This window comes from Rhodococcus sp. NPDC077669, assembly GCF_040686915.1.
Lineage (GTDB): Bacteria > Actinomycetota > Actinomycetes > Mycobacteriales > Mycobacteriaceae > Rhodococcoides > Rhodococcoides fascians.
Genome location: NZ_JBFBMD010000008.1, coordinates 55475 through 111638 on the forward strand (window position 1 = coordinate 55475; position 56164 = coordinate 111638).

At 65.1% G+C, this 56164-nt stretch carries 57 protein-coding genes (2 of these 57 cut by a window edge); 21 read left to right on the forward strand and 36 right to left on the reverse strand.

Translation table 11 applies throughout. The features are described from left to right. Together AB0P23_RS12090 and AB0P23_RS12095 are read left to right on the forward strand one after the other, a co-directional pair. Nucleotides 1–2835: the 3' portion of a Pls/PosA family non-ribosomal peptide synthetase gene (locus tag AB0P23_RS12090; RefSeq protein ID WP_363797784.1), read on the forward strand. Its footprint begins 1110 nt before the window's first position; only the last 2835 of its 3945 coding nucleotides appear in the window; its start codon lies off the left edge, out of view; its stop codon occupies nucleotides 2833–2835. A 6-nt stretch (nucleotides 2836–2841) separates the two neighbouring features. After that, nucleotides 2842–4179 carry a M1 family metallopeptidase gene (locus AB0P23_RS12095; protein ID WP_032373852.1) on the forward strand — a complete coding sequence of 446 codons (1338 nt, stop codon included), beginning with the start codon at nucleotides 2842–2844 and terminating at the stop codon, nucleotides 4177–4179. Between the two features lie 83 nt (nucleotides 4180–4262). Here the strand turns inward: AB0P23_RS12095 and AB0P23_RS12100 are convergent, their stop codons facing one another. The 12 genes from AB0P23_RS12100 to AB0P23_RS12155 form a co-directional block, all read right to left on the reverse strand. Next, nucleotides 4263–4724, reverse strand: a complete 462-nt coding sequence (locus AB0P23_RS12100; protein ID WP_197077458.1) for a hypothetical protein — start codon at nucleotides 4722–4724, stop codon at nucleotides 4263–4265. 229 nt (nucleotides 4725–4953) lie between these two features. Further along, on the reverse strand, nucleotides 4954–6204 hold the full coding sequence (locus AB0P23_RS12105) for an MFS transporter (protein ID WP_032373850.1): 1251 nt from the start codon (nucleotides 6202–6204) through the stop codon (nucleotides 4954–4956). Continuing rightward, on the reverse strand, nucleotides 6201–6857 hold the full coding sequence (locus AB0P23_RS12110) for a GntR family transcriptional regulator (RefSeq protein WP_032369373.1): 657 nt from the start codon (nucleotides 6855–6857) through the stop codon (nucleotides 6201–6203). Before AB0P23_RS12110 ends, AB0P23_RS12105 begins: the two co-directional genes overlap by 4 nt. Nucleotides 6858–6997: 140 nt before the next feature. Continuing rightward, on the reverse strand, nucleotides 6998–7195 hold the full coding sequence (locus AB0P23_RS12115; protein ID WP_032399608.1) for a hypothetical protein: 198 nt from the start codon (nucleotides 7193–7195) through the stop codon (nucleotides 6998–7000). 114 nt (nucleotides 7196–7309) lie between these two features. Then, a complete protein-coding gene (locus AB0P23_RS12120; RefSeq protein ID WP_032399609.1) occupies nucleotides 7310–7714 on the reverse strand; it encodes a DUF2752 domain-containing protein in 405 nt (134 codons plus the stop codon). Nucleotides 7715–7727: 13 nt separating this feature from the next. Further along, nucleotides 7728–8075 (reverse strand): plastocyanin/azurin family copper-binding protein, encoded by a 348-nt coding sequence (locus tag AB0P23_RS12125; RefSeq protein WP_032369371.1) that lies wholly within the window; start codon nucleotides 8073–8075, stop codon nucleotides 7728–7730. Continuing rightward, nucleotides 8072–9073, reverse strand: a complete 1002-nt coding sequence (locus tag AB0P23_RS12130) for a HEAT repeat domain-containing protein (RefSeq protein WP_032399610.1) — start codon at nucleotides 9071–9073, stop codon at nucleotides 8072–8074. The genes AB0P23_RS12125 and AB0P23_RS12130 overlap by 4 nt, the downstream gene beginning before the upstream one ends. 9 nt (nucleotides 9074–9082) lie before the next feature. After that, nucleotides 9083–9709, reverse strand: coding sequence for a HEAT repeat domain-containing protein (locus tag AB0P23_RS12135; RefSeq protein WP_052061342.1), 627 nt, complete (start codon nucleotides 9707–9709; stop codon nucleotides 9083–9085). A 34-nt stretch (nucleotides 9710–9743) separates the two neighbouring features. Beyond that, complete coding sequence (locus AB0P23_RS12140) at nucleotides 9744–11792, reverse strand: FUSC family protein (protein WP_032399612.1); 2049 nt, start codon at nucleotides 11790–11792, stop codon at nucleotides 9744–9746. Nucleotides 11793–11813: 21 nt separating this feature from the next. Then, nucleotides 11814–13142 (reverse strand): GAF domain-containing protein, encoded by a 1329-nt coding sequence (locus tag AB0P23_RS12145; RefSeq protein ID WP_027494399.1) that lies wholly within the window; start codon nucleotides 13140–13142, stop codon nucleotides 11814–11816. Nucleotides 13143–13186: 44 nt separating this feature from the next. Next, a complete protein-coding gene (locus AB0P23_RS12150; RefSeq protein ID WP_032399613.1) occupies nucleotides 13187–13954 on the reverse strand; it encodes an acetoin reductase in 768 nt (255 codons plus the stop codon). Continuing rightward, entirely contained in the window at nucleotides 13951–15009 is a 1059-nt protein-coding gene (locus AB0P23_RS12155; protein ID WP_032364498.1) for a 2,3-butanediol dehydrogenase, read from the reverse strand. Before AB0P23_RS12155 ends, AB0P23_RS12150 begins: the two co-directional genes overlap by 4 nt. Nucleotides 15010–15190: 181 nt before the next feature. On the opposite strand from AB0P23_RS12155, the gene AB0P23_RS12160 reads away from it, so the two are divergent. Beyond that, on the forward strand, nucleotides 15191–16306 hold the full coding sequence (locus AB0P23_RS12160; RefSeq protein WP_032369365.1) for a hypothetical protein: 1116 nt from the start codon (nucleotides 15191–15193) through the stop codon (nucleotides 16304–16306). 92 nt (nucleotides 16307–16398) lie between these two features. Further along, a complete protein-coding gene (locus AB0P23_RS12165; RefSeq protein WP_032369364.1) occupies nucleotides 16399–18240 on the forward strand; it encodes an NAD(P)/FAD-dependent oxidoreductase in 1842 nt (613 codons plus the stop codon). 53 nt (nucleotides 18241–18293) lie between these two features. Here AB0P23_RS12165 and AB0P23_RS12170 read toward each other — a convergent pair whose 3' ends face one another. From AB0P23_RS12170 to AB0P23_RS12190, 5 genes are all read right to left on the reverse strand, one after another. Further along, nucleotides 18294–19655, reverse strand: a complete 1362-nt coding sequence (locus AB0P23_RS12170; protein ID WP_363797709.1) for an NAD(P)/FAD-dependent oxidoreductase — start codon at nucleotides 19653–19655, stop codon at nucleotides 18294–18296. A gap of 63 nt (nucleotides 19656–19718) precedes the next feature. Further along, a complete protein-coding gene (locus AB0P23_RS12175; protein ID WP_363797711.1) occupies nucleotides 19719–20723 on the reverse strand; it encodes an aldo/keto reductase family protein in 1005 nt (334 codons plus the stop codon). Between the two features lie 23 nt (nucleotides 20724–20746). Then, entirely contained in the window at nucleotides 20747–22000 is a 1254-nt protein-coding gene (locus AB0P23_RS12180) for a hypothetical protein (RefSeq protein ID WP_032373838.1), read from the reverse strand. Between the two features lie 7 nt (nucleotides 22001–22007). After that, nucleotides 22008–22472, reverse strand: a complete 465-nt coding sequence (locus AB0P23_RS12185) for a MarR family transcriptional regulator (RefSeq protein ID WP_032386047.1) — start codon at nucleotides 22470–22472, stop codon at nucleotides 22008–22010. Further along, the gene (locus AB0P23_RS12190; RefSeq protein WP_363797712.1) at nucleotides 22469–23068 is read right to left on the reverse strand and encodes a DJ-1/PfpI family protein; all 600 of its coding nucleotides are present in this window, start codon (nucleotides 23066–23068) and stop codon (nucleotides 22469–22471) included. Before AB0P23_RS12190 ends, AB0P23_RS12185 begins: the two co-directional genes overlap by 4 nt. A gap of 149 nt (nucleotides 23069–23217) precedes the next feature. On the opposite strand from AB0P23_RS12190, the gene AB0P23_RS12195 reads away from it, so the two are divergent. Then, a complete protein-coding gene (locus AB0P23_RS12195) occupies nucleotides 23218–23574 on the forward strand; it encodes a metalloregulator ArsR/SmtB family transcription factor (protein ID WP_032364507.1) in 357 nt (118 codons plus the stop codon). Beyond that, nucleotides 23571–24599, forward strand: coding sequence for a TIGR03086 family metal-binding protein (locus AB0P23_RS12200; RefSeq protein WP_363797714.1), 1029 nt, complete (start codon nucleotides 23571–23573; stop codon nucleotides 24597–24599). The genes AB0P23_RS12195 and AB0P23_RS12200 overlap by 4 nt, the downstream gene beginning before the upstream one ends. On the opposite strand, the gene AB0P23_RS12205 is transcribed toward AB0P23_RS12200, so the two are convergent. The 4 genes from AB0P23_RS12205 to AB0P23_RS12220 all read right to left on the reverse strand — a co-directional run bounded on the left by AB0P23_RS12205 (nucleotide 24596) and on the right by AB0P23_RS12220 (nucleotide 28553). Then, nucleotides 24596–25579: an ABC transporter substrate-binding protein gene (locus tag AB0P23_RS12205; RefSeq protein WP_363797716.1), complete on the reverse strand. Its 984-nt coding sequence runs from the start codon at nucleotides 25577–25579 to the stop codon at nucleotides 24596–24598. The genes AB0P23_RS12200 and AB0P23_RS12205 overlap by 4 nt on opposite strands. Nucleotides 25580–25623: 44 nt before the next feature. Then, nucleotides 25624–26829, reverse strand: a complete 1206-nt coding sequence (locus tag AB0P23_RS12210; RefSeq protein ID WP_027494412.1) for an acyl-CoA dehydrogenase family protein — start codon at nucleotides 26827–26829, stop codon at nucleotides 25624–25626. Between the two features lie 2 nt (nucleotides 26830–26831). Beyond that, nucleotides 26832–27659 (reverse strand): SDR family oxidoreductase, encoded by an 828-nt coding sequence (locus AB0P23_RS12215; protein ID WP_032369358.1) that lies wholly within the window; start codon nucleotides 27657–27659, stop codon nucleotides 26832–26834. Between the two features lie 72 nt (nucleotides 27660–27731). Next, nucleotides 27732–28553, reverse strand: coding sequence for a sulfurtransferase (locus tag AB0P23_RS12220; protein WP_204857865.1), 822 nt, complete (start codon nucleotides 28551–28553; stop codon nucleotides 27732–27734). A 65-nt stretch (nucleotides 28554–28618) separates the two neighbouring features. Between AB0P23_RS12220 and AB0P23_RS12225 the strand changes: the two genes are divergently transcribed. Beyond that, complete coding sequence (locus tag AB0P23_RS12225) at nucleotides 28619–29764, forward strand: NADH:flavin oxidoreductase (protein ID WP_204857864.1); 1146 nt, start codon at nucleotides 28619–28621, stop codon at nucleotides 29762–29764. A 55-nt stretch (nucleotides 29765–29819) separates the two neighbouring features. Here AB0P23_RS12225 and AB0P23_RS12230 read toward each other — a convergent pair whose 3' ends face one another. Then, entirely contained in the window at nucleotides 29820–31841 is a 2022-nt protein-coding gene (locus tag AB0P23_RS12230) for a DUF222 domain-containing protein (protein WP_363797719.1), read from the reverse strand. Between the two features lie 211 nt (nucleotides 31842–32052). On the opposite strand from AB0P23_RS12230, the gene AB0P23_RS12235 reads away from it, so the two are divergent. Then, entirely contained in the window at nucleotides 32053–33018 is a 966-nt protein-coding gene (locus tag AB0P23_RS12235; RefSeq protein WP_283542130.1) for a bile acid:sodium symporter, read from the forward strand. Between the two features lie 9 nt (nucleotides 33019–33027). After that, nucleotides 33028–33282: a hypothetical protein gene (locus AB0P23_RS12240; RefSeq protein ID WP_032364511.1), complete on the forward strand. Its 255-nt coding sequence runs from the start codon at nucleotides 33028–33030 to the stop codon at nucleotides 33280–33282. On the opposite strand, the gene AB0P23_RS12245 is transcribed toward AB0P23_RS12240, so the two are convergent. Continuing rightward, entirely contained in the window at nucleotides 33279–34061 is a 783-nt protein-coding gene (locus AB0P23_RS12245; RefSeq protein ID WP_283550639.1) for an IclR family transcriptional regulator, read from the reverse strand. The genes AB0P23_RS12240 and AB0P23_RS12245 overlap by 4 nt on opposite strands. Before the next feature lie 141 nt (nucleotides 34062–34202). On the opposite strand from AB0P23_RS12245, the gene AB0P23_RS12250 reads away from it, so the two are divergent. Further along, the gene (locus tag AB0P23_RS12250) at nucleotides 34203–34964 is read left to right on the forward strand and encodes a CoA transferase subunit A (protein WP_283550640.1); all 762 of its coding nucleotides are present in this window, start codon (nucleotides 34203–34205) and stop codon (nucleotides 34962–34964) included. Further along, entirely contained in the window at nucleotides 34961–35599 is a 639-nt protein-coding gene (locus tag AB0P23_RS12255) for a 3-oxoacid CoA-transferase subunit B (protein WP_027494424.1), read from the forward strand. Before AB0P23_RS12250 ends, AB0P23_RS12255 begins: the two co-directional genes overlap by 4 nt. A 72-nt stretch (nucleotides 35600–35671) precedes the next feature. Here AB0P23_RS12255 and AB0P23_RS12260 read toward each other — a convergent pair whose 3' ends face one another. Then, entirely contained in the window at nucleotides 35672–36520 is an 849-nt protein-coding gene (locus AB0P23_RS12260; protein WP_027494425.1) for an aldo/keto reductase, read from the reverse strand. A gap of 54 nt (nucleotides 36521–36574) precedes the next feature. Here AB0P23_RS12260 and AB0P23_RS12265 point away from each other — a divergent pair, with 54 nt between their 5' ends. The 5 genes from AB0P23_RS12265 (at nucleotide 36575) to AB0P23_RS12285 (ending at nucleotide 41460) form a co-directional block, all read left to right on the forward strand. Then, nucleotides 36575–38248 carry a phospholipase D-like domain-containing protein gene (locus AB0P23_RS12265; protein WP_032399650.1) on the forward strand — a complete coding sequence of 558 codons (1674 nt, stop codon included), beginning with the start codon at nucleotides 36575–36577 and terminating at the stop codon, nucleotides 38246–38248. A 57-nt stretch (nucleotides 38249–38305) separates the two neighbouring features. Then, nucleotides 38306–39259, forward strand: a complete 954-nt coding sequence (locus AB0P23_RS12270) for a PfkB family carbohydrate kinase (RefSeq protein ID WP_363797723.1) — start codon at nucleotides 38306–38308, stop codon at nucleotides 39257–39259. Next, complete coding sequence (locus AB0P23_RS12275; protein WP_363797725.1) at nucleotides 39256–40005, forward strand: 5'/3'-nucleotidase SurE; 750 nt, start codon at nucleotides 39256–39258, stop codon at nucleotides 40003–40005. Before AB0P23_RS12270 ends, AB0P23_RS12275 begins: the two co-directional genes overlap by 4 nt. Before the next feature lie 90 nt (nucleotides 40006–40095). Further along, entirely contained in the window at nucleotides 40096–41169 is a 1074-nt protein-coding gene (locus AB0P23_RS12280; RefSeq protein WP_363797726.1) for a M4 family metallopeptidase, read from the forward strand. 9 nt (nucleotides 41170–41178) lie between these two features. After that, the gene (locus AB0P23_RS12285) at nucleotides 41179–41460 is read left to right on the forward strand and encodes a protealysin inhibitor emfourin (RefSeq protein WP_196249541.1); all 282 of its coding nucleotides are present in this window, start codon (nucleotides 41179–41181) and stop codon (nucleotides 41458–41460) included. 23 nt (nucleotides 41461–41483) lie between these two features. On the opposite strand, the gene AB0P23_RS12290 is transcribed toward AB0P23_RS12285, so the two are convergent. Genes AB0P23_RS12290 through AB0P23_RS12300 form a run of 3 tightly spaced genes read right to left on the reverse strand, consistent with a single transcriptional unit; the run spans nucleotide 41484 to nucleotide 44563 of the window. Continuing rightward, nucleotides 41484–42143: an NAD(P)-binding domain-containing protein gene (locus tag AB0P23_RS12290; RefSeq protein ID WP_094715197.1), complete on the reverse strand. Its 660-nt coding sequence runs from the start codon at nucleotides 42141–42143 to the stop codon at nucleotides 41484–41486. Nucleotides 42144–42180: 37 nt separating this feature from the next. Then, entirely contained in the window at nucleotides 42181–43671 is a 1491-nt protein-coding gene (locus tag AB0P23_RS12295) for an NAD(P)/FAD-dependent oxidoreductase (protein ID WP_310182203.1), read from the reverse strand. A 25-nt stretch (nucleotides 43672–43696) separates the two neighbouring features. Further along, the gene (locus tag AB0P23_RS12300) at nucleotides 43697–44563 is read right to left on the reverse strand and encodes an SDR family oxidoreductase (RefSeq protein ID WP_032364730.1); all 867 of its coding nucleotides are present in this window, start codon (nucleotides 44561–44563) and stop codon (nucleotides 43697–43699) included. Between the two features lie 72 nt (nucleotides 44564–44635). On the opposite strand from AB0P23_RS12300, the gene AB0P23_RS12305 reads away from it, so the two are divergent. Further along, on the forward strand, nucleotides 44636–45280 hold the full coding sequence (locus tag AB0P23_RS12305; protein WP_363797729.1) for a TetR/AcrR family transcriptional regulator: 645 nt from the start codon (nucleotides 44636–44638) through the stop codon (nucleotides 45278–45280). A 7-nt stretch (nucleotides 45281–45287) separates the two neighbouring features. On the opposite strand, the gene AB0P23_RS12310 is transcribed toward AB0P23_RS12305, so the two are convergent. Continuing rightward, entirely contained in the window at nucleotides 45288–46289 is a 1002-nt protein-coding gene (locus AB0P23_RS12310) for a DMT family transporter (RefSeq protein WP_032373824.1), read from the reverse strand. 39 nt (nucleotides 46290–46328) lie between these two features. Between AB0P23_RS12310 and AB0P23_RS12315 the strand changes: the two genes are divergently transcribed. After that, nucleotides 46329–46862 (forward strand): CGNR zinc finger domain-containing protein, encoded by a 534-nt coding sequence (locus AB0P23_RS12315; protein ID WP_363797730.1) that lies wholly within the window; start codon nucleotides 46329–46331, stop codon nucleotides 46860–46862. A gap of 118 nt (nucleotides 46863–46980) precedes the next feature. Beyond that, a complete protein-coding gene (locus AB0P23_RS12320; RefSeq protein ID WP_052053276.1) occupies nucleotides 46981–47241 on the forward strand; it encodes a hypothetical protein in 261 nt (86 codons plus the stop codon). A 28-nt stretch (nucleotides 47242–47269) separates the two neighbouring features. On the opposite strand, the gene AB0P23_RS12325 is transcribed toward AB0P23_RS12320, so the two are convergent. The 5 genes from AB0P23_RS12325 to AB0P23_RS12345 form a co-directional block, all read right to left on the reverse strand. Beyond that, nucleotides 47270–48379: a hypothetical protein gene (locus AB0P23_RS12325; protein WP_363797731.1), complete on the reverse strand. Its 1110-nt coding sequence runs from the start codon at nucleotides 48377–48379 to the stop codon at nucleotides 47270–47272. Beyond that, nucleotides 48376–49731 carry a hypothetical protein gene (locus AB0P23_RS12330; protein WP_032373822.1) on the reverse strand — a complete coding sequence of 452 codons (1356 nt, stop codon included), beginning with the start codon at nucleotides 49729–49731 and terminating at the stop codon, nucleotides 48376–48378. Before AB0P23_RS12330 ends, AB0P23_RS12325 begins: the two co-directional genes overlap by 4 nt. A gap of 48 nt (nucleotides 49732–49779) precedes the next feature. Continuing rightward, nucleotides 49780–51012, reverse strand: coding sequence for an AGE family epimerase/isomerase (locus tag AB0P23_RS12335; RefSeq protein ID WP_032373821.1), 1233 nt, complete (start codon nucleotides 51010–51012; stop codon nucleotides 49780–49782). Between the two features lie 39 nt (nucleotides 51013–51051). Beyond that, nucleotides 51052–51609: a dihydrofolate reductase family protein gene (locus tag AB0P23_RS12340; RefSeq protein WP_027494440.1), complete on the reverse strand. Its 558-nt coding sequence runs from the start codon at nucleotides 51607–51609 to the stop codon at nucleotides 51052–51054. Nucleotides 51610–51684: 75 nt separating this feature from the next. Continuing rightward, nucleotides 51685–52095 carry a RidA family protein gene (locus AB0P23_RS12345; RefSeq protein WP_032399624.1) on the reverse strand — a complete coding sequence of 137 codons (411 nt, stop codon included), beginning with the start codon at nucleotides 52093–52095 and terminating at the stop codon, nucleotides 51685–51687. A 79-nt stretch (nucleotides 52096–52174) separates the two neighbouring features. Between AB0P23_RS12345 and AB0P23_RS12350 the strand changes: the two genes are divergently transcribed. Continuing rightward, nucleotides 52175–52543 (forward strand): helix-turn-helix domain-containing protein, encoded by a 369-nt coding sequence (locus AB0P23_RS12350; RefSeq protein ID WP_032364524.1) that lies wholly within the window; start codon nucleotides 52175–52177, stop codon nucleotides 52541–52543. A 4-nt stretch (nucleotides 52544–52547) separates the two neighbouring features. On the opposite strand, the gene AB0P23_RS12355 is transcribed toward AB0P23_RS12350, so the two are convergent. Continuing rightward, entirely contained in the window at nucleotides 52548–53639 is a 1092-nt protein-coding gene (locus tag AB0P23_RS12355; protein ID WP_032391312.1) for a spore photoproduct lyase family protein, read from the reverse strand. Nucleotides 53640–53689: 50 nt separating this feature from the next. Beyond that, complete coding sequence (locus tag AB0P23_RS12360) at nucleotides 53690–54574, reverse strand: LysR family transcriptional regulator (protein WP_032399625.1); 885 nt, start codon at nucleotides 54572–54574, stop codon at nucleotides 53690–53692. A gap of 112 nt (nucleotides 54575–54686) precedes the next feature. Here AB0P23_RS12360 and AB0P23_RS12365 point away from each other — a divergent pair, with 112 nt between their 5' ends. Next, the gene (locus AB0P23_RS12365) at nucleotides 54687–55934 is read left to right on the forward strand and encodes an MFS transporter (protein ID WP_363797734.1); all 1248 of its coding nucleotides are present in this window, start codon (nucleotides 54687–54689) and stop codon (nucleotides 55932–55934) included. 3 nt (nucleotides 55935–55937) lie between these two features. Here AB0P23_RS12365 and AB0P23_RS12370 read toward each other — a convergent pair whose 3' ends face one another. Then, nucleotides 55938–56164: the final stretch of an EAL domain-containing protein gene (locus AB0P23_RS12370; protein WP_363797736.1), read on the reverse strand. 2026 nt of this gene lie beyond the right edge of the window; only the last 227 of its 2253 coding nucleotides appear in the window; its start codon lies beyond the right edge, outside the window — the gene reads right to left on this strand; it ends in the stop codon at nucleotides 55938–55940.

Here is a 56164-nt window from a genome sequence, read left to right on the forward strand (position 1 = left end):
CTCGATCCGGCCAAGGACGCCGAGAAGTACGCACCCATGCCCTCTCTCGGGTGGGACCGGGCGTATCGCAGCGGCGATCTGGTGAAGCTCGAGCTCGAAGGACTGCTGTTCCAGGGCCGCGCCGACGACCAGGTCAAGCTCGGCGGGCGACGCATCGAGCTGGGCGAGATAGACAATGCGCTGCAAGCACTTCCGGGCGTCGGCGGCGCGGCCGCGGCAGTCCGCAAGACCGCTGCGGGCAACTCGGTTCTGGTGGGATATCTCGCCAGTACCAATCCCGACTTCGACCTGGAGGCCGCGCGCGCCTTGTTGGCCGAGCAGTTGCCGTCGGCGCTCGTACCGCGGCTCGCGCTGGTCGACGAGATGCCCACACGTACCTCGGGCAAGGTCGACCGCAATGCGCTCCCGTGGCCGCTGCCCGGCATGGCGGGCGCGTCGGCGCTCGGAGGTACCGCGGGGTGGGTGGCCGAGTTGTGGACCAACATCCTCGGCGCTCAGGTCAACGACGAGAACGCCGACTTCTTCGCCAACGGTGGCGGATCACTGTCGGCCGCTCAGCTGGTGACGGCACTGCGCGAGCGGTTCCCCGAGATCACCGTCGCGCAGCTCTACGATCACCCGCGGTTGGGTTCTCTGGCACAGTATCTGGACGACCTGAAGCCTGTCGTGGAGGCAATCCCCCGCGACGTGGCACCGACGTCCCGCACCGCGCAGTGGGCGCAGATTCTGGCGACCGTGCCGTTGACGACGCTGACCGGGTTGCAGTGGGTCACCTGGCTCGGCCTGCTGTTCAACGTCATGGCCTGGTTCGACGACGTGCCGTGGGCTCCGACGTCGTCGTGGTGGTGGATTCTTCTCGCGTTCGTCCTGTTCATCACCCCGGTCGGGCGCATGGCCATCTCGGTGATCGGCTCGCGAATACTGCTGGCGGGGTTGAAACCCGGCGCATATCGACGCGGCGGCAGCATGCACATAAGGCTTTGGGCGGCAACGAGATTGACCGATGCCAGTGGCGCGTCCAACCTGTCGGGCGCACCGTGGATGGTCTATTACGCGCGCGCTCTCGGCTCGAAGATCGGCAAGGGCGTCGACCTGCACACCCTGCCGCCCGTCACCGGCATGCTCGAACTCGGCGACGGCTGCTCCATCGAACCCGAGGTCGACCTGTCCGGTCATTGGATCGACGGCGACCTCGTCTACATCGGCGGCATCGAGATCGGAGCGGGTGCCACTGTCGGCGCACGCTCCACGCTGCTGCCCGGCACCAAGGTCGGCAAGAACGCGGTCGTGACGGCCGGCTCCGCCGTCGTCGGACGAGTCAAGGCCGGCCAGATGTGGTCCGGCTCGCCCGCGCAGAAAGTGGGCAAGGCCGATCATCCGTGGCCGGCGGAGACCCCGCCGCGCGCCACCAAGTGGGTTTTCGCCTACGGCGTCGCGTCGCTGTTCCTCTCCGGCATGGCCCTGTTCTCCATCGGCGTCAGCCTGGTGCTGATGGGCTGGTGGATTCACACCGCGGACTCCGTGCTGGGGGCCTTCGAGCGCGGCTTGGTGATGCTGCCCGTCGCCACTCTGGTGTCGCTGGCGGTGTTCGCGCTGATCACCCTCGTCGCGGTCCGGTTGCTCGGCATCGGTCTCGTCGGCGGCTACCACCCCGTGCGCAGCCGCATCGGCTGGCAGGTGTGGGCCACCGAACGGTTGATGGATTCGGCGCGCACCTTCCTGTTCCCGCTCTACGCGTCGCTGCTGACACCGCATTGGCTCCGGTTGCTGGGCGCGAAGATCGGCAAGGACGTCGAGGCGTCGACAGTGCTGATGATTCCCAAGTTCACCACGGTCGCCGACGGCGCGTTCCTCGCCGACGACACCATGGTCGCGAGCTACGAACTCGGCGGCGGCTGGATGCACCTGGGCGACGCCAAGGTGGGCAAGCGGGCGTTCCTCGGAAACTCCGGCATGACGGGACCGGGGCGGACCGTCCCGAAGAACGGTCTCGTTGCGGTGCTGTCGGCAACACCGGACAAGGCGAAGTCGGGCTCGTCGTGGCTCGGTAGTCCACCGGTCCGGTTACGCCGCGCGGCAGGCAGTGCCGACTCGTCGCGGACGTTCGACCCGCCTCGCAAGTTGAAGATCGCCCGTTCACTCGTCGAGACGTGCCGGCTGATTCCCGTCGTCGTGACGTTCGGCATCGGCCTCGGTGTGCTGTTCGGACTGACCGCGATTGCCGACTCGATCGGCTACTGGCTCGCTGCCGCGCTCAGCGGTGTCGTGTTGCTAGTCGCCGGCTTCGTGGCTGCAGCGGTGTCGGCGGCCGCGAAGTGGCTGTGGGTGGGCCGGATCGGCAAGACCGACCATCCGCTGTGGAGTTCGTTCGTCTGGCGCAACGAGGTGGCCGACACGTTCGTCGAGACCGTCGCCGCACCGTGGTTCGCGCGCGCTGCCGAGGGCACCGCGGTGCTCAACATGTGGCTGCGGTGGCTCGGGGCGGACATCGGTCGAGGTGTGTGGTGCGAGACGTACTGGCTCCCGGAGGCAGACCTCGTGACGTTGGCCGACGGTGCGACGGTGAACCGAGGGTGCGTTGTGCAGACGCACCTGTTCCATGATCGGATCATGTCCATGGACACCGTCGATCTCGGCCGAGGCGCAACCCTGGGACCGCACTGTGTCGCTTTGCCTGCATCGGGTATAGGTGATGGTGCGACGGTGGGGCCTGCCTCTCTGGTGATGCGCGGCGATACGGTTCCCGCGCATACTCGTTGGCAGGGCAATCCGATCGCGCCGTGGGCCAAGGGTGATCCCTTTCCGCGGATTCGCGACGACCGAAACGAGGGGTGATCTTCAATGCCGGACAGGCTCGTGGCACCGGTGTTCGACGTCGACTCCAGTGACAATCCGATCGATACGTATCTTCCGCAGAACGGCAATCGCGGCTACCGCGTCTCGCGCTACGAACTCGACCTCGAGTACAAGGTCGAGAGCAACCGATTGACGGGCAAGGCGAAGATCACCGCGGTCACCACGGCGACGGTGTCGAAATTCGCGTTGGATCTCGGCCCGGCGATGAACGTGTCGAAGGTGTCGGTCAACGGGTCACGTTCGGTGAAGTTCAGCCACCAGCGGGGCAAGCTGAAGATCACTCCCGCCAAGCCCATTGCGTCCGGAGCGGCACTGGTGGTCACGGTGGCGTACGGCGGAACACCCAAGCCCATCAACGGTTTCTGGGGTGAGGTCGGCTGGGAGGAGCTCACCGAGGGATCGATCGTCGCGAGTCAGCCGAACGGTGCCGCATCGTGGTTTCCGTGTGACGACCACCCGGTGTCCAAGGCCAGCTACGGCATCACCATCACCACCGACTCGCCGTACTACGCGGTGGCCAACGGCACGTTGGTACGCAAGCAGACTCGGGCCAGCCGGACCACGTGGGTGTACGAGCAGCCCGAGCCGATGGCGAGTTATCTCGCGACCATTCAGATCGGGCCGTACGAGCATCGCGTCGTGAGCCCGGGGCCGGTGCCGATGAACGCGATCACGCCCCCGCGGCTACGAGCTCAGTTCGACCACGACTTCGGCCGTCAACCCCAGATGATGGACACCTTCGTACGGCTCTACGGCCCTTACCCTTTCGCGTCGTACACCGTGGTGGTGACCGACGACGATCTCGAAATCCCGGTCGAGGCGCAGGGCCTGTCCATCTTCGGTGCGAACCACTGTTCGGGTTCCCGATACTACGAGCGTCTGGTTGCACACGAATTGGCGCACCAGTGGTTCGGCAATTCCCTGACCCTCGGCAAGTGGGCAGACATCTGGCTGCACGAAGGATTCGCCTGCTACTCGGAGTGGATCTGGGCCGAGAACTCGGGCGGCGCAACGGCTCACGACAAGGCCAAGCGAGCTCACACCATCCAGCGAGGGCTCGCGATGGATCTGCAGCTCACCGATCCCGGGCCCGCCCGCATCTTCGACGACCGCGTCTACAAGCGGGGCGCGCTGGCCCTGCACGCACTGCGACGCACCATCGGCGACGAACGATTCTTCGGCCTGATCCAGGAATGGACCTCCAAATACCGCTACTCCACCGTGGCGACCGCCGACTTCACCGACCTCGCCTCTCGCTTCGGTTGCCCCCGAACCCTCTGGGACGCATGGCTTGTGGACACGCAATTGCCGTCGTTGCCGTAGATTCAGCGGGCAATCGGCTCCCCGGTTTCGGAAATGTGCCTCCGATCAGAGGCATATTTCCAAGTCTGGGGAGCCGATTGCCGTCAGCGATACGCGAGCGAGACCGCGAGGCCTGCCACGGCGTAGCCGTACAGCGCGACCGTCGCCGATGCCTGTCGCCAGAATCCTTGCGGGAACGTTGCCGCCCATCGTCCCTTGCCGTCCAGTTGCAGATCGCAGGGGAAGTCGCTGATGACCATCGCTGAAGCCGGTTGTTTCGAGTGCGCGAGCACCACACCGGTGGTGAACGGCAGTCCCCGAACGAACAGGTGCCCGCGCACATCCCCCGCTCGATAGCGCACCGTGGATTCCGTCAACGGTCCTGTGTACCGACGCCGTTGGACGTTCCACCCGGTGGCGTGTGCGAGTCGGAGGTTGCGATCGCCGCGTAGTGCCGTGTCCACGGTCTCGACGTGTGCGATCACTCCCCAGCGCAGCATCGACACCCACGAGGCGACCCGTCGGTAGCGAAACACCAGAGCCCCGACCACAACGATCGCGAACATGTACGGCACCAGCGCGGGATACCTCGACCAGCATGCGGCAGGCACGATCACCGCGACGAGAAACCAGTACGCTTCGTGTCGATTCCAAACCGTGACACCAACGATCAAAGCTGTCGGGGGCACCCGATACGGCGGGACCGTGCGCGAGGACTGCACCATGATGGCGCTGATCCTAGCCTCCCTCGTGCGCGTTGTGCGTCCCTCCAGGTACGCACAACGCGCACGACCCCTAGGTCAGGTGAGCGGACGTCTTCGATCGCACCACCAGGCCACACAGTGCCGCCATCACCGCGCCGAATCCGAAGATGATCGGATACGTGACCACCCCTGGCCAGGTCTCGGTCAGTGCCGACAGCACAGCGGGCACCGCGAAGCCGAGATACGTCAGCGAGTAGAACACCGCCGTGAGGCCGGCGAGATCGTCGGGGCCCGCAATGCGTTGCACCTCTTGCAGACCCGAAACCAGCGCCATGCCGTATCCGCACCCGAGCACCGCTGCCGCGATCAATGCCGCGGCGATGGTGAGCACCGACGCCGCCCACGCCGCGACAGCCATACCGACCACCAACAGAGACAGCGCAACCAGAGCGCCGCGCGCATTGGCGGGTGTGTCGATCCGACGCCCGACTGCCTGGATCGCGAAACCGGAGCCGAGGGCGATCACCGCCATCGCCGCGGACAGGGCGACGGGGTAACCGCCACCGGGCTCGTCGGCCAACGCGTCGGCCATCAGAGACGGCAGCACGGCATAGGCGACGCTGGCCGCACCGAAAACCCAGGGGGCCAGGGGCAACACGACGAACAGGAAGCGTCGATGCGACGCCGACGGAATTTTGAGATCGTCGACGAGGCTCTTCCTCCCCGATGATGTTGCGGCGCTCCGTGTCTCGGGGACCGACAGCATGCCGACGAACGCGGCGATGCAGATCAGCACGTGCACGCTGTACGCGAGGTGCGTCGGCCAGGGTGCCCACTGCGCCAGCACACCGGCGACGCCGGCTCCCAGGGCGAAGCCCGCCGTCAACGACATCGCGGCGCGGCGCGCTCCGGCACCGGGCTTGGCGGTGGCGTCGCGACTGGAAAGTTCCTTGACCCAGCTGCCGCCGACGGCCATACCGATTCCGAGCGCGACGCCGCTGAGCACTCGTCCGCCGAAGAGCATGTAGGCGTTGTCGGGTCCGAGGGCGATCAGAATGGACCCGGCCGCGGCAATTGCGGGCGCGGGCAACATGATCGGGCGTCGGCCGAGTCGATCGGACAACGGACCACAAATCAGCATCGCCGGAATGATGCCCAGAACGTACGCGAACAGGAACGTATCGACCACTACGGCAGAGAAGCCGTGGTCGAGTCGATACATCACCAAAAGCGGTGTGAATTCGTTGCCGCCCCAGGCGACGGCGAACATGCCGACGGCAACCAACAGCCAGCGTTTGGCCGTCGTCTCTCGGACGTCGTCGTCGATCATGGCCTCGGTCATCGTGTTCCCCCTCTGTCTGTGCGCAAGCCGTGCACCCTGAGCATGTGTTGTTCGACGGCTCGCTCGAATTCGTCTGCGTCCCCGGCTTCGATCAGGTCGGCGAGTCTGCGGTGGTCGTCGACGATGCGGGAGATCTGACCCGGATCACGGGTCAGGGATGCCGCTGTCATCCGCCGCTGTCGCTCGCGAAGTCCGTCGTAGAACGCGTCGAGCAACGGGTTGTTGCCGGCGCGGACGACGGTCCGATGGAAATCTGCGTCGGCGGCACTGAACTCCGCTGCGGTGCCGTCGACTGCGAGCTTGTCCTGGATTCGCAGGTTGTCGCGTAGCGCCTCGACCACTCGTGCGCGGGCATCCGCATCGCCGACGAAGGCGCGAACACTGCCGGCCTCGACCAATCGCCTCGCGTCGACGACGCTCTCCGCCTCACCCACCGCGATGGGGACGACCAGCGCCCCCCGCTTGGGATAGAGGCGCATCCATCCCTCGACCTGGAGGCGAAGGAACGCCTCGCGGACCGGTGTGCGGCTGATCTCGAGCCGCGTCGCGATCTCCCCTTCACTGACGAGCTCACCACCAGGAAGTTCCCCCGAAATGACGAGCTCCTTGACAGTCAGGTACGCCGTATCGGCTGCGGATCTCGTCTCGGACACAACATAGATACTAGATGCGCCTCAGCAGTCCACCCAACTCGACCTATCCCGACGGTCCACTCAACGTGACATTGACCGTCGAAAAGGCCACCACATGTCACATTGACTCCCCGAGGGGAGTCCAGAGGGGGAGCCAGCGGTCAGGGCACCCAGTGTCTGGCGGCGATGTCGTCGATCACCGGGTCTCCGTCGGGGGCTGCGTCCAATGCTTCGAGGTCGTCGCGCAGTGCGTTCAGGCGTGGGTCGTCCCCCTCGGCCTGCTCGGCTGCCGTGCCTCCGTTGTCGGCGATCTGGGCGAGCAGTTTCGCTCGCACCCGATCTCGCAGTGAGTCGCTCATTCGTCGTCACCCTTCTTGAAGACGCGTCGGGCCGTGGGGATGAGCGCGATGAGTACGCCCAGCAGCACGATGATCGAGAAGATTTGCAGCAGCACAGCAGCCTCCTATGGAGTGTCAGGTCGGGGCGAGTGCGCTGCCCCACGCAGTGTTGCGCACCACGGTGAACAAGACCAGTAGGGCCACGCCGACGACGACGGTCGGGCGACCGAAGCCAGGCAGCGACAGTGGCGTCTGGGTCCATCGTGCTCGAAGCCACGCGGCCCAGACACCGATCGCGACGACACCGAGCAGCACCGCCACGACGTTGCTCGACGCGGCAGCCGCGATGTCTCCGCGAGTGAGGTCGCCGAAAGCCCTGGTCGCACCGCAACCCGGACACCACAATCCGGTCAGGGCGTGGAACGGGCACGGCAGGTACGTCGAGGTTCGGGGATCGCGGACGTGCAGCAGCACAGCACCGCCGACTGCGGCCAGGCCGACGCCGAGAGGAGCGGCGATGCCGCGCGTCCGGGTTGCCATGACTATCGGTCCATCACGGTTCGACGATAATCGTCGCGGTCATATCGGGGTGCGGGGTGCAGTGGTAGGTGTAGGTGCCCGCGGTGTCGAAGGTGTGGGTGAACTGCCCCGACTGCATCAGTTCGCTGCGGAACGACTTGTCGTCGGCGACGACGTTGTGTGCCATCGCGCGGTCGGCGAACACCCAGGTCACGGTCTCGCCCGCCGTGATCGTCAGAGACTGCGGTGTGAACATCCGGTCGGCGACGGTCACCTGGTTCTCGGCAGCGGGCTCGGCGGGTGCGGCCGGGGTGGTCGAGGTGGAGCAGGCAGTCGCGGCCAATGTGATCGACAGTGCCGCGAGCAATCCGAGTGCCTTCATGACTCCGACGGTACCGAAGCGGCTCGTTCTCTCCGATCCAGCAGGTAGGTCGCCGTCAGCGCGATCGAGCGGTCCTCATCCTGAGTGAGCTCGCGCAGAGCCTGCGCCGCCGCCGGACCCGGAATGCTGGCCAGCGCCTGGGTCACACGTAGGCGCGCCGCAATCTCACTCGGGCCGCCCATGAGGGCCGCGACCGTGGAGTCTTCGTGGCCGAGCTCACCGAGCACGTCCGCCGCGTCCACGTCGTTCGTACCCTCGTGGACCATGTCGATCAGCACCGCAATCGCGTCGACGATTCCTCTAGTACCCAGTTCCAGCGCCGCGAGTCGTCGTACCTGCCCGTCCTCGTGGCCCAGCGCCTCCCGCAGCACCTCGGTGGCGTCGGGATGCGGAATTTCGACGACGGTATCGACGGCGCGGCGACGCACCTCGGGATCCGGTGAGTCGAGGCCCTGCCGCAGCGCCGCGACAGCATCGCTCCCGGTCTGCGCGAGTGCCCATCGCAGCGCGCCGGCGACGTTGGTGGCGGGCTCGCGCAGCACCGCCTCGGCCAGAGCCTCGGCCGGGATGGGGCGATCTCCGACGGACGCCAACGCCGCCGACTGCCGCTTCCCCGCGCTCACCGAGTCCAGGTCTCCGAGCATTCCGATGACACCGAGTACGTCCTCCCAATCTTCCGGTCGGGCGCTTCCGATGCGGCGCAACCGCGTCAGCAGCTCGGTATCTCGCGCGATGCGCTCTTCGGCTCGGGTAGCCAGCTCGTCGACGAGTCCCGTCGCCACGAAACTCGGATCGTCCAGCGCGCGTCCGACGTCGTGCAGGGACAACCCGAGCGACCGGAGCGATTCGACGTGGAACAGGCGACGAACGTCGGCCGGGGAGTATTCGCGGTAGCCGGTGCCAGTCCGCGAGGTCGGCTGCACGAGCCCGAGCCGGTCGTAGTGCCGGAGCATGCGCGCGCTGACTCCGGACCGCCGCGCCACCTCACCGATCAACATCTGCCTATCTCACCCCGTCGGGTCGGCTGCGCCAAGTGCATCGACGCGCTGGGCCTCGAACAACGCAAATCCGCTGTCGGGGTCTCGAAGCAGCGACTCCGTCGCCAGCGCGTGCGCGCGAACAGCAACATCCTTGCTCGACGCGGCTTCGCGCACCATCGGCTCGATCACCGACCCGAGTTCCACCAGTGCGCGGCTGAGGCTGCGCTGCATTTCCCGTCCGCCTCGTCCCAGCTGAGTGGACAGCGTCGTCGCCAACCACTGCTCGCTGCCCTCGGGGACCAGGACGACCGCCGCCCGCCACGCGCTCCGGGCCACCTCGTCGTCGGAGTCGGAGATGAGCGGCTCGGTGATCACCGGCCAGGCCGCCCGGTCCTTGACCTTGGACAACGTGTGCAACGCCTGGCTGCGAGCCTGCGCGCCGCCGGCACGCACTTCATGCATCAGCCTGGGCACCGTCGATGCAGCGGGGAGACGAATCAACGCCCACGTCAACATCTCTCGCACCTGGAAATCCGGTTCGACGGCGCAGCGCTCGAGCAGTGCGTCGAGAAATTCTGGGTTCTTCGATATTCCGATGTCGAGCGCGGCCCGAAGCCGCACGGAAGAGTTCTGGTGCCGAAGTGAGTCGATCATGGCCGTCAGCCAAGACCTTGTCACCGTGTGAAGGTCAAGCCCGGGTCAGGACGTCCGCGAGCGTCCGGTTCATGATGTTCAGCGCCCGCACCGCGACCCGCACCGGTCCGGGCGAGTTCGCGCTGGTGAGCAACACATCCAACACCGTTGTGTCGGTGACCTTCTCGGGCTGAACCACCCGCTTTCCCGCAATCGCTGCCTCGACCTGCCGAGCGGTGCCCCGCACCAGCGCCGCGGCGTCGCGAAGGGCGTGGGCCGTATCGGCCGAGGGTGCCGACTCCGGTTCGGCACGCGACGCCAGCACTCCGGCTCGCGCGAGTGCGTGGGCGGATCGGCCGCTGACGGTCAGCACCCGCAGTAATCGCTTCGCCCCTCGCCGGCTGCGGGTCGTCGGCCCGAGCACGAGCGGCTTCCCCGCCGTCACGACCTCCTTCAGCGCGTTGTCGAGCGTGCGCGTCGACGCCACGAGGTCGGTGGCGTTTCCTGGGGTGATCACCGATTCGACGCTGGTGTCGATCAGGGCGTCCAATTGGTCGAGATACGTATCGACCTTGTCCACCAATGTCTTTCGCGTCCCGGTCGAGAAGATGAAGTAGGCGGACGCGATACCGACGGCTCCACCGACTGCAGTCTCGATGATTCGTAGTTCGAGAACCTCGATACTGAACGTGCCGAGCAGCCCGTAGAGCATCGCGAGCAGAATGGTGACGAAGAACGACAGCAGCGCATACGCGACGGTCACCAGGTAGAACGCAAAGAACACACAGACGACGATGAGCACCAACTGAACGGATTGGTGATTGCCGACGAGTGCCGCGATCACCACTCCCGCAAGCACTCCCGCCATGGTGCCGAGGATGCGTTGGCCGGCTCTGGTCAGAATCTCACCGCGCGTCGACGCCCCCGTGAACACCAGGAACGCCGTCAGCACGGCCCAGTACCAACGATCCGGTGAGACCAGCTCCCCCAATACCGTTGCCGCGCTGGTCGCGACAGCAACCTGGATTGCCGCCTTGGTGCTGGGGTTCAGGCCGGCAGGCTTGTCCTTGTCCGCCGGAGCCTGTCGAGGACTCGACGTGACAGCCACCGCATTGGTGGTGATGTGATGAATGGCGATGTGTGCCTGCACCGCTCGTTGCGCGGATACCGTCGCGATACCGGCGGGGGTCGACGGGTCGGCGCGCTCGGCCGCCGTGGCGGCCAACCGTCGGGCGGCCTTGAGTTGCTCGGCGGACGGGGCGTTCTGCAGGCACGATCCCAGCGCGGTGGTCGCTTGCCCCAGCGCGGTCGGCCACGGCTTGGCCGGATCGAGAGCCCACAGTGAGCTGACGAGTTGTTCGGTGGCGATCTGGGCGTCGAACACACGAAGCGACAGATCGGTACTCGTCACGCTGAGCAGTTGTCCCGCGTCGTGACGGTCGAGCCAGTCGTCGATCATCAGGGCGGTGTTTCCGAGCCGATCGAGCCTGCGCCGCAACAGTTCCAGATCACGGTCCTCACGCGCCGATGCCGCTGCGAGCACCGATTCCGATACCGCTCGCATGGCGTAGAGCAGCCGCCGCACCTCCACGATCGGTCGGTCCGGAAAGACCACCGCCCGTACGAACAGAGCGATGAGCACTCCGCCGACGATCGCCGCGATCAGCATCGGCACTTGCCCCGGGGTCGCCTGAAGGAACAACGCGAAGAAGTACGAGATGAACGCGACCATGCCGAGCGCGGTGCCACGGGGTCCGAATCTGCGCACCCATACGGCCGCGAACAACACCGCGATGAATCCGACGTCGGCCACCGCGCCGAGCCGCGAGAGCAGCGCCGCGACCGTCACTGCCGCCGAGGCGGGCAGCACCATCAGGGCGGTGGTGACGAGCCGGCTGTGCTGGTCTTTGTCCTTGACCGACGCCGACGCCTGCATCGCCACCACGGTGCCGAGCATCGCCACGGTCACCGGCTGGCCGATGACGCGAGTACCGAGCAGCAGGACCACCATCGCGAGCAACACCGTCAGCGTCGTCGCCGAGGCACCGCGCAGCCGTAACTGCCCGGGATCCGACGCGTCGAGGATGCGGGCGAGGCGGTTCATTCCCCGATTCTGCGCTACGGCTCAGCCCCGTGCGGCCCGGATAGCGGGGGCCGACGAATGCGGTAGCAGCCTGTTCATGTCCGCCGGCGTGATCACGTCGACCGTCGCCGACTCGTCCAGCCGATAGGGCTGGGTGGAGATGATGCCGGCGAGGTGCTTGCGCAGGCGCGACATCTCGGCCCGCACGGTGATCGCGCGGCCGTCGTCGCCGAAGAGGTCGGCAGCCATCTGCGACGCGGTGCGTCCCTGCCGGTGGATGGCCAGCAGGTACAGAATCTCGGCGTGCCGGGGCGTCGGCTCGTGGGTCCACTCCCCCACCTCGCTGCGCACCTCGATACGAGGCTTCTGCGAATCGCGCAGGTCGATGCGAATCGTCGTCGTGTTACCGGACTCCGCGACGAACGAGTCCGCCGACTCGCCAGGAGTGGAGCCGGCGGAACGACCATGAGAAGTGGGTCGCACCAGCCATCCACCGGGCAGGGGTTCGAAGTCGCACACCCCGAGGCTCGGCAGCCAGAAGCGTCCCGTCGCGAGGTCCTCGGGCAGCAGGATGCGATTGCGCAGTGCCACCGATTCGACGGCCGCGACCCACCCGTTCGCGTCGACGGCCAGCGCCGGGGACTGCAGGCGCGCCAGCATCGGTGCGGCCACCGAACGCAGTCGATCCAGGGTGGTTCGGTGAATCTCGCGCAACTGCGATTCCGCCAACCTCGCCACGGCGTCGACCAGGGCGATGGTGGTGGGGTGCACCGTCTTGGCCGGCCCGCTGACGTCGATGGCTCCGAGCACCTGGCCGGTACGCGGATCGCGAATGGGGGCTCCGGCACAGGTCCACGAATGATGGCTGCGCACATAGTGTTCGGCCGAGAAGATCTGCACAGCGCGGCGTGAGACCAATGCTGTCCCGATGGCATTGGTGCCCACCGAATCCTCGGCCCAGTTGGCCCCTTCGACGAACCCGAGACCGTCGGCGCGGTCGAGCACCGACGTCGATCCGCTGCGCCACAGCACTCGACCGTTCCGATCGGCGACGACGAGAATGTTGTCGCCGTCCTGCACCACCGATTCCAGGCCACGGGCGAGGTCGTCCAGAATGTCGAACAACCCCGATTCCCGTCGACTGAACTCGAGATCGGACGCGTCCATCTGTCTCTCGGCAGGATTGCCCAGTTCCGGGTCGATACCGAGGGTCTGCAACCGCCGCCAGGAGTCACCGATGACCTCGCGGGGACGCGCGGGAGACTTCCCGCCGGTCATGGTCGCGTCGTACACGGCAGTGAGAATCTGCGCGTAGCGGCGCGGGTCTTCGCCGGCCGCCAGCGCAGGTTCAGGGCCTGTCGACTGCGTCATCGCTGTCAATTGTGCTCCAGCTCACAAAGCGGATTCATGCGGGGTCACCGGTAGACCAAACCACCATCGATCAACGGTGCCTGTCCGGTCATGTAATCCGAGTCGGGTCCGGCGAGATACGAGACGAACGCGGCGACGTCCTCGGGAGTCTGCGCCCGACCGAGAGCGATACCGCCGACGAACTTGTCGTAGGTCTCCCCCTCGGCGGCACCGGTCAGCTCGGCGAAGCGCTTGTCGATGGTCACCCACATGTCGGTGCCGACAACGCCGGGGCAGTACGCGTTGACGGTGATGCCGTCCGAGGCGTACTCCTTGGCCGCAGCCTGGGTCAATGCCCGGACCGCGAATTTCGTTGCGCTGTAGACCCCGAGCATCGCGAACCCGTCGTGGCCTGCGATCGAGGAAGCGTTGATGATCTTGCCCTTCTGGCCGAGCGCCTTGAATGTGGCTGCCGCAGCTTGAATTCCCCAGAGCACACCGTCGACGTTGACGGCCCAGATCTTCTTCGTGTCTTCCGGGCGGACGTGGTCGAGCGGCGCGACCTGTGCGATACCGGCATTGTTGACGATGACGTCGAAGCCGCCGAGCGCTTGATGGGTATGTTCGACGGCCGCGAACACTTGATCGCGATCACTGACGTCGGCGACGAATGTCGTTGCCTTCGAGCCTGTTCGACGCACCTCGTCGGCCACGTCGGCGATCTTGTCCTCGGCCAGGTCGACCAGCGCGATGTCGTGCCCGTCGTTGGCCAACCGCAATGCGATCGCCCGTCCGATTCCCTGACCGGCTCCCGTCACCAACACCGCGCTCATGCGGGTGCACCCGTCGAGGGGTCGACCAGAACTTTCATCTTGGTGCCTGCATGCAGCGCCTCGAATCCGTCGTCGATGACGCCGTCGAGCGTGATCTTGTCCACCCAGCCCGTCGTGTCGTAGTGGCCCTGGCTCATCAGATCGATGACGGCCTCGTAATCGGCGGAGGTGTAGCAGAGCGATCCCTGGATGCGGGATTCGTTCATGACGAGCTTCTGCAGCGGTGTGGTGAGCGGCTTTTCGTAAATTGCGACGCTGACGAGCGGTTTGCGAGCACCGATGCAGCCCAGCGCGGTCTCGACGGCCGGTTGCACACCGGCCGCGTCGTAGATGGCGTCGGCCCCGTTGCCGTCGGTCAGATCGGCGATGAAGGCGGGCACGTCCACTGCCGTCGGGTCGAGGGTCTTGGCACCGAGCGCTTCGATCGAGGCGCGACGCGTCGGCGACGGTTCGACGACGTAGACGTTGTCGAGTCCCTTACCGCGCAACGCGAACCACAGGCCGATACCGATGGGGCCGGCACCGAACACCATCGCGGTGTCCTCGGGCTTCGGATCACCGAGTGTCGCAGCGTGATAGGCAACCGACATCGGTTCGACGAGGGCACCGAGTTCGAGGGAGACGTTGTCGGGTAGGGCGTGAATCATGTCCGTGGGGACCACGGTGTATTCGGCCATTCCGCCGTCGGACATCAGTCCGTGGAAGCCGATCTGCGCGCAGATGTTGTAGTTACCTGCCCGGCAGGGTCCGCAGTGTCCACAGCGGTAGAGCGGTTCGATGGCAACGCGATCGCCGACCGAGATGCCGGTGACACCCGTGCCGAGCTCGGTGACCGTGCCCGAGAACTCGTGTCCGAGCACCAGGGGCATCTCCTGGCCGGTCAGCGGATGCGGCGAGGTGGGGATGAAGATGGGGCCTGCGTAGTACTCGTGCAGGTCGGTTCCGCAGATTCCGTTGAACCCGACCTTGACCTTGACCTGCCCCGCACCGGGATTCGGCTCGGGTACGTCGGTGATCTCCACCTTGTTCGGGCCGTAATACACAGCTGCACGCATCGGTTCTCACTCCTGACTGAATTGGATGCACACAGGTTTATGTGACGACGACCACTTCCGACAGGGTTGCAGTGCGTTGCATCGAATCGGTCGCACTGCAACCTCCCGCAACCCTGACGGGTGGGCTGTGATTCAGCTCATAGTGACGGCGACCCTGTCGACCCACCGAGAAGAGACCCCCATGACCGCAACCGCAGACCGACCCCTCGACGAGCCGAAAACGGCGTCAGCACAGGGCAACTGGCTCATATTCGGACTGGCCAACCTCGCCGTGGTCATGGCCGTGTCGCTGGCGACCTGGTATGTGCTCGCCGATCCCACCACCAGTCCCTGGAACTTCTATCCGCTGCCGTTCAACGCCGCGCTGTTCTGGGCCATTCTCTTCATCGTGTTCATCGGATTCGATTGTGAATTTGCCGGATTCGACTCTCTGAAACAACCGATGCGCGGGCTCGCGATCCTGACTTCGACGGCGGTGTTCGCCGTTGCCGTCACCTGGATCCTCGGCAGCGGCCTCGGGGCGTTGTACCCGGATTTCGCCGGTTCTCGCGAGGGCGGGCTCGGCTACTTCGCCGGAGCGCTGTTCGTGCTGTTCGGATTCGGCACCTGGGTCATGGTGGTCCTCAACTGGCAGCACTGGCCGTGGACCGTGCTGCGCATGAAGCAACCGCTGATCGGGCTGTGCGAGATCGCATTCGTCGCCGTCCCGACCCTCGCGTTGTACTTCGTGTTCGGACTGCCGTCGGTCTCGCTCTCGGCCACCGATCCACTGATGTCCGTGGACACCGCACTCGGCTGGTTCTACTCGATCGTCGTCTCGGTGATCCTGACCGGCCAGACCCTGGACAACTGGCCCTGGAAATTGGCCGGCGGCGGCGGACGGACCGCACTGGCGGCCACCGTCGGCAACGCGGTGCTCGGCACTGCCATCTACTTCCTGATGGTTCCGCTCGCGAAGCTACTCGTCGGTTCGGAAGCCACCGCAGAACTCGGCACGGTGATCAACCAGTTCCCGGCGCAGATCGGAGTCTGCTGGGCATTCTGGATGATCTTTTGGGCGAACGGCTTCGGCAATCGCTTCCCGGCGGCGGGACGCGCAGTACTGACTTTCGCGCTGGCTATCGGCACGTTCCTGGCCTACTACTACGTTCTTGCCGAGCACGTGCTCCACGAACCCGTCGTCGCGGCCGGCATCTCCGGCAACGCACTGGGCTTCGTCGACTGGCTGGTGCTGTGGACATTGATCTACGTCGTTGGATTCCAGTCGTTGGGGTTGAAGAAGCTGTCACCGGCATGAGCCGCTGCAACGCATTGCAACTCTCGACCCGGCTATCCGAAGAGAGTGTGCTGGGTCACATACACGGCACCTCTTCATCGCAAGGAGTTTTCATGACCCAGACCATCGAGCCCGACTCGATCACCCGCACGCACACCCCGCAGGAACGGGTCGACGCCTGGTTGTCGAAGTTCGAGGACGCCCTGGTCACCCGGGACATTCCTCGTGTTGCCGGCATGTTCGCCGTCAGCAGCTTCTGGCGCGATCTCGTCACGTTCACCTGGAACCTCAAGACGGTCGAGGGCCGGGACGGCGTCGCCGACATGCTCGGTGAAAGGCTCGCCGATACCGACCCGACGGGATTTCACACCACCGAGACCCCCGACGAAGCAGACGGCGTCGTCTCGGCGTGGATCGCATTCGAGACGGCGACGAGCCGTGGCAAGGGACATCTGCGTTTGACGACGGACGCCGAGACCGGTGACGACGTGGCGTGGACGCTGCTGACGACGATGCAAGAACTCAAGGGATACGAGGAGCGGCAGGGCAAGTCCCGCATCAAGGGTGCCGTGCACGGCTCGAATGCCGACACCCAGAACTGGGCCGAGAAGAAGGAGATGGAAGAGACGGAGCTCGGCTACAGCGTGCAGCCGTACGTCCTCGTCGTCGGCGGCGGGCAGGGCGGCATCGCTCTCGGTGCTCGGTTCCGTCAACTCGGCGTCCCGGCGATCGTCGTCGACCGTGCCGAGCGCCCCGGAGATCAGTGGCGTGGCCGATACAAGTCACTGTGCCTGCACGACCCGGTCTGGTACGACCATCTGCCCTACCTGCCGTTCCCGCCGAACTGGCCGGTGTTCGCGCCGAAGGACAAGATCGGCGATTGGCTCGAGATGTACACCAAGGTCATGGAGGTTCCGTACTGGACCAAGACGACCGCGAAGTCCGCGACCTACGACGAGGCCGCGAAGGAGTGGACAGTCGTCGTCGACCGCGACGGCGAGGAAGTGATCCTGCGGCCCAAGCAGTTGGTGATGGCCACCGGGATGTCCGGCAAGAAGAACGTGCCCAACTTCCCCGGCATGGACGAATTCGAGGGCGAGCAGCACCATTCCAGCGAACACCCCGGTCCCGACGCCTATGTCGGCAAGCGCGTGGTGGTCGTCGGTTCCAACAACTCGGCGCACGACATCTGCAAGGCGCTGTACGAGACGGGCGTCGACGTCACGATGCTGCAGCGCTCGTCCACACACATCGTCAAGTCGGACTCGTTGTGCGAGATCGCTCTCGGCGATCTCTACTCGGAGCGCGCGGTGGAGTCCGGAATGACCACGGCCAAGGCCGATCTCACGTTCGCGTCGCTGCCGTACCGGATCATGCACGAGTTCCAGATCCCGGTGTATCAGCAGATCGCAGAGCAGGACAAGGATTTCTACGATCGCCTCGAGAAGGCAGGCTTCCAGCACGACTTCGGTGACGACGGTTCCGGCCTGTTCATGAAGTACCTGCGCCGCGGCTCGGGTTACTACATCGACGTCGGCGCATCCGAGCTCGTCGCGGACGGCAAGATCAAACTCGTTGCCGGGCAGGTGGAGCGGATCAGCAAGACCGGCGTCGTACTCGAGGACGGGACCGAACTACCGGCGGACCTCATCGTCTACGCCACCGGCTACGGCTCGATGAACGGCTGGGTCGCCGATCTCATCGACCAGGAGACCGCCGACAAGGTGGGCAAGTGCTGGGGCCTGGGCTCGGACACCACCAAGGATCCCGGTCCGTGGGAGGGCGAACAGCGGAACATGTGGAAGCCGACGCAGCAGGAGAACTTCTGGTTCCACGGCGGCAATCTGCATCAGTCACGCCACTATTCGCTGTACCTGGCGCTGCAGATCAAGGCGCGTTACGAGGGCATCGACACCCCGGTCTACGGGCTGCAGGAGGTGCATCACCTTCGGTGACGGTCGTGCGCGGAAACTCGTAGTGGGCTACGAGTTTCCGCGCACATGGCTGCCTAGTCGTACACGCCGGTCCCCTGCGCCTTGGCGATCAACGCATCCTCGGAGCGCACCTGATCGAGGTTGACCACGCGGGTGGACAGCACCGTCGAGTACAGCCAATCGGTGGCCACGCGCACCCGGGCGGAGGCGGTGGGCAGGGCATAGAGGTGATAACCGCGGGCGACGAACTTCGCGACGGCTCCGGTGAGGGGCACACCCAAAGGCTTTGCCACACCGTCGAATCCGCCCAGGTCGGCGACCAGTCCCAGATCCTTGTGTCGGTACGGTCGAGCAGTACCGACACCGAGGGACGCGGCGACGTTCTTGGCCACCGCTGTGCCCTGCCGCTGCGCGTGCTGCGCGGTGGGCGGCGTCGGCTTCGACAGGTCGGCGGCGATATCGGGCACCGCGGCCGCGTCACCGATGGCCCAGACGTCGTCCACGCCGGGGACCGTGAGGTCGGGGTTGACCACAAGCCGGCCCTTTTCGGTCGGCAGGTCGAGTTGCGCGATGAGGGGGCTCGCAGCCACGCCCGCTCCCCACACCAGGGTGCGTGTCGGTACGACGTCGCCGTCCGTCAGCGTCACCGCGTTCGCCGTGGCCGATTCCACCGACACCCCGAGACGCACCTCGACGCCGCGAGCGGCGAGGACTTCCATTGCTTCCTTGCCGAGTCGCTCGCCCAGTTCCGGCAGCACCGCCGGCGCGAGGTCGATGAGCAACCACCGGATGTCCGACGGGTCGACCGTCGCCCACCGGGTAGCGATACCGCGAATCCAATTCTGCATCTGCGCAACGAATTCGGTGCCCGTATAACCGGCTCCTACAGCGACGACGGTGAGCCGTTCCTTGCGTTCGGCGCGGCCCTCCGGCGTGTCGGGCAGTTCGTCGGCTGCATCCAACTGCTTCAACACGTGGTTGCGAATGAACACCGCTTCGCTCAGGGTCTTGAGACCGTGTGCGTGCTCGGCGACACCGGGGATGTCGAACTGCCTCGTCACCGAACCCGGGGCCAGAATCAGCTTGTCCCAGGCCAGTTCCGAATCACCGTCGGGACCGGCGACGCGAACGCGTCGATTCTCGAAGTCGACGGACGTGACGTGTCCCAGCACCAACTTGGTGCGCCGCAACGTCTGCCGCGTCGACACCGCGATGTCCCGCGGATCCAGCACGCCGGTCGCCACCTCGGGCAGCAACGGGCTGTAGAGCAGGTAGTCGTTGGGCGCGACCAGGGTGAACGAGGCGCGGTCCGGGCCCAACAGCTTCTGCATCTTGCGCAGTGCGTAGAAGCCGCCGAACCCGCCGCCGACCACCACCACCCAGGCTGGGGATGCGGGAGCCGGGGCGGTGCTGCGATTACGGAGTGGTGAGCGCATGGTCCACATTAACGCCGAGTACCGCAGCTCCGCCCCGTCAAACGTGGACCGGGCGACGAATTTCTAGACCAACCGGGCTTCCGGGGAGCCGGTCTTGCCCGCATCGCGCTCGACCGAATCGCCGAGGGCTTCGTCGATCTTGGCGAGTACATCCGCGTCCAGGGTGAACTCGGACGCCTTGATGTTCTCGGCGATCTGCTCGGGCCGCGATGCCCCGACCAGCGCGGCGGAAATGTTGTCGTTGGCCAGAACCCAGGCAACGGCCAACTGCGCCATGGTGATTCCGAGATCGTCGGCGATCGGCTTGAGTGCCTGCACCCGGGTGAGCGTCTGATCGTCGAGGTAGCGCGCGATCATCTTGTCGCCGCCCTTGTCGTCCTTGGCGCGCGAGCCGTCGGGCAGCGGTTGTCCGGGTAGGTACTTGCCGGTGAGCACTCCCTGAGCGATGGGTGACCACACGATCTGGGAGATGCCCAGTTCCTTGGACGTCGGGATCACCTGATCCTCGATGACGCGCCACAGGGCCGAGTACTGCGGCTGGTTCGAGATGATCGAGAACCCGTTCTGCCGTGCCAGTTCCTGGCCGGCGCGGAGCTGATCGGCCGTCCACTCCGAAACGCCGATGTAGAGGGCCTTGCCCTGACGGACGACGTCGCCGAACGCGGCGATGGTCTCTTCGAGCGGGGTCTCGACGTCGTAGCGGTGGGCCTGGTAAAGATCGACGTAATCGGTACCGAGGCGTCGCAGCGACGCGTCGATGCCTTCAAGGATGTGCTTGCGGGACAGACCGGTGTCGTTGGGGCCCTTGGGTCCGACGGGAAAGTAGACCTTGGTGAAGATCTCCAGCGATTCGCGACGCTCGCCCTTCAACGCGTCACCGAGGACCGTTTCCGCAGCCCCGTTGGCGTAGACATCGGCGGTATCGAATGTGGTGATGCCTGCATCGAGAGCCGCACGCACGCACTGGGTCGCGATGTCGTTCTCCACCTGCGAACCATGGGTCAACCAATTGCCGTACGTGATCTCCGAAATCTTCAGTCCGCTGTTTCCGAGGTATCTGTAAGCCATGTAAGAAAACGGTACTCCGGTGATCAATTCAGTAGTGGCCGACGACCGAGGACCCGCGTCCCGACGCCTGCGAGGACCACCGCTACCACTGCCGCGCCCGTGGAGAGCCACAGTTCCATGCTGGGCCACGTGGAGTGGTGGAGGGCGGATGTGAGCGGCGTGTACGCCGTCCAGCCGTAGGTGACGACCATCGGCACCGTGATCGCCACCGGTACCGCGAGGCCGATGGTCAAGGGCGTGCAGGTCGAGGGAGTGGTAGTAGCCGGCGTGCACGCCACGTACAGATAGGCCGCAGCGGCCGGGAAGATCACCAGACTTGCCGCGTAGTGCACGTTGTCCCACGGGGGGCGCTCGAACAGCGCGGTCGTACACACCACCGCCAGGGTCGCGAAGCCGACGATCGGTCGACCCCAGCGCAGCCCGAGTGCCGCGCCCACTGTCACCGCAACTGCCGTGATTGCCACGAGCCCGAGCACCCAGATACCGTCCGACACATCGATGCCCACCCCAGCGGTGGTGGTCGAGGTGAGCAACACGGCTGTCCCGGCGAGCACAAGAATGCCTCCGCGACCCGGTAGCAGAGCGGCAGCACCGAACAACACTGGTACGACGACGAGGCCGAAGTACCAGCTTCCCCCGAAGCCGTCTTCAGCTCGAAACAGCATCTGCACGAACAACATATTGAGCAGCAAGCCACCGATCGAGATCAGTAGTATCGCCCCGACCGTGCGGATGCTCCGTTCCGGTGGCACATGGTCGTCGCTGCGGTCGACACGTGCTGCCGAGGCCACTGCAATTACGACCAGTACGCACAGCACCGGAACGACAACCGGCGGGCCGATATCGGATTCGGTGAGGTAGTCGGCGTAGCGCCGCGGGATACTCGGATGCTGCAAGGCCTCGACCGCGCCTGCACTGAGTAGTCCGACGAGGAACGACCCGATCAACAGTGCTTGTCGAACTCGTGCACCACAAGCTTGTACTGCTGCGGATCCCAACAGGACTCCCCCTGCCAACACCTCGGCGAGGTCGGAGGGAATCAGCAATGCCGTCACCCCGGCGACTACGGCCGCGGCGATGGACAGACCGGCGAGAATACTGCGCCGACGGACGAGCATAGCCAGACCCGACGCCAGAATCACTGCTACGGCGACTCCCCCTCCGCCGCTGGAGAACACCACACCCCCGACGCTGGTGTCGCCGAAGATATCGACCCCGTCGGATTGCGAGAGCAAACCGGCCAGGAGTCCGGAAAGAACGATCGCGAGCGCTGACATCCCCGAATTATGCACGGCCACCACGGTAGGCGCGGGATGCCGCAACAATTTTCTCCAAAGTCTGTGCAAAAGAACGCAATTCGTCCTCACCCACTGCGGCGCCCACCGCGTCCGACCACGTGTGTTGAGCATCTCGCAGAGCGGCTACGGTCTCGCGTCCCTTCGGGGTGGGCTCGAGGAGCTTCGCTCGCTTGTGGTTCGGATTCTCGATGTAGACGGCCCAGCCCTTGTCCACCAACAAGTTTGCGGTTCGTTGCACACTTTGCCGCGCCAAACCCAGACCGACGCGTCGCGCTATATCGGCCACCGAGAGCGGCTCGTCGAGAGTGGCCCCGAGAACCTGCCACCAGGCCGGCGTCAATCCTGTCGGTTCGGTGATGTCCTGTGCGGCAGCGAGGAATTCGCCGTTGAGCTCGAAGACCGGCAGGACCACCTCGGTGAGCGCGTCCCCCTCCGGCGTTCGTCCGCTCATGCGCCCGTCAGCTGGTCGTAGAATCTGCGCTCCCCCGTCGTGTAGAGCCCGTACCAAGCGTCGATGATGGGCTGCGGGAACACGTCGAGGCGCTCGAACACCAGCTTGGCGAACTCGATCGGTGCAGTCGCTCCCGCGGTGATGACGGTGCCGTCGGACACTGCCTTCTCCTCGCGGTAATGCTCGGCTCCATGGTATTCCGCAGCCTGAGTGAGGAATTCGGCGGCATTCGAGGTATGTGGCCGGTCGTCGAGCAGGCCGATCCGAGCCAGCCCGTAGGTTGCGCCGCAGATTGCCGCGACCGGAGTGCCCGCCGCCACGAGTTCGGCGGCCAGCTCCAACGCTGCCTCGTTGGCGGATTGCCACGTGCCGGCACCGGGCAGGATCAGCGCGTCGACGGGCGGAAGATCGGCCAACGCAACGTCGGGGGTAATCCTCAGGCCGCCCATCGTCGTCACCGCCTCCCCCGACTCCGATGCGACGAGCAACCGGTTGGCGTCGGGATTCTGCTCGCGGGCCATCGTGAGCCCGGCGATGAGGTAGCCGTACTCCCAATCGGCCATGGTGTCGGTGGCATACAGCGCAACGGTGATCATGGAACGGTCCTCACATCGATTGACAGGATGCTGTCAATCATTCGCTTTTGACAACAGGCTGTCAACCCTTCCACGAATCTTGTAAACCAATTGGTTGACTACACAGCTCGAGGGGCATATCTTGGCCGTATTCGAGGAGGTGGGTGACCATGGACGACCGTATCGAGCAGCTCAATCGAACCTTTGCAGCGTTGGCGGACCCCACTCGGCGTGACATGGTTGCTCGGCTTGCGGGTGCCGACGCCAACGTCAGCGAACTGGCCGAGCCGTACGACATGAGCCTGCAGGCAGTCTCCAAGCACGTGAAGGTGCTCGAAGACGCCGGGCTGGTGACGCGCAGCAAAGACGCCCAGCGCAGACCGGTGCATTTGGATGCAGAGGTGTTCGGACTGATGGCGAAGTGGATCGAGCGTTACCGCCAGGAGGCCGAGCAGCGCTACCGACGTCTCGACGACCTGCTGGATCACGTTGTAACACAAGACGACTCTCAGAAGGACGTGTCATGAACGAGCACGAAACCGAGATAGTAGCGGACGACAAAGTACCCACCATCGAGATCATCAGGCAGTTCGACGCGTCGCCGGAGCAGGTGTTCCGCGCACACGTCGACCCCGATCTGTATCGGCAGTGGGTAGGCCCACGGTCGGTGACGACGCGAATCATCGCGTGGGACGCACGAACCGGCGGCGCATGGTCGTTCGCGAACGACCGCGACGGCGAAGAGATCGCGTCGTTCTTCGGCAGCTTCCACGAGGTTCGCGCGAACGAGCGGATCGTGTGGACCTTCACCTACGAAGGCGATCCGGATTCGGTCGCCCTCGAGACCATGGCTTTCGGGGCCCGCGACGACGGCGGTACGCGATTGAGGGTGTTGAGCGTCCTGTCCGACTTCGCAACCCGAGACGGGATGCTCTCCAGCGGAATGGATGTGGGAGTCAGGGAGGGTTACGAGAAACTCGATGCACTGTTGACGGGACCGGCTGCACAGCATGCACGGGACGCTGCCGCGTTCACGGCGTTGGTCGATTCCGTTTCCGGGGACGCGTGGTCTCGGCCCAGTCCGGTACCGGAGTGGAACGCGCTGGGTGTCGTCGAACATCTCGTCGGTTGGTCACGTGGTTTCCTCGGCGGTGTCGAGGGTGTCGAACTCACCGAACTCGACGTGGCGCGCGACCCTGCCGCCGGGTGGGCGCGACACGTCGCCGACATCCAAGCCATCCTCGACGCCCCCGCGGGCCGCATCCTGAGCAACCCGCACATCGGCGACATGCCGGTCGAAGACGCGATCGACCGGTTCTATACCGCTGATGTGTGGATGCACACCTGGGACTTGGCCAAAGCCCTGGGACGCGAACCCGATCTCGGCGAAGAGCGTTGCGCCGCAGCGCTGATCGCCATGAAACCGATGGACCGCGTGCTCCGCGAGAGCGGGCAGTTCGGCCCCGCCGTCGACGTCGACGACAACGCATCCGCCCAGGACAGGTTGATGGCCTTCATCGGACGCGACCCGTCCTGGTCACCCGAGAGTTAGGTACCCACAGCCTCGAGCTGCGGACGAATCTCGTTCAGCGAGAACTCGACCGACGCTTTCGATGGTGTATTGAATCCCACCACCGTCGCGTAGTCGACGACGGCAACTCCGCCGCCGGTCGCCGCGGGCAGGCTGGTGAACCCCGGAAGTTGTTCGAGGTCTTCGCGCGTGCCGCCGTTGGGGAGAATGACCACGAGGTCTGCGGTGAGAACGTCCAGCCGTTCGGGGCTCAGCACGATCCGGCCGTGAGAGATATCGGGCGAGTTCACCAAATCCTGCGGGACGTCGAGTCCGATGCTGTCGAAGACCTTCGCGGCACCGTCCTCCGGGTCGGCGACGACCGCAAGCTGCTGACTGTCGAAAACGAACTGCGACAACACAGCCGACTTACCGTCGAGCGCCGGGTACTGCTGACGGATGCCATCGGTTACGGCATGCCCCTCGTCGATGATGCTCTGTGCATCGTCCTCGCGATCGAGCACCCGCCCGAGCGTCTCGATCTGCGATTCCCACGTCTCGACCTTCTCCGCCTTCGGAAATATCGTGGGCGCGACGTCGGACAAGCTCTTGTACGGCTCTATCGACGGTATCCCCGACAGCAGGATCAGGTCGGGCTGTAGCGCCGCGATCTGCTCGGTCGGCACCGAAGCCCCCATCTGATCGACGGCGGCCGAGTCGAGCATCTGGGCATCCGTATCCACTGCGGACTGCCAGGGGTAGAGCCCGCGTTCGTCGCCGTTCGATCCGGCGGAGACATACCCGACGGGTTGCACGTCGAATTCGAGCAGCGCGTCCACCCACTGCTGCCCGAATGCGACGATGCGCTGTGTCGTTCCCGTGATCTGCGTGGGTCCGACGAGTGTGTCGACGGTGACGCTGCGGGTGTCGGAGCCGGCGTCGTCAGCGGTGTTGCTGCTGCACGATGCCAGCGTCAGGGCCGTGGCGACGGCAAAGGCGCACCCCAGGAAGGTCCTTGTCATCGGCAGAAATTAGCACAGCCTTGCCTTCCTGAGGTGAGCTACGTTCACATGTACTTGCGCAGCTCCATCTTCGCGATGGACATCTTGTGCACCTCGTCGGGACCGTCGGCGAGCCGCAGCGTCCGCACGTGTGCGTACATCATCGCCAGCGGGAAGTCGTTGCTGACTCCGCCGCCGCCGTGCACCTGAATGGCGCGGTCGATGATCTTCAGCGCCATCTCGGGTGCAGCGACCTTGATCGCTGCGATCTCGGTGCGCGCTTCCTTGTTTCCGACGGTGTCCATCAGGTAGGCGGCCTTGAACGTCAGCAGCCGCGTCTTCTCGATCTCGATGCGCGCCTCGGCGATCCAGTCCTGGATGTTCGCACGCATGGCGACCGGCTTGCCGAAGGTCACCCGTGAAACCGCACGGCGACAGAGCAATTCGAGCGCTCGCTCCGCAACACCGATGGTCCGCATCGCGTGGTGGATGCGGCCGGGCCCCAGTCGAGCCTGACTGATGGCGAATCCCTCACCCGGCCCCTTCAGCACGTCCTTCGCCGGCACCCGCACGTCCTCGAAGAGAACCTCGGCGTGGCCCTCTCGGTCGACGTAGCCGAAGACGGGCAGGTTGCGCAGCACGGTGACGCCGGGCGCATCGATGGGCACGACGAGCATCGACTGCTGCCGGTGCGTTGCTGCCTCGGGGTCGGTCTTGCCCATGACGATCAGAACCTTGCAGTTCTTGTGCATCGCGTTCGACGTCCACCATTTGCGCCCGTTCAGGATGAAGTCGTCGCCGTCGCGGTCCATCTTCATCGCGATGTTGGTGGCATCGGAACTGGCGACGTCGGGCTCGGTCATCGCGAAGGCCGAACGAATCTTGCCGTCCAGCAACGGCTTCAGGTACTTCTCTTTGTGCTCGTCGGTACCGAAGAGGGTGAACACCTCCATGTTGCCCGTGTCGGGTGCGTTGCAGTTGCATGCCTCGGGGGCGAGCAGGCTGCGGCCCATGATCTCGGCCAGCGGAGCGTATTCGAGGTTGGTCAGGCCGGGGCCCCACTCGGGGTGCGGATGGAACAGATTCCACAGTCCGCGCGAGCGCGCTTCCTTCTTCAGGTCCTCGAGAATCGGGGGATGGAAGTGCGGGTCACCGGCTTCGAGCATCTGTTGCTCGTACACCGCCTCCGCCGGATAGACGTGAGAGTCCATGAACTCCAACAGATCCGACTCGTACTTCTTTGCGCGGTCGCTGGTCTCGAAAAATGCCACGTTCAGTTCCCCTGTTGGTTGTCGAGCAAGCTGTCCTGGTAGCGGCGCATGCCCCGCAACCACCGGTCGTAATCGGCACCTTTGTTGCGGTACATGTCCAGTACGTTCTCGTGGGGCAGGATCAGGAACTGCTCCCGGTCCATTGCGTCGAGCACCACGTCGGCGACGTCGAGCGGTTCGAGCACAGCGCCCGCGCTCAGCACCGCGGCAGTTGCGGCCGCTCCCAACGCATCTCCCGATTCGCGGCCTTCGTAGAGCAATTTGGTGTTGACGCCCATCGGGCACAGGCAGCTGACGCGAATGCCCCGATTGCCGTAGGTGACGTTGAGCCATTCGGCGAACCCCACCGCGGCATGCTTGGTCGTCGCGTATGTCGCGGAACCGATCTGGGTGAGCAAGCCGGCTGCCGAGGCCGTACTGACGAAGTAGCCCTCACCACGTTCGAGCCAACCCGGCACCAACAGCTGCGCAGCGCGGATGTGTGCGCGCACGTTGACGTCGAAGGACAAGTCCCAATCCTGTTCGCTGGCGTCGAGCCCGGGGGCACCGCTGATGCCGGCGTTTGCGAAATACAGATCGACCGGACCGAACGACTCTTCGGCGACCGCGATCAGCCGCTCGATATCCCCGATGTCCGACGCGTCGGCCGCGGCAGCGACGGCTGTGCCCGGCCGGTCTCGCTCGATGGCGTCGACCACGGATCGGGCCGTGGACTCGTCCACATCGGAGACGACGACGCGGGCGCCGTGTTCGGCGAGTCTGGCGGCGATGGCTCCGCCGATTCCGCCACCACCTCCGGTGACGATGGCGACCTTGCCTGCAACCTTCATTCCCCAGGTATAGTTGAAGTCAGATTCAAGTTCAACCCTGATTGGATGAACTGTCAGCTCAGCGCCGGTGTGTCATGCCCTCGGCCGCGTCGGATCGGTGATCCAACCCGACCACGAGCCGGGATACAACGCCGCGTCGATGCCTGCCAACTCCAGTGCGAGAACCTGATGTGCAGCGGTCACGCCCGAGCCGCAGTAGACGGCGACGTCCTTACCCTTCGGTACGAGTCCACCGAATGCGCCATCGAGTACCTCCGGGGGCAGGAAGCGCCCGTCGGAATCGACATTGTCGGTCGTCGGCCTGTTGACCGCCCCGGGGATGTGGCCGGCCACAGGATCGACTGGCTCGACCTCGCCGCGGAATCGCTCGGGTGCGCGGGCGTCGAGCAGGACGTTCTCGCGGGCGAAGGCCAGCACGTCCTCGACCTCGAGGACCCGAGCCAGCGGCGGCCGCGCCGTGAACGATCCGGCCGCCACGATCGAGGGCTCGGTGCCGACGGAATAGCCCTCGTCGACCCATCGCGCGAACCCGCCGTCGAGGACGCGCACATTCCGGTGGCCGAAGTAGCGGAGCAACCACCAGGCCCGCGCAGCCGCAGTTGCCGGCCCCGCGTCGTAGACCACCACCGCGGAATCGTCGCCGACTCCGGCTCCCCGCATTGCCGCGACGAACGTATCCGCGTCGGGCAGCGGATGGCGACCACGATCGTCCGGCGGTGCGGCCAGTTCCGTACCGAGGTCGACGAATTGCGCGGTCGGGATGTGCCCCGCCTCGTAACCTGCTCTGTCGCTACCGTTTTGGAGGGTCCACCGAATGTCCAGGACCACGGGGCCGCGACCCATCTCGAACAGACCGTGCAATTCGGAAGCTGATATCAGCGGCGACTGGCTCATAGTGTTTCGACGCTAACAGTCCGGGAGGGGGAATAGCTCGGAGTCCGACCAGGTTGTGCGCAGGCGTGACCGAAACTGCAACGACAACACCGCACCTGTCCACCGCCGGGCTCTTCGAGCCGTTCGAGGTCAAGTCGCTGAAGCTGCGTAACCGCTTCGCGATGGCCCCGATGACGAGGGCGTTCTCGCCCGACGGCATCCCCGGCCCGGACGTGGCGGAGTACTACCGCAAACGTGCAGCAGGCGGCACCGGCCTCATCATCACCGAGGGCACGTATATCCCCGACCCCGCCGCAGGACCGCACACCCGCGTACCGCGGATCTACGGCGACGCCAGCCTCGAAGGATGGAAGGGCGTCGTCGATGCAGTCCACGCCGAGGGCAGCGCGATCATCCCCCAGCTGTGGCACCTGGGGGTCGAGCGCGGCACCGAGCCACGCCTGTTCCCCGACGTCACCACCGTCAGCCCGTCCGGCATCGCTCTCGACGGCTCCTCGGTCGGTCGCGCCTTCACCGACGCCGATCTCGACGAACTGACCTCGCACTGGGTTCAGGCTGCCGTCAACGCGAAGAACACCGGCTTCGACGGCCTCGAACTGCACGGCGCTCACGGTTATCTCCTCGACGAATTCCTCTGGGCAACAACCAATGTGCGCGACGACGAGTTCGGCGGATCTCTCGAGGCCCGGACCCGCTTCCCCGCACAGGTGGTCGCTGCGATCCGTGCCGCGGTGGGCGACGACTTCGCGATCGTCTACCGCTTCTCGCAGTGGAAGAGCAACCACTTCGACGCTCGACTCGCAGAGAACCCGGCCGAACTCGATCGCGTCCTCACGCCACTGGTCGACGCAGGCGTGGACGTACTGCATGCTTCGACTCGTCGGCACTGGGATCCGGCATTCCCCGAACTGGACGGAGTGGACGGCAAGCTCGGTCTGGCCGGTTGGACGCGCAAGCTCACCGGCGTTCCGACCATCACCGTCGGCTCCGTGGGCCTCGATTCGGTGTTCACCTCGGCATGGTCGGAGGACGCGGCCTCCGGTGTGACGGGACTGGACGCGTTGGCCGGTCAGTTCCAGGACGGCGAGTTCGACCTGGTGGCCGTCGGACGGGCGCTGCTCTCCGATCCGGAGTGGGTGAACAAGGTCGGCGACGGCCGCGTCGACGAGCGCATCGAATTCACGCGCGACCACATTCGGAACCTGGTCTAGCGCTTACAGCTCCACCACGTCATCTCGCACCGGCACCATCGTTTTGGGCACGCGCCTAGAACGGTGGTGCTGTGTCGTCTTCCTCGTCGTTCGGCTCCGGCTGCGGTGTCGGTGTCGGGTTGTCCGGTGGGTCGGGGTAGGCGACGATGCCGGATCGTTTGGGTTTGGTGGGTATGTACGGCCGGAGGTCGTTCCCGATGATGGGTACGGCTGTTCCGTTGGCGGGCAGGGTGATTCGGGTGGTCTTCGAGGTGGAGGTCCACAGGATGGCACCGCCGGGGAGCATGACGGCGGTCCAGTAGCCTGCGGTTTTGACGCTGTGGTGGTATTCGCAGAGGCATTGGAGGTTGTTGACCGTCGTCCAGCCGCCGCCGAGGGGATTGGCGTGATCGAAGGCGATGATGTGGTCGAGTTGGCAGCGTGCCGCGGGTCGGTGGCAGCCGGGAAAGCGGCAGTGCCGATCGCGTAGTCGGACGGCGGCGGTGGTGAGGGCGTCAGGTCGGTAGATCGGCGCTCGGTCGGTCAAGGGGTCACGTGGTACGGATTTCCCGAGAGTGGGGTCGGCGGCGATGGCGGCTTCGAGTGCTGCGGCGAGGGACGCATTGCCGATGTAGACGCCGGAGGAAGTGCGCTGTGCGTTGCGGCCTGCGGGGCGGATCGTCGGGTTGTCGGGGCGGACCGCCGAGGATAGGTCGAGGGCAGAGCTGTGCCGTGTCCCCCTGCCGACGGGTGTGTGAGTACAGAACAGGGCTGCAGAGGACGCCAAGGCATTCCGACGTCGTTGCCGGTGCTGGGTCTCGTCGTAGTCGGTCGGCCCAGGCGGTGTCGGGGCCGGCTTCGAATGCGATTCTGCTGCAACCGAACCCGAACCCGAACCCTGGCCCGGCCCCGCGCCGGGATGCGGTCCTGGGTCCGGTAGCGACGGTGGCGGTACCGACGGTGGCGGTACCGAAGGTGGCGGTATCGACGGTACTGGCGCTGCGGTGTTCGTTGCGGTGCCAGTGCCTGTATCCGTCCGCGTTACTCGCGTATCCGGTTCCGCGTCGGTTTGTGTCGCGTCAGGCTCTGCCGCGTCAGGCTCTGCCGTATCGGGCTCTGCCGGCTCGGGCTCTGTCGCACTCGGCTCGGCTGTGGTTTCTGCCGAGCGTTGTTCCCATTCCCCGGTTTCCGGGTTCTGCACTGCCAGTCCGAGTTTCTCTGCCAACGTCACCGCCTCGGTGAGCAGGACCTGCCAGTGACTGTTGCGCGCCAACTCCCGCGCGAGGTCGGGATCGATGGATCCGTGCCCGGCCAGGTACGCCGGATTCGCGAGCAGTCCGATGAGGGTGGCGATGTCGACGGTGACCATCGTCAACGGCACCCGACGGTCCGGCAGCTCTGCATCTTTCTTCGGGCAGTCCTCACGTTGACACAGGCATACCAGCCGGGGTTCTCCGTGCATCCGCGCCATGAAGGCGTCACACAGCCGATCCTGTTTGCCGCGTGGGTCTTTCGGGCAGAGCGTGTCGGCCATTTCCTCCAGGAGCTGCCATGCGGCCGCGGCTTCGGGGGCGGTCAATTCTGCTCGGATCCGCGCCAACTCCCCAGCCGGGGCGTAAGAAACATTGCGGAACCTCTTCGCGAACTCCCGCAACGCTGCTGCTTCCTCCGGCGCGACCCGCAGCAGAATGTCCCAGATCTCCTTCTCCAGCGGCCCCGGTGACGACCGTCGGGCCGCCTCGACGATCTCGCCCTCGACCGACCTCACGATGTCGTCGGAGAGGTTGTCGAGGATCCGGCACACCACCCTCACTCGCGGAAGGTCGATCTCCCCAGCCTCGAATGCCTTCTTCACCAGCGGCAGTCGAGTGTGCAGGGCGACCCCGACCGAGACATACGCCTCGGCGACCGTCGCCGAACACCCCAACGCCACCGCCATCTCGGTGCGCCCATACCGGCTGTAGTGTTTGTGCTTGGTGTCGAGAGTGATCCAGCTCCGATGGACGTCGTAGCACGCGGAAATCTTGCGGGCCGCCAGCCGATTCTCCTCTCGCGCAGCGGCGGTCAACGCATCCAACGAGACCGTCGGTATCGCCATCTCTTCACCCCCCAGTGAATCGAAACAAGAACGCATGTTCGAATTGCAAGAAGAGTATCCCGACCCACCGACAAGAACGCCGGACCCGTCGAACCCCAGGTCGTGGGACCGACGCGGCGATGATCGCGTACCCGAGCCACATCCCCCGAATACTCGACAACGCCTATCCTCGGTACGTGCCCACCCTCTGCACTTCACCGACGAGTACCACGTGACCGGTTCGGCAGTGGCGTGGCTGGAGAAGTTCCAGATCCCGCTGTACCTATTGGCGTTGGCCGTCGGAGTTGTTGTCGGGTTGGCGGCACCGGCATCGGCTCCCGCATTCGAGATCGCCATCAATCCGGTGCTGATCGTCTTGCTCTACGCGACGTTCCTCGCAGTTCCGTTCTCCGCCATCGGTGTATCGCTGCGCGACACGAATTTCTTGCTCAGCGTCGTGGTGCTCAATTTCGTGCTCGTTCCAATCGTCGTGTTCGCACTGACCCGGTTCGTTGCGAGTAACGAAGTGGTGCTCGTCGGGATACTTCTGGTGCTGTTGGCTCCGTGCATCGACTACGTCATCGTTTTCAGCGGGTTGGCCGGGGCGGCATCGGAACGACTTCTCGCCGCTGCTCCGTTGCTGATGCTGCTGCAGATCGCTTTCTTGCCGCTGTATCTCTGGTTGTTCGTCGGACCCGACCTGGTGAAGATCATCGACGTCGCACCGTTCGTCGAGGCGTTCGTCCTACTGATCGCGCTGCCACTGACATCGGCTGCGGCAACGCAGTGGTTGGCACGACGCACACGCCTCGGCACTCGCATCATGGACGCCATGGCAGCGGCGATGGTGCCGATCATGATGGCGACCCTCGCAGTCGTCGTCGCATCCCAAGTCGACGCAGTCCGCAGCGAAGCATCTCAGCTGATCGCAGCAGTGCCGATCTTCGTGGCGTTTCTGGTCGTCATGGCCGTCGTGGGACTCGCGACGGCTCGGGTCACCCGCCAGGACGTACCCGCGACCCGGGCTTTGATCTTCTCCGGGGCGACCCGGAACTCGCTGGTGGTGCTGCCTCTGGCGCTCGCGCTGCCGCCGGCCCTTTCTCTCGCCGCAGTCGTCGTGGTGACGCAGACGTTGGTGGAGCTGATCGGCATGATCGCGTACGTCAGGATCGTTCCTCGCCTCGCACCGGCGACCTAGACTCCGAACATGACCGAACCCACGCCCTCCGACCTGACCGCGCTACGTGCACGGGCTGCGGGCGGTGACCAGGACGCGATCGACGAATTGGTGGAGCAGGGCACCGTCGACGATCTGCGTTCACTTGCCGCAGCCGGCAACAGCGACGCCGTCGACATGCTCGTCGAACGCGCCGGAGAGCGCGAGGACCGAGACGAACTGCAGCGGCTGGCAGCCGGCGGAAGTCAGGATGCCGCAGACATTCTCGAAGAACTGGACGGCTAGATCGGATCGGGACGGGTGCCCACCTGCAGGGTGAGCCGGTGCGCCGCGTCGAGCAGCATCTTTCCCAGCTCCCGACGTCTGTCCTCTCGAAACCTCGTTTCCACACCGGTCAGACTCAACGCCCATGCCGGCCTGCGTCCTCGGTCGAACACCGCTGCGCCCAGTCCCCAGCTGCCTTCCACGAGCAACGCCGGGTTGACGGCGTAGCCCGAGGACCGCGTCAGCTCGATTCGGTGGCGAATCGCCGACTCCGAATGATCGGCTCCCCACTCGGGCACCAGATCGACTCCGTCGAGGTAGTCGTCGACCTCGCGGTCCGGGAGATGAGCGAGAACGGCCAAGCCTGCGGAGGCCACACCCAGCGGTAATCGGATGCCCTCGTACAGCACATGCGACCGTAGCGGGAAGCTGCCCTCCACCCGAAGCAGACACACCGTCTCGCCACCTCGACACGCGGACAGGAACGCGCTCTCGCCGCTCCGCATTGCCAAGTCCTGCACGATTTTTCGAGCCTGATCGGTGACGTCGTAGCGCAATGCGGCCATGGAACCGAGGAGATAGATTTCCGGTCCCAGTGCCCACCGTCCGGTCGCCGTATCGCGGTCGACGAATCCCTCGTCGGCCAGTTCCGTCAACAACCGATGCGCCGTCGGGCGCGCAACTCCAGCGGACCTCGCCAACTCGGTGGTCGAGGTACCGGTCGCCTCCGCCGCACTGGCGGCACGCAGCAGAGCACACACTTTGGCGATGACGCCGGCGTTGGCATCGAGCACAGTCACCGCACCACTGTACGTCCACTGAGTGGACGCTGAAGCACTTCATGTTCGACATTCGAGCAGAATTTCCTAAAACAGCCGCGATGCGCGCTGGTCGAGTTCACTGGACCCATCGTTTGCTCAACGAACACATCAGGAGTTCACGTGACAGGAAAGACCTACGACTCCGCAGCCGACGCGGTGGCGGACATCGGTAGAGGAGCGACCATCGCGGTCGGCGGCTTCGGCCTGTGCGGCATCCCCGATGCCCTCATCGAGGCCATCGCCGACACCGACGCGGACGAATTGGAGGTGTTCTCCAACAACTGCGGCGTCGACGGCTACGGATTGGGAATTCTGTTGGCAGCCGGACGTATTCGCCGCGTCACTGCGTCGTACGTCGGCGAGAACAAAGAGTTCGCCCGGCAGTACCTCGCCGGCGAACTCGAAGTGGAACTGACACCGCAGGGCACGCTCGCCGAACGTCTCCGCGCCGGCGGCACCGGCATTCCCGCTTTCTTCACCCCCGCCGGGGTCGGCAGCCCCATCGCCGACGGCGGAATGCCGTGGCGCTACAACGCCGACGGTTCCGTCTCGATCGAGTCACCGCCCAAGGAAACACGGGTGTTCGGCAACAAACGCTACGTGCTCGAGGAGGCGATCAACGCCGACTTCGCTCTCGTGCACGCCAAGATCGGCGACACCGCAGGCAATCTCGTGTTCGACAAGACAGCGATGAACTTCAATCCGCTGGCAGCGATGGCCGGCAGGATCACCATCGCTCAGGTGGAGAAGCTCGTCGAGCCGGGCGAAATCGACCCGGCCCAGGTGCATCTTCCCGGAGTGTTCGTCCAACGTGTCGTACATACCGGTCCACAGGACAAGCGCATCGAAAAGCGCACCGTCAGTTCAGGAGTTCGAGCATGACCGCAGGATGGACCCGAGACCGGATGGCCGAGCGTGCGGCGGCCGAGATGGTCGACGGCGAATACGTCAACCTCGGCATCGGCTTGCCGACGCTGATCCCGGGCTACCTCACCGACAAGGTGAACGTCACTCTGCATTCGGAGAACGGCATCCTCGGCACCGGCCCCTACCCCACCGAGGACGAGGTCGACGCCAACCTCATCAATGCCGGCAAGGAGACCGTCACCGTCAATCCCGGTGCGTCGTACTTCGATTCGTCGCTGAGCTTCGGCATGATCCGAGGCGGCCACATCGACACGGCCGTCCTCGGCGGCATGCAGGTCTCCCGTAACGGCGACCTCGCCAACTGGATGGTCCCCGGCAAGATGGTCAAGGGCATGGGCGGGGCGATGGACCTGGTGCACGGGGCTCGACGCGTCATCGTGGTCATGGAACACACCGACCGCGACGGCAATCCGAAGATCCTCGACGCGTGCACCCTGCCGCTGACCGGCCAGGGCGTCGTCGACCGCATCATCACAAACCTGGCCGTCATCGATGTCGTCGGCGACGGCACGCTAGAGCTGGTGGAACTGGCACCTGGCGTGACCACCGAACAGGTCATCGCCGCCACCGGATCAACCCTGAAGCACTGAAGCACCGACAGCCGTTCGAACAGCACTGTGGGCCCGAACGTCCGAAGACGTTCGGGCCCACAGTGTTACGTTCTAGTCCGGAATCATGTCGAACGTGTCCGGATTCGGACCGTTCCGGCCTTCCTCGCCCTTGTCGAGTGCAGTGATCGCATCGACGTCGGCCGAGCTCAGCTCGAAGTCGAAGATGTCGAAGTTGGCCTTCACTCGCTCCGGTGTCACCGACTTCGGGAAGATGATGTTGCCACGCTGAATGTGCCAGCGCAGCACCACCTGTGCGACGGATTTGCCTGTGGCGTCGGCGATTCGCTTCAGTTCCGCGTCGTCGAGAACGTTGCCCTGAGCGATCGGCGACCACGCCTCGGTGGGGATGGCATGCTCGCGACCGTAGGCCCACACGTCGTGGTTGACGAAGTACGGGTGCACCTCGATCTGGTTCACCGCGGGGACCGTCTCGGTCTCTTCGGCGAGGCGATCGAGGTGAGCGGGCTGAAAGTTCGAGACGCCGATGTTGCGGGCCCGGCCGTCGGCCGCGAACTCCTCCAACGTCTTCCACGTGGAGACGAAGTCGCCGTCGTACCGGGTGGGCAGCGGCCAGTGGATGAGGAAGAGATCGACGTAGTCGGTCCCGAGGTCGCTGAGCGTCTTGTCGAACGCCGAGCGCGCATCGTCGGGCCGGTGGAAACCGTTGTTGAGCTTGCTGGTGACGAACACCGATTCGCGGTCGATGCCGGAGTTGCGAATGCCCTCGCCGACCTGCTTCTCGTTGCCGTACATCTGCGCGGTGTCGATGTGTCGGTAGCCGATCTCGAGCGCCGTTTCGACGGCCTTCGCGGTCTCGTCGGCGTCGATCTGAAAGACGCCGAAACCGAGCTGGGGAATCTGCTTGCCGTTTCTGAGCGTGACGTTGGGTACCTGAGTCATATCGCCGGGGTGCCCGCCCACTGTGGCCTTCAAACCGGGTGGAACAATGCCATCGTGATAGTGCAGCGCATCCGGCGCGTCGTAGACGGAGTTGCCGAGAAATTCGGTCGGTCCACCTCTGCTCTGACAGCTCCCGAGCGCAGTTTCGATCCGGGGCACCCATGGTTCCTGACCGCGCCCGAGCGAGGCAACGACGACACCCGAATTTCGGCCTGGACCGAGGGCAATCGCGTCGAGAACCTCGTGCACGGCAAGACGTACTTCGCGGCACTCGCACGGGCCCTCGAGCAGACCGAGCGCGACGATCTGGTGCTCTTCACCGATTGGCGCGGGGACCCGGAGCAGCTGCTCACCGACGACGGCGTGACCGTCGAGGATGCCCTGGCCGCCGTCGCGCACCGCGGTGGCGTCGTCAAGGGCATGGTGTGGCGCTCCCACATGGAGACCCTCGGTTTCACCGGTCCGAAGAACCGCAAGCTCGCGCTGCGGCTGGAGGAGGCGGGCGGCGAGGTCATTCTGGACCAGCGCGTGCTGGTCACCGGGAGCCACCATCAGAAGTTCGTGGTCGTGCGGTACGGCAGGACTGATTTGCCCGACGTCGCTTTCGTGGGCGGTATCGATCTGGCCCGTGCTCGACGCGACGACGCCGATCACTTCGGCGATCCCGTCTCGCGCCCCTTCCCGCCCGAGTACGGCGAGATTCCGGCGTGGCACGACGTGCAGGTGCAGATCGAGGGGCCCGCAGTCCGGGATGTGGAGGACGTCTTCCGCGAACGGTGGGAAGATCCCGCGGCGCTCTCGCGTCTACCGTGGCATGCCATTCCCGATTTCCTGCGCGGAGTCACGCGTGAACCGTCGGAGTTGCCACCCGCTGCCGCCGCCCCGGAGCCCCAGGGCACGTGCTCGGTTCAGCTGCTGCGTACCTACCCGCGTCGACGCCCCGCCTACCCGTTCGCGACGAGAGGCGAGCGCAGCGCGGCCCGTGCGTACGCCAAAGCCCTGGACCGTGCCACCGAGCTGATCTACATCGAGGACCAATATCTGTGGTCCGTCGACGTCGCGCGCGTGTTCGCCGCGGCACTGCGCCGCAAGCCGAACCTGCGGCTGGTGGTGGTGGTCCCCAAGCACCTCGACGACGACAGTAACTTGACCATTCCCTCTGCGCTGCTGGGACACTCGGCGGCGCTCGGGGTCATCCGCGCAGCCGGCGGTGACCGCGTACTGGTACTCGACATCGAAAACGACCGTGGCATACCGGTATACGTGCACTCGAAGGTCTGCATCATCGACGACGTGTGGGCGGCAGTGGGGTCGGACAACTTCAATCGCCGCTCCTGGACCCATGATTCGGAGCTGACCGCGGCCATTGTCGACGAGCAGCGCGACGATCGGGCACCCTTGGACCCAGCAGGCCTCGGCGACGGCGCCAGAACCCACGCGCGCCACCTGAGACTCGAACTGATCCGCGAACACCTCGGGCGGGCCGACGGCGACGACGCCGACCTCGTCGACCCGCAGCAGTTCTTCGACGTGATCTCGGCGAGCGCGACGGCCCTGGACAACTGGCACCGCAACCCGTCCGCGAAGCCCCGGCCCGTCGGCCGACTGCGAATGCACGAGATCACGGTGCCGCCCGTCTGGCAGCAGCGACTTGCCGCACTCGCCTACCGGTTGTTCGTCGACCCCGACGGACGCCCTATCGGGATGCGCCTGCGTCGTCGATTCTGAGTCCACGTTTTCGAGTTGTAGCTGTTTCGGACCTGACATATCGGGCATTCGCTCACGATGTCCACCTCCTCTCGCGCACCGAGCGCGCTCGTCTTCGCGCCGTCCCCACTACTGACGGTGACCCTCGACGCTGCCCCCAACGGCAGTACCGAACTGCACGTACACGCGGGCGGTCAGGGTCACTGGATCGCCAGGATGGCGTCGGTGCTGGGTCTCGATGTCACCCTCGCCGGGGTGTTCGGCGGCGAGATCGGTGCCGTATTGCGGGGCATCGTCGAGAACGAGGGCATCTCCGTCGTCTCCGTCGACATCGGCCAGGAAAGCGGCTCCTACGTGCACGATCGCCGCAGCGGAGAGCGCGAGGTACTGGCCACGGTCGATCCGCCGCCGCTGGCCAGGCACGCGCTCGACGACCTGTTCGGCGCGGCACTGGCCACCGGTGCCCGCAGCGACGTGGCGATTCTCGGCGGTCCGCACGCCGACAACATCGTGCCTGCGGAGGTGTACGAGCGGCTGTGTGCCGACCTGCGCGCACTCGAGGTCCCGGTGGTCGCCGACCTGTCGGGCCCCACCATGCTGGCCGCCCTCGCCGGCGGTCTCACGGTGCTCAAGGTCAGCCACGAGGACCTCATTTCCGACGGCGGAGCCGAGTCCGAGGACCCGAAGCACCTGATCGATGCGATGCGAAAGATGCACGACGACGGTGCCGAGGTGGTTGTGATCTCCCGAGCGGGAGACCCCGCCTTGGCCCTGGTAGAAGGCGACGTACTCGAAATCGTCACTCCGGGTCTGCAGATGGTCGACCACCACGGCGCAGGCGATTCGATGAGCGCCGGCATCGCCGCCGGAATCGCCCAGGGAATGTCGATGCCGGAGGCGCTCCGCCTGGGCGGCGGCGCGGGCACCGCCAACGTCACCCGTCGCGGCCTCGGTAGCGGCCGAAAAGACCTGGTTCTCGGACTCACCGAATCGGTCGACGTGCGTCCGTACGGCAAGGCGGGCACGAAATGAGGGCGCTGATCACCAACGACGACGGTGTGGACAGCGCAGGCATCGCGCTGCTGGCGCGGGTCGCGCTCGACGCCGGCCTCGACGTCGTGGTGGCCGCTCCCCATGAAGAACGCAGCGGTGCCAGTGCATCGTTGACGGGGATGGGCGTCGACGATCACCTCGGTATCGAGCGAACCGAGATCGAGGGGCTGCGCGGTGTCGAAGTGTATGCGGTACAGGCCTCACCGGCCCTCATCGCGTTCGTCGCCACCCGAGGTGCCTTCGGCGCTCCACCCGACGTGGTCCTCTCCGGCATCAATCACGGCCCCAATACCGGTGCGGCCGTACTGCATTCGGGCACGGTGGGCGCGGCGCTGACCGCATTGACGCACGGGGTTCCCGCCATGGCGCTGTCGTCGCTCGCCACCCGGCCGTCGCACTGGGACACCGCCGAACACGTCGCGCATCTGGCGGTGACATGGATGATCTCGCATCTGACCGTCGATGCCGTCGTCAACGTCAACATTCCCGACGTTCCACGGCCGGATTTCGCCGGGATCGTTCCGGCCTCGCTGGCTCGATACGGCGCGGTGCAGGCCGAAATAGGCGATCGCGGAGAAGATTTCGCCACCGTCCGGTTCGACCAGATCCACGCCGAGGACGACGACTCCGACGCTTCCCTGCTGGCCCGGAACTGGGCGACCGTCACCGCGCTGCGTCCCCCGAGCGAGGTGGACAGTATCGATCTGTCGACGCTGCATGAGTGAGCTCGGTGCGGTGGACCCGAATGTGTCGGTGCCCTCGGGCACACTGGGAATCATCACCGCACATGCAACGGACCTAGGGGGTCACCGCACGTGACGACAGATACCGATTCCGGATCGTTCCGCAGGCTCCACTCGCATGGCGTAGTTCCACCGTTTCTGCTCGAGCGTCTACAGGGAGCCGGTGCACGCGCGACTCTGCTGGCCGACCGCGAGATGCGGGCGGGCCGAGAGGTCGTCCAGGCACGTACCGCCATCGCACCGCGGACCGGCGGCACCCTCGAACGCACCATCTCCGATGCCAAAGCGACCCGCGACCTCCCGGGTCAGCAGGTTCGCGCCGAGGGCGAGGATCCCACCGGCGATGCTGCGACCGACGAGGCATACGACGGCCTCGGTGCCACCTACGCGTTCTTCGACGAGGTGTACGGCTACTCGAGTCTCGACGGCAGCGGCCTGCCCCTCGATGCGACGGTGCATTACGGCCGGGACTACGACAACGCGTTCTGGGACGGCTCTCGCATGGTGTTCGGCGACGGTGACGGCGAAGTGTTCGCCCGCTTCACCGTTTCTCTGGGCGTCATCGCGCACGAGCTCTCGCACGGTTTCACGCAGTACACCACCCCGCTCGAATACAAGGACCAGGCCGGCGCACTGAACGAGTCCATCTCCGACGTGTTCGGTGCACTCGTGGAGCAGTACACCGCGAAGCAGAACGCCGAGGACGCGTCGTGGTTGATCGGTGAAGGCCTGTTCCTGCCCGCGGTGCAGGGCAAGGCGCTGCGCTCGCTCCTCGAGCCCGGCACCGCGTACGACGACGATGTACTCGGCAAGGACCCACAGCCGGCGAGCATGGACGACTTCGTCGTCACCACCGAGGACGACGGCGGTGTGCACATCAACTCGGGCATTCCCAACCGCGCGTTCGCCGTCGCCGCAACCACGTTGGGTGGCCCGGCATGGGATCGCGTCGGGCAGGTCTGGTTCGACACGATGACCGTCGGGGGCCTGGAACCAACGGTCGACTTCGCCGGTTTCTCCGCGGCGACGCTGCTCGCAGCGCAGAAGCGATTCGGCACGGATTCCGACGTCTCCCGGGCCGTGGCCACCGGTTGGTCTACCGTGGGAGTTCAGTCAACACGGGAGCCGAGCGACGATCGGGTGTGATCGAGGGGCATGAGCCTGCGCATCGAGGTACTGCGAACCGGTGGGATCGCCGGGATGTCCAGACGCGGAGTGGTCGAAACCGACGAGCCGGAATGGCAGTCGCTGGTCGAGGCTGCGCGCCCGTACCTCGCTGAGCCGCCCCCACCCGAGCCCGCAGAGTCGCAGGCCCGCGACACCTTCGTGTGGAACGTGTCGGTGGGCGAGCAATCGTGCCGGGTCGGCGATTCGGCCCTGACCGGGCCGCTACGCGACCTCGCGGAGCGAACACTCCGCGAGGGTCGCGTCAGGTAGTTCAGCGGCTCGAGTAGATCTGCTCAAGCTTTCCATTCCGCGGAGCGTTCCGGGGACGCCTCGGCCAACGCCTTCACCGTGTCGTCGACGCCGAAGTCCTTGCCGTACACCGGGGTTCCCGGCTGCTGACGCCAGGACTCGGCCAGGGAACCGGCATCGACCGGGTCGAAGCCGAGCTCGTCGATCACCGAGAACACCAGCTTCTTCGACTCGGCGTCGTCCCCGGCGATCGGCAGTGCGATGCGCTTGTCGGTTCCGGCAGGAACACCCTTCTCGAGCAGATGCTTGTACCAAATTCCGTTGAACGCCTTGATCACCGGCTCACCGAGCTGCTGCGACACCCATACGCTCTCGGGTGTGCCGCCTTCGATGTCTTCGATCAGACCGTCGCGCTGCTGCGGGTAGTAGTTGTTCGTTTCGATGATCGGCGCTCCGGGCTTGCGTGAGCCGGCGATACCGGCGGCGAGGTCGGGCACGTTCTTCTGCGGGATGCTGAGGATGACCAGGTCCGCATCCTGCGCCGCGTCCGCTGCCCACACCGCCGTCGCTCCGGTTTCCGACGCCAGCTCCGCCAGAGTCTCCGGGTCGCGTGAGTTCGAGAATCGAACCTCGTGACCGAGCGCCGTCAACCGACGCACGAGCGTTCCACCGATGAATCCACTTCCGATGATGCCAATTTTCATGTCCGGAACAAACGATCAGGGACTCGATCTATTCCCGTCAGGAAGCGACCGCGACCTTCGATCGAGGCCGCCCGAACTTCATCGCCTTGTCGACGAGCTTGCCGTACCGCAGAACCGGCAGGTCGCGGAAGTAATTCATCCGCAGCTTCCACGGAGTTTCACTGCCCTGCCTCGGGAAGTTGTCCACGGCCCGCAGCACGTAGCCGGCGGCGAAATCGAGGAACGGCTCTTCGTCCACGGTCGGGTCGCGTTCGAGCTCGACGGTGCTGTATCCGTTCTCGTCCATGTGGGCGAGCAGGCGCATGACGTAGTTCGAGACCATGTCGGCTTTGAGCGTCCACGACGCGTTGGTGTACCCGACGACAAAAGCGAAGTTGGGGATTCCGGTGAGCATCATGCCCTTGTACGCCATGGTGCTGGGCAGATCCACGTCTCTACCGTCGACGCGGAAGGTCGCGCCGCCGAGTGCGGACAGGTTCAATCCCGTTGCGGTGACGACGATATCGGCGTCGAGGTGCTGGCCGGACTTCAACTTCAGGCCGGTCTCGGTGAAGCTGTCGATGTGATCGGTGACGATCGAGACCTCGTCCTTGCGGATCGAGCGGAACAGATCGTTGTCGGGCACCAGGCACAGGCGCTGATCCCACGGGTTGTACGACGGGGTGAAGTGGGTGTCGAGGTCGTATCCCTTCGGCAGCCATCCCTCCTGCATCTTCCGGATCCGCTTCTTCATGAATTCCGGGTACTTCTGGCTCAACGTGAAGATCAACATGGCCATCGACACGTTCTTGAGCCGAGTCACGCTGTACGCCAACTTCTTCGGCAAACGCTTCCGCAGTGTCTGCGCAATCGGATCCTTCGAGGGGAGCGAGAGGATGTAGCTCGGCGAGCGCTGCAGCAACGTCACGTGCTCGGCCTCACGAGCGAGGTTGGGAGCCAACGTGATCGCCGTTGCACCGCTGCCGATGACGACGACCTTCTTGCCCGCGTAATCCAGATCCTCGGGCCAGTGCTGCGGGTGGATCACCTGCCCACCGAAGTTCTCCTGGCCGACGAACTCCGGGCTGAAACCCTTGTCGTAGTTGTAGTAACCACTGCAGGAGAACACGAACGACGCGGTGATCGTGACGGTCTCGTCGGTGTCGCTGCGCTGCGCCGTGACCGTCCAGAACTGCTGCTCGGACGACCATTCGAGGGCGACGACCTTGTGGTGGTATCGAATGTGCTTGTCCACACCCGCTTCTCGTGCGGTTTCGACAATATAGTTACGGATGTCGGAACCGTCGGCGATGGACTTCTCTCCCGTCCACGGCTTGAAGCTGTACCCGAGGGTGTACATGTCGGAATCGGAGCGAATACCGGGATAGCGGAACAGATCCCAGGTGCCACCGATCGCCCCGCGGCTTTCGAGGATGGTGTACGTCTTCCCGGGCAGATCGTGCCCGAGGTGACGCGCGGCACCGATCCCGGACAGGCCGGCACCGATGATGAGGACATCGACCTCGGGAGTGGTCAGTACGGCAGTCATGAGCAACGATTCCTTCGGTGGGGGGTCAGCTGATTTTGTTGCGGGCGCTCTCGGACCTACCGAGACGCGCTACTTCTTCGTCCATCTTGGGCAGGATCGTCGGCACGTGCGCCAACATGCTGCGATCGCCGACGCGCGAGGTGATGACGGCCTTGAACCAGGACGCCGCACCCACCCACCGCGGTACGTAGACGCGGCGCTTGCGCTTGGCCAGGCCGTCGACGAACGCATCCACGCACTGCTCGACGGTCATCGTCTTCCCGAGGGGGCCGGGCAGTACCGCGAGCAAATCCTGGAATGCCGTGAGATCGGACTTCGCGTCCTGGACCATCGGGGTATCGATCCAGGCCATGTGGGCCGAGCCGACGTCGACTCCTCGGTAGTTCACTTCCAGCCGAAGCGCATTGGCGAAATGCTCGGCTGCGGCCTTGCTGGCGTTGTACGCGGCCAAGCCGGGGCACGGGGTGAACGCGGCCAGCGAGGAGACGACGAGGATGTAGCCGTTGCGTTCGATCAGCGACGGCAACGCAGCGCGGACGGTGTTGAACACGCCCATCACGTTGATGTCCATGACGCGCTGGAACGTGGCCGGGTCCACCTGCAGGATCGATCCGTAGCTGGCGATTCCCGCATTGGCGAGCACCAGATCGATGCCTCCGTAGGCCGCGATGCCGCCGTCGACGGCGCGCTGCATGTCGTCCAGATTTCGGACGTCGGCGACGAACGCCTCGGCCTTCAGCTGCGTCGCGACCTCGCGCAGCGGGGCCTCGTCGACGTCGACGAGTACCAACTTGGCTCCACGACCTGCCAACGCACGTGCGGTCTCGGCACCGATTCCTCGTGCCGCGCCGGTGATCAGAACGACCTTGTTCCGGAGCGTCGATGACGCCATGTCTCCCCCTCGATCGAGATGCATTCCTGCGAACACTTTGCATCTGATACCGAGCGGTGTCAAGATCTGTCTGTGACTACCCATCACAGTGACGTCGGCAGGACGTATCGCGGAGCTCCCCCGCAGCAGCGGCAGCAGGAGCGTCGAACCCGCCTGCTCGATGCCGCTGTCGAAGTGTTCGGCACCACCGGGTACCGAACGGCGACTGTGGACAAAGTCTGCACCGAAGCGGGCCTGACCAAGCGCTACTTCTACGAGTCCTTCACCAACAGCGAAGACCTGCTGATGGCCACCTACGCCCGCGCTACCGACGCGATGCGCGAGAGCATCCTCGCCGGTGCGGCCTCGGAAACGGAGTCCAGCGAACAGGTGCTCCGAGGAGCCCTGACCGGATTCTTCACGTTCGTCGCCGAGCAACCGAAGTCCGCTCGTATCGCCTTCGTCGAAATCCTCGGCGTATCCCCCACCGTCGACGCGTTGTACCGCAAGACCACCACCTCGTTCTCGGCGACGGTGCTACAGGTAGCCGACACCGTTGGGTCCAGCCGAGGACTGGCCGGGCCGAACCGTAAAACGCTGGCGATGGGCCTGGTGGGCGCGGTACTCACCATTGCTCAGCAATGGTTGCTGTCCCCCGAACGCGAACCTCTCGACTCCGTGATCGCCAGCGCGCACACCATTCTGGCCGCCGTCGTATTCGGACGCGTCGACGGCTGAGCAGCTGTCATGCTCTGCTCTGCAGCGGCTCCACCGGTTCGTCCGAGGTGACGCGTTCACCTGATTTGACGACGACGACACCGAGCAGAATCAGTGCGCCACCGGCCAATTGGATCGGCCCCGGAGCCTGGCCGAGTAACAGCCACGCAAACACAAGCGCTGCAACAACTTCCATCAGACCCATGAACGACGCCAGCCGCGAGCCGAGGCGTCGGCCGGCCGCAATTCCGAGCACGTACGCCAACGCGGCGGTCACCACACCGAGACCGATGATCGGAACCCACCACGGCACAACGGCATCGACGAACGTGACGTCGGTCAGCGGAGCCGCGAACGGGACGATACCGACCAGCCCGGCGGCGAGCAGAATGAGTCCACCTGCCAGCAGACCGCCCCCGGCGAGCACGATCGGCGGCAAGCCGTTGCTCTCGTCGGCGGAGAGCACCCAGTAGACGGCGGCCCCCGCCATCGCGCCGAGCGCCCACAGCACGCCGACGCTGTCGACGTCCGCGCCGGAGATCAGGTCGAGCACGAGCACCAGTCCCATTGCGGCCAACAGCGCACCGACCAGCGTCAGCCGACCCGGACGCTGCTGGTGCCGAAACCACATCCAGCCGATGACGGCTACGGGCGAGGTGAATTCGATGAGCAGTGCGACACCCACGTCCATTCGGCCGACGGCGTTGAAGAACGCGAGCTGACAACCGGCCACCGCGAAGGCACCGTAGGCCACGAGCAGCTTCCAATTCTTGGCCAACAGGCCCCAGCGGCCACGCAGCGCGAGAATCGACGGAATCAGCAACACCGCTGCCGCGAGCAGGATGCGCGCAGTCACGGCGGCACCGGCGGTCCAGCCGGCATCGAGCAGGCCTTTGGCCAACGAGCCGGAGAGCCCGAACGATGCCGCGGACAGGAGCGCGAACCCGAGCCCCGAGAGTCGACGCGACCGTGCCGCAGCGTCGTGTGCAGCTGCGCGATCCACCTGCGCGTCATGAGTGTAAGCCGTCATGACATGTGACAGTAGGGAGTGAGTTGGTAAGGTGTCAACATGCTTTTTGCTCATGACGCAGAACTGTCGCTTCTGTCCGCCGTGGCATTGGTCAATTCCGCCGAAGACCCGGACACGCTGACCACCCGCGAGGAGCTGGCCGACTTCTTCACCGACCAGGGCTACTCCGGACGGTTCGACGGCGACGACGTCGAGCTCGAGGCTGTGCGGGCACTGCGTCCGACCCTGCGATCACTGCTCATCAGCAGTCGAGACGACGCCGTGATCGAGGTGAACCGCTTGCTTGCCGAATCCTCGGCCCTGCCCCGACTGGTCCGGCACGACACTCTCGACTGGCACATCCATGCCGTCGCCGACGACAGTCCACTGGCAACCCGCATCGTCGTCGAGACCGCGATGGCCATGATCGACGTCATCCGAGCCGACGAGCTCTCCCGTTTCGACGTCTGCGCCGATCCGGACTGCAACGGGCTGGTTCTCGACCTCTCCCGAAACCGCTCTCGCCGCTTCTGCAGCACCACCTGCGGCAACCGCGCGGCGGTCGCCGCGTACCGCGCACGCAAGGCCCAGTAGCACCGCAGGGCTTAGACGACCGGGTTTCGGGTATTCGGCGACGAGACTTAGCGAGAGGAACATCCCCATGGTCGAGAAAAGGCCTTCGAAAACGAGCTGGGCACGTGCAGTCGAGAACATGCTGGCCGTCATCTTGATCTTCGCCGGAATCGCATCCGCGGGCGGTCTGATCGCGGCTCTGGCGGGCGGCTTCGAGGGATGGGCGATCGTCGCCGGCATCACCGTGGTCGTACTGTTCGCAGCCGCGTTCTTCGCCGTTCGCGACGGTGCCCGACGACGCGCGCGGGAAGTCGACACCGTCGTCTACTCCCCCGACAACACCGATCAACTGTTCGACGTGGACCCGAACACCGGTGAGCGCACTCCGCACCGGGAATAGCACTGCCGCACGGTAGTGCTGCTCGGCGTCAACTCGGAACCGATTCGAGACGAACCATCGAATCGGTTCCGAGGAAGAACACACCCGACCGCGTCTGGGCGATGGTGCCGCTGTCGGTGAACCCATCGGATCCAGCCGGGATGGTCCAATGCCATCGCACGTCACCGGAATCCGTGGTTGCGACATACGCCGGACCGTCGATCGAATAACGAGTGTTGCCGATGACCTTGTCCGTATCGAACGGATCCGGCAACTCCCAGACAGTAGCGCCGGTGGAGTCGACGACGGTGTCATCCGAGGTCATGTCGAGACCCCCGACGGGTGCTCCGGTGGTCGGATCGAAAAATGTCGCCTCTCCGCCCATCGTCACGACGCCTCGCCCGTCGGCCGTGTGAATCACTGTGCCACTCAGGCCCTCCCACCCCATGGATGTGGTGATCGGTAGCGTCCACATTCGGTCGAGTACATTCACCGACCCGCCGTGCAACACGGATTCGCCGTCCTCAGGGCTGCCTTCCAACAACAGCACCGATGTCCCGTCGCTCTCGATCGCGTAGACGTACCAGTCCTCGGGGACCGGTATCCGCTTCACCACCCCGTCGTTCGTACCGATAGTGACGAGGGACTGCACATCGGAATACGTGTCGAGACAGACGATCTCGCTCTGAACGGGAACGCTCGCGCATACGTCGACTGTTCCGGGCGACGCCTTCCATCGCACACTGCCGTCGTCGGCATCGAGGGCCACGAACTCGACTGCATCGAGCGAAGACGACCGTGGATTCGGCAGGCCCATTGCGGTGACGAGAACATCGCCGGCGTCGATCACGCCCGTGACCCCGAGATCGAACGTCAAACTTGCGGTCGGCGAACGGAATGCAGCGAATTGCCTGCCGTAGACGGTCTCTGCGTCGATCCGCGAGCTGGGCTCGAGCGCCGGCCCAGCCGGCACCTCAATTGTCTCCGTCTCCTCCGAGAACGTCGGCATCTCGTCGAACGCCGACGTCGTTGCATCGTCCATCGACGGCTTTACGGACACGTCCACATTCACCAGCACGACCGCAGCCGCGGCGACGGATACCACTGCCACCGTCACCGCGGCTGCAGCGAGAACAGTGCGTGTCGTCGAATCCTTCACGGCCACTCCGTGATCGGAGCTTGGGCGACTGCATCCAGTAGCTCGAATGGCAGCGGTTCCGGCCGTGTCGAACGGCCCCCGCCAGGAACGAAATCCGCCGTCGACCGAACCGACACCTGCACGCCGGACGGTCGCGTCAGCGTGACCGACCTCGCCAACCGCATGGTTCCGTCCTCCGCGGTCATGCTGCTCGACAGATCGACGTCGTACGATTCGAGCACCGAACCGTCGGGCAGTGTTCGCAACTCGACAACAGGTTCGTACGCATTTTCCGGATCGTAGGGGTCCCTCGCCACCGGGAGTGCCGCGCCGGAGGACGCAGAAATCGACAGCGCTACATCGGAGTTCACTACGTCGATGTCCGTACAGGCACCCCTGCCCGTGCGATCGGGTACCAGTGACCCGATCGGCCGGTTCAGGACGGGCGCGTCGGATAGCGCCTGCCACGTTGTCGTCAACGCCTCGTTCGCGGCGTCCAAGGACACCTCGTCGATATCCACCGCTGTCGCCTCCCCTGCGAGCGAGACCGAGCAATCCTGGCGCGGCGCAGCGCTTCCCGCCGGTGCAGGCGAACCGACTCGGAGGCCCGGCAGCGCCGCGATTCGGGTCAACTCGGATGTGTCCAAGGGAAATTCGGGACCGACGGTAGTACTAAGATTCGCGGTGACCAGAGTTCCGTCCGGGTGATACGCCGTCGCTCTGCGACTGTTCGTGCGGTCACCGCCGATCTCGTACCAACTGTCGTCGGTATCGACCACCGTTCCGTCGGGCTCGGTGGTGCGGGCGTCGAGAACGCCTGCGACACAGGCCGGAATCCCCGTCGACGACGGTCGAACATCGACGCTGGAAAACGCAGACACCCCCGCGCGAGTCAGGTCGCCGCGGGCACTGGTGCTTGCCTCGAGGCCCTCCGGCACATTACCGCCGAAGTCGTCCACCGGTTGGAAGGTCAGCGACTGGGATGGGGCGGCCAACTTCACGGTGACATCCGCTGGAAGTGCGCCCACGAGAGCGTCGGTCATCGCTCCCGCCTTGCTCGCGGTCAACCACGGGTAGGCAGGATTGTCGTAGGACGGAGCCTGACTCCCGATGACCGAGATGAGGCGCCCATCCTCACTGGGCGGGGGTGGCTCGACCTCGGAGCACCCCGGAATGTCGGCCGGATACTCGACAGGCTCGGAGACGATGGAGTAGTCACCGTCGCGCGCGGCCTCTCCGGATGACACAGCATTTCCGGGCGGCAGTTCACTTTCCGGCGAATGCAGCAGTCCGGCCGCAACGACACCGAGTGCGACCACCGTGACGATGACGGATACGTCGATGACGGCGTTGTGTCTTCTACCTTCGCGCACGAGACGACACTACATACCCAACGGACGGTTTTGGTCCGATGCGGCCATTCAGGCCGCCAGCAGCGCCGCCACCATACTCGAGCTGTTCACACCTCGGCTGATCCATGTTGCCTGCACAGCGTGGTACAGGTCGGGTTTGCCACTCCACACCGTGGCTGCGGGCCTGTTGTCCGCGTCGAGTTCGTGATGCCAGGAGCCGTCGACGAGGTCGATGAAGGAGTCGGCGGCAATGTCCCACCAGGTGCGATAGTCGTTGTCGTAGCGGTCTTCTCCGGTCCGACGACCCAGTGTCGCGGCGGCCGCGATCGCCTCGCACAACACCCAGTGCAGACGCTCTCTCACTACCGGTCGCCCAGTCCAGTCGGTGGTGTAGACGAAGCCAGGCGACGGGCCGCCGGGTTGCCAGCCGTCCTGCGCCGCGCGGTGATACAGCGACGCGGCGGCGGCAACGTAATCGTGGCCACCAGGGCTATCGGCCACGAGACTCGCCTGCACGAGCAGCCGCGCCCACTCGAAACCGTGCCCCACCGTTGCTCCGTAAGGCTTGAACTGGTTTGCTGTGTCGCCGCTGTTGTACTCGAGCATCGGCTGCCATTCCGCAGTGAAATGCTCGGGAATGCGATTCTCGTTCGCCTGTGACCAGCCGATCACGTTGTCGCAGATGCGTACTGCCCTGCTTCGCCAGACCTCGGGCGCACCCGCATCGGCCGCCGCCAGCAGCGCCTCGACCATGTGCATGTTGGCGTTGATTCCGCGATAGCCGTCGAGCGCGGTCCAGCTCGCATTCCAGGTGTCTGCGCACATGCCGTGGTTCTCGTCCCAGAATCGCCGATCCACGACCTCGAGGGCTTCGTCGAGAAGCCCCCGTCCACTGGGGTGTCCCGCCGCTGCGGCTGCGGCTGCAGCCAACACTACGAAGGCGTGCGTGTAGGCCGTCTTCGTCGCATCGGGAGACGAGGCGTCGGCGCTGGACTCGAACCACCCGCCGTTCGTGCTGTCCCGCAACGTCGTCAGTAGACCGTCGAACACTCGATCGGCTTTCCTACGAGACCCCGGATACCCCTGCATCGAGGCCAGGAAATGCACGTGCGCCATCCGAGCAGTGATGTAGGTCAGGGCCGGATGGCTCAGGTCCGGATGTCCGCGGTCGTTCAACCACGCCGCTCCCCCGGCAGGATGCTCGAGCGAGCTACCGAACCGGAGGAGCCGAGCCGATTCTGTGTCGAGCCACCGCTGGTGCGCGGGCAAGGTCCACCACTGACGACGATCACCGGATGTCATGAGCCCATTCTGCGCGATCGGGCCGGACGACAGGTCTGCTTACCGAACCACCCTGTACCGCAGATACATCCAGCCCGACGTGGGGAAGTGCCTCTGCTCTTCCAGCACCAGGTTCAGTCGGTGCCCCACGGGGAAGTACGGCTTTCCACCACCCAGGATGGTCGGGACGACAATGAGCTCGAACTGGTCGATCGAGTCGAACAACGATGCGGCCAACGACGCGCCGGCGACGGCCAACGTGCCCTCGGTCTCCCGTTTCATTCGCTCCACTTCCGCGACGGCGTCGGCACTACGGACCAGCCGGCAACCGTCGGGCACGGAAGTGAGGGTGTCCGAGAAGACCACCCGGGGAGTTGCCTTGTACAGCTCGGCGAATTCGGCTTCGACGGGGTCGCCGGCCGCCCGTTCCGGGTCGGTCCAGTAGTCCTCCATGGCCTCGTACAGCCGCCGTCCGAACAGAAAGACGCTCGTCTCCACGGTCTGTCGATTCGAGAACCGATGCGATTCCTCGTCGGGCATCGAGTAGTCGAGGCTGCCGTCGGGATCCTCGATGTAGCCGTCGAGGGAAACATGCAGGTTGTAGGTCAGAATCGCCATGTCACTCCAAAGGTCGGGTGGGTTTGCCGGTATCGACCTCCGCACCGCCGAGAAGTCACCGGCCTATCCGCGGTTTCAGTCCAGAATCGCGGTTGCTTCCACCTCGACCCGCACGTCCGGTTCGAAGAGGTAATCCACTCCGATCAACGACGCAGGCGGCATGGGAGTCGGCAGTCCGATCTCGTCGGCGACGCGCGTGACGCCGTCCATGAACTCACCGATCAGCTCGGGAGCCCAGTGCGTGACGTAGAACGTCAGCCGCAGTACGTCCTCGAATGTTGCTCCTGCACCGGTCAATCCGATCGCGGTATTGCGCAGCGCCTGCGCAACCTGACCGGCGAGGTCGTCGGTATCGATGGCCGACCCGTCCTCGTTCCGGGCGATCTGACCGCTGACGTGGACGTGTCGAGAACCCTGACCCACCGCCACGTGGTGATACGGGGTGGGTTGCATCATTCCGGGCGGGGTGAATCGAGTGACGCTCATGGTTGGTCCTTCGTCGTAGAAATTCAGGTATAACGTTGATACCTGGTACACAAAGGACACTTCAAGGGAACCTGGTTTCATGACCGATACCGCCGACGGCACCGCAGAACTCACGATCACTGCCCCGCACCGCGAACTGTTGGATCAGGTGCTGGACAAATGGTCGCTGCAAGTACTCAACGAATTGTGCGAGCGCCCCTGCCGATTCAACGATCTCCGCCGCGGGATTCCCGAGGTGACTCAGAAGTCCCTCACCGCAACGCTGCGGAAGCTCGAACGCAACGGAATCATCGAACGCACGGTGCTGAGCACCCGCCCGGTGGCGGTGGAATATCGAATCACTCCCCTGGGCAAAACGCTTCGAACTCCCGTCGACGTCCTGCTAGCGTGGGCAACCACGCACATGGACGACATCGACCGAGCGCGAGACCGATTCGATGCCCTGTGACGGTTCACGTCCAGTACAGCAGCTGCGCGTCGGGCAGAACGTCGCGAAGTTCGTCGACGAACCAGCTGCGCATCTCGGCCATCGTGTCCTTCGGATAGACGTATTTCACGCCGCCGAACTTGTTTCTCTTCGCTGTGCGCGCGCCCTCGTCCATCTCCAGTTTCGTTCCCGGATACCAGCTCAACAACACATCCTTGCTCGACGGCGTGAAGCGGTGAGTGATGATTTCGGCGGTCAGATCGAGATCGGTCACATCGCGCAACGCGTCGGAGACATTCGCGAGCAATCGACCGTACTGCTCGCGCCACTGCGGGATCGGCATGATCGGCGCGATCGTCAACCCCACTCGGTAACCGGCCAGTGCCAACTGCCGCAGAGCTTCTATCCGAGCCGGCATACGTGCCGTGCCGCCCTCGAACCGGTGCGCGATGTCATCGGCGTTGACCGACAGCCGAACTCGCGTTCGGCGGCCGTGGTCGAGCGTCACCAACTCGCGGACGTCGTCGAACTTGGTGGTGAAACGCAGCGATACGTCGTCGCCGTACACGCCCGCGCCCACTCTGCGAACGGCCTCGGCAAGAGAGCCCGTCACGTGTTCGATCCCCAAAGGATCGGTGTAGCAGGATAACTCGAATGTGGTGCCTTCGTGCCCGCGCTCATCGGTGCCGGAGGTGATGGAACCGCGGCCTGCGTGAGTGCCGATACCGGCCAGCACGTCGTCGAGGTTGGCGAAGACCCTGGTGATCGGCGGACCGGCCAACGAGCCGGCGAGATAGCAGTACTGGCAATGCGCCGGGCATCCCTTGGCCAGGTCGATCCGCCAGTCCGCGCTCGGCGGAATCGGTTGCGGTTTCAGCACACTCGGCGGGGCGACCACCACGGCCATCGTCGACTTGGCTCGTGCGTAGGTCTCGCGCTCGGACTCACCACGCAGTCCGGTGAGGCGGTCACCGGACAGAATGTCGATGTCGGCGACGCCTGCTGCTTCGCACCGACGGAGAATTTCCGCGGTGTGCGGTAGCTCGGACGCAGACTTGGTGACCAGGACACGCGAGGGTGTCCAGAGTCGAGTGGGGGCAACCAGAAGATCATCCATTACTCGTGTTCAACGCGTCGCAGCGCGCAATGCTTCCCGGTTACCGCAGCTCAGGCGAGAAATTCGTCGAGCACGCCCAGCAGGGCACGGACCGCCGCGCTCGGAGCGCGAGTCGACGAGGTCGCAACCGCGAGCGGCCACGTCAGATCCACTCCCGACACCGTGGTGACGACCACACCGCTCCGCTCGGTCAGGACGAACCGGGGTAGCAGCGATATCCCGAGGCCGTTGCGGACGTAGGCAACGCCGGTGGAGATGTCGGTGATTTCGATGCTCACGCGTCGCTGCAATCCCGCGTCGGCGAACGCGCGGTCGGCTACCGCGCGATTTCCGAAGCCGATCGGCGAGTCGATGAAGTCGTACGGTGCAATGTCGTGCAGCGTCACGGACTCTCGTTCGGCCAGGGGGTGGTCCGACGGGAGCACCAGATCCAATACCGACGACGCGAGTTCTCGCACGTCGATCCCGGCGGGCCGTCGGCCGGAGTCGGAGACGAACGCGAGGTCCAGTCGACCGTCCGCCACCGATTCGAGTAGCCCCTGGGTGCCCGACGGCGCTGCGCCGGTGATGAGCTGGACGTGCGGAAACCGGCGGTGGTACTCGCCCAGCAGACCGGGAAGGTCGATCAGCTTGATCGAGGTCAACGTGCCGATTCTGACGGTGCCGCGCAGGCCGCCTCGAACGTCGTCGACCGCATCACGGGCATCGCGAGCGGCATCGAGTACCACCCGAGCACGGGGAAGCAGAGCCCGACCGGCCTCGGTCAGCAGCACACGCTTGGAATTGCGATCGAGCAGCGATGCACCCAGTTCTCGTTCGAGGGATTTGATCGCCGCCGAAACCGCAGATTGAACGATATGCAGACGGGCAGCGGCACGGGTGAAGTTCTGTTCTTCACTGACCGCGACGAAGTATTCGAGGTGGCGCAGCTCCATCCATCGATGATCGCATATCGAGATAGTTGTCAGCGTTTTTCTTCGTTGGACGTGATGGTCGAGTCCGAGGACAGTCGTATCCGAACGAACAACACCGACATCGGAGAACGACATGTCCTACGACACCCTGCCCGCCGCTCCGCCGGCACAGACTCACTCACCGACCTCGACTCGTCGACACGGCGTCGGCTTCTGGGTGGTTGCGGCGGCATTCCTCACCGCGATGGCGTTCTCCACCGTGCCCAGCCCGCTGTACCCGCTCTATCAGGTGCGTGACGGCTTCTCGACGTTCATGGTCACGATCGTGTTCGCGGCCTACGCCGTCGGCGTGATCGTCAGTCTTGTTCTGGCCGGCCATGTCTCGGACTGGGTGGGCCGGAAGAAGGTCTTGATCGCCGCGTTGCTGCTCGAATTGGTGGCTGCGGTCATGTTCCTCAGCGGCACTGCACTTCCTCTACTGCTCGTCGCACGGCTCATCACCGGACTCGGCGTCGGAGCACTCACCGCGACGGCCACGGCCTACCTGCACGAGCTGCATTCCACGCACCGGCCGACCGCGTCCGGCCAGCGATTCGAGAAGGTCTCCACCGCAGCGAACATCGGCGGACTCGGCGTCGGGCCGTTGGTAGCCGGGTTCCTGGCGCAGTTCGTCGCGGCTCCCCTGCACACCCCGTATCTGGTGTTCGCGGTACTGATCGTCGTCGCTGTCGTCGGTGTCGCGCTGGTACCCGAGACCGTGGCCGAAATGCCGGAGCGGCCCGCCTATCGCCCGCAGCGAATCAGTGCCGATCACGGTGATCGCGCCGGGTACTTCGCCGCTGCCGCAGCCGGTTTCGCGTCGTTCGCAGTGTTCGGTGTGTTCACCTCGGTGGCACCGGGATTCGTGGCGGGCACACTCGACCATCCGTCCCGCGCCCTCAGCGGTGCCACCGTGTTCGCAGTGTTCGGCACGGCAGCGCTCGCGCAGACGATGACCAGTCGCATGTCGAGCACAGCGAAACTCTCACTCGGCATCTCGGCCGAAGCCCTCGGTCTGATCGCGCTGGTGGTCGGAATGCACACCCTGAGCCTGCCGACATTCCTGGTCGGCGGTGTCGTGGCCGGAATCGGGGCGGGCGTCATGTTCAAGGCCGCAGTGGGAACCGTTGCCGCGATGGCGGCACCGGCCGAACGAGGCGAGGCCTTGGCCGGACTGTTCCTGATCGCATACCTCGGCCTGGGCATTCCGGCGGTGGGAATCGGAATCGCCACCCTCTCGATGTCCGCAACCGCAGCCATGACCGGACTTGCGGCCTTGGTGCTGGTACTTCTACTGAGAGTGGCAACCCTGGCTCGACGGGCCTCGGCAACACCGCGGTGAGGCTCAGGGATTCCAGGTATCCGACGCGATCTCGGCAGGCCTGCCCAGCAGATAGCCCTGTCCCTGAACAGAATTGGGCAGGGCTTCGAGTTGATCGAGAGTTTCGATGCCCTCGACAACGCAGCCCAGTTTCAGATCGCGGGCCAGATTGATGATTGCTCCGACGATGCTGCTGCTCGTCGCGTCACTGGTCATGCTGGAGGTGAAGGACCGGTCTATCTTCACTGCGC

Coding starts and splice junctions, on each gene's coding strand:
- AB0P23_RS12275 (WP_363797725.1), top strand. CDS start 39,256: ATGAGGGCGCTGATCACCAACGACGACGGTGTGGACAGCGCAGGCATC.
- AB0P23_RS12355 (WP_032391312.1), bottom strand. CDS start 53,639: ATGGATGATCTTCTGGTTGCCCCCACTCGACTCTGGACACCCTCGCGT.
- AB0P23_RS12120 (WP_032399609.1), bottom strand. CDS start 7,714: ATGGCAACCCGGACGCGCGGCATCGCCGCTCCTCTCGGCGTCGGCCTG.
- AB0P23_RS12170 (WP_363797709.1), bottom strand. CDS start 19,655: ATGCGCTCACCACTCCGTAATCGCAGCACCGCCCCGGCTCCCGCATCC.
- AB0P23_RS12160 (WP_032369365.1), top strand. CDS start 15,191: ATGACCGCAACCGCAGACCGACCCCTCGACGAGCCGAAAACGGCGTCA.
- AB0P23_RS12135 (WP_052061342.1), bottom strand. CDS start 9,709: ATGATCGACTCACTTCGGCACCAGAACTCTTCCGTGCGGCTTCGGGCC.
- AB0P23_RS12300 (WP_032364730.1), bottom strand. CDS start 44,563: ATGGCGTCATCGACGCTCCGGAACAAGGTCGTTCTGATCACCGGCGCG.
- AB0P23_RS12335 (WP_032373821.1), bottom strand. CDS start 51,012: ATGACATCCGGTGATCGTCGTCAGTGGTGGACCTTGCCCGCGCACCAG.
- AB0P23_RS12185 (WP_032386047.1), bottom strand. CDS start 22,472: ATGAGCGGACGAACGCCGGAGGGGGACGCGCTCACCGAGGTGGTCCTG.
- AB0P23_RS12240 (WP_032364511.1), top strand. CDS start 33,028: ATGACCGAACCCACGCCCTCCGACCTGACCGCGCTACGTGCACGGGCT.
- AB0P23_RS12350 (WP_032364524.1), top strand. CDS start 52,175: ATGACCGATACCGCCGACGGCACCGCAGAACTCACGATCACTGCCCCG.
- AB0P23_RS12365 (WP_363797734.1), top strand. CDS start 54,687: ATGTCCTACGACACCCTGCCCGCCGCTCCGCCGGCACAGACTCACTCA.
- AB0P23_RS12340 (WP_027494440.1), bottom strand. CDS start 51,609: ATGGCGATTCTGACCTACAACCTGCATGTTTCCCTCGACGGCTACATC.
- AB0P23_RS12215 (WP_032369358.1), bottom strand. CDS start 27,659: ATGAAGGTTGCAGGCAAGGTCGCCATCGTCACCGGAGGTGGTGGCGGA.
- AB0P23_RS12165 (WP_032369364.1), top strand. CDS start 16,399: ATGACCCAGACCATCGAGCCCGACTCGATCACCCGCACGCACACCCCG.
- AB0P23_RS12205 (WP_363797716.1), bottom strand. CDS start 25,579: ATGACAAGGACCTTCCTGGGGTGCGCCTTTGCCGTCGCCACGGCCCTG.
- AB0P23_RS12220 (WP_204857865.1), bottom strand. CDS start 28,553: ATGAGCCAGTCGCCGCTGATATCAGCTTCCGAATTGCACGGTCTGTTC.
- AB0P23_RS12130 (WP_032399610.1), bottom strand. CDS start 9,073: ATGTTGATCGGTGAGGTGGCGCGGCGGTCCGGAGTCAGCGCGCGCATG.
- AB0P23_RS12145 (WP_027494399.1), bottom strand. CDS start 13,142: ATGACGCAGTCGACAGGCCCTGAACCTGCGCTGGCGGCCGGCGAAGAC.
- AB0P23_RS12180 (WP_032373838.1), bottom strand. CDS start 22,000: ATGTCAGCGCTCGCGATCGTTCTTTCCGGACTCCTGGCCGGTTTGCTC.
- AB0P23_RS12095 (WP_032373852.1), top strand. CDS start 2,842: ATGCCGGACAGGCTCGTGGCACCGGTGTTCGACGTCGACTCCAGTGAC.
- AB0P23_RS12200 (WP_363797714.1), top strand. CDS start 23,571: ATGAACGAGCACGAAACCGAGATAGTAGCGGACGACAAAGTACCCACC.
- AB0P23_RS12270 (WP_363797723.1), top strand. CDS start 38,306: ATGTCCACCTCCTCTCGCGCACCGAGCGCGCTCGTCTTCGCGCCGTCC.
- AB0P23_RS12150 (WP_032399613.1), bottom strand. CDS start 13,954: ATGAGCGCGGTGTTGGTGACGGGAGCCGGTCAGGGAATCGGACGGGCG.
- AB0P23_RS12195 (WP_032364507.1), top strand. CDS start 23,218: ATGGACGACCGTATCGAGCAGCTCAATCGAACCTTTGCAGCGTTGGCG.
- AB0P23_RS12100 (WP_197077458.1), bottom strand. CDS start 4,724: ATGTTCGCGATCGTTGTGGTCGGGGCTCTGGTGTTTCGCTACCGACGG.
- AB0P23_RS12260 (WP_027494425.1), bottom strand. CDS start 36,520: ATGACTCAGGTACCCAACGTCACGCTCAGAAACGGCAAGCAGATTCCC.
- AB0P23_RS12155 (WP_032364498.1), bottom strand. CDS start 15,009: ATGCGTGCAGCTGTGTATTACGGCCCGAACAAGGTGGAGATCACCGAC.
- AB0P23_RS12315 (WP_363797730.1), top strand. CDS start 46,329: ATGCTTTTTGCTCATGACGCAGAACTGTCGCTTCTGTCCGCCGTGGCA.
- AB0P23_RS12360 (WP_032399625.1), bottom strand. CDS start 54,574: ATGGAGCTGCGCCACCTCGAATACTTCGTCGCGGTCAGTGAAGAACAG.
- AB0P23_RS12115 (WP_032399608.1), bottom strand. CDS start 7,195: ATGAGCGACTCACTGCGAGATCGGGTGCGAGCGAAACTGCTCGCCCAG.
- AB0P23_RS12295 (WP_310182203.1), bottom strand. CDS start 43,671: ATGACTGCCGTACTGACCACTCCCGAGGTCGATGTCCTCATCATCGGT.
- AB0P23_RS12230 (WP_363797719.1), bottom strand. CDS start 31,841: ATGGCGATACCGACGGTCTCGTTGGATGCGTTGACCGCCGCTGCGCGA.
- AB0P23_RS12140 (WP_032399612.1), bottom strand. CDS start 11,792: ATGAACCGCCTCGCCCGCATCCTCGACGCGTCGGATCCCGGGCAGTTA.
- AB0P23_RS12290 (WP_094715197.1), bottom strand. CDS start 42,143: ATGAAAATTGGCATCATCGGAAGTGGATTCATCGGTGGAACGCTCGTG.
- AB0P23_RS12320 (WP_052053276.1), top strand. CDS start 46,981: ATGCTGGCCGTCATCTTGATCTTCGCCGGAATCGCATCCGCGGGCGGT.
- AB0P23_RS12105 (WP_032373850.1), bottom strand. CDS start 6,204: ATGACCGAGGCCATGATCGACGACGACGTCCGAGAGACGACGGCCAAA.
- AB0P23_RS12310 (WP_032373824.1), bottom strand. CDS start 46,289: ATGACGGCTTACACTCATGACGCGCAGGTGGATCGCGCAGCTGCACAC.
- AB0P23_RS12255 (WP_027494424.1), top strand. CDS start 34,961: ATGACCGCAGGATGGACCCGAGACCGGATGGCCGAGCGTGCGGCGGCC.
- AB0P23_RS12125 (WP_032369371.1), bottom strand. CDS start 8,075: ATGAAGGCACTCGGATTGCTCGCGGCACTGTCGATCACATTGGCCGCG.
- AB0P23_RS12175 (WP_363797711.1), bottom strand. CDS start 20,723: ATGGCTTACAGATACCTCGGAAACAGCGGACTGAAGATTTCGGAGATC.
- AB0P23_RS12285 (WP_196249541.1), top strand. CDS start 41,179: ATGAGCCTGCGCATCGAGGTACTGCGAACCGGTGGGATCGCCGGGATG.
- AB0P23_RS12190 (WP_363797712.1), bottom strand. CDS start 23,068: ATGATCACCGTTGCGCTGTATGCCACCGACACCATGGCCGATTGGGAG.
- AB0P23_RS12345 (WP_032399624.1), bottom strand. CDS start 52,095: ATGAGCGTCACTCGATTCACCCCGCCCGGAATGATGCAACCCACCCCG.